The 57,671-nt window shown below is 34.2% G+C and carries 38 protein-coding genes (2 of these 38 running past the window's edge); 20 read left to right on the forward strand and 18 right to left on the reverse strand.

The window, feature by feature from the left end; translation table 11 throughout:
• Positions 1-227, reverse strand: partial view of a hypothetical protein gene (locus FNW17_RS01085; protein WP_144070679.1) — the 5' portion only. Its footprint begins 208 nt before the window's first position; only the first 227 of its 435 coding nucleotides appear in the window; the start codon lies at positions 225-227; its stop codon lies off the left edge, out of view.
• Between the two features lie 11 nt (positions 228-238).
• Positions 239-1,453 carry an aminotransferase class V-fold PLP-dependent enzyme gene (locus tag FNW17_RS01090; RefSeq protein WP_144070680.1) on the reverse strand — a complete coding sequence of 405 codons (1,215 nt, stop codon included), beginning with the start codon at positions 1,451-1,453 and terminating at the stop codon, positions 239-241.
• A 235-nt stretch (positions 1,454-1,688) separates the two neighbouring features.
• On the opposite strand from FNW17_RS01090, the gene FNW17_RS01095 reads away from it, so the two are divergent.
• A complete protein-coding gene (locus tag FNW17_RS01095; RefSeq protein ID WP_144070681.1) occupies positions 1,689-3,110 on the forward strand; it encodes a serine hydrolase domain-containing protein in 1,422 nt (473 codons plus the stop codon).
• A 76-nt stretch (positions 3,111-3,186) separates the two neighbouring features.
• On the opposite strand, the gene sufD is transcribed toward FNW17_RS01095, so the two are convergent.
• The 7 genes from sufD to FNW17_RS01130 form a co-directional block, all read right to left on the reverse strand.
• Complete coding sequence (gene sufD / locus FNW17_RS01100) at positions 3,187-4,503, reverse strand: Fe-S cluster assembly protein SufD (RefSeq protein WP_144070682.1); 1,317 nt, start codon at positions 4,501-4,503, stop codon at positions 3,187-3,189.
• A gap of 42 nt (positions 4,504-4,545) precedes the next feature.
• A complete protein-coding gene (locus FNW17_RS01105; RefSeq protein ID WP_144070683.1) occupies positions 4,546-4,935 on the reverse strand; it encodes a four helix bundle protein in 390 nt (129 codons plus the stop codon).
• A gap of 86 nt (positions 4,936-5,021) precedes the next feature.
• Positions 5,022-5,774, reverse strand: coding sequence for a Fe-S cluster assembly ATPase SufC (gene sufC / locus FNW17_RS01110; protein WP_144070684.1), 753 nt, complete (start codon positions 5,772-5,774; stop codon positions 5,022-5,024).
• 12 nt (positions 5,775-5,786) lie between these two features.
• Entirely contained in the window at positions 5,787-6,059 is a 273-nt protein-coding gene (locus FNW17_RS01115; protein WP_144070685.1) for a Txe/YoeB family addiction module toxin, read from the reverse strand.
• Positions 6,050-6,253, reverse strand: coding sequence for a DUF2683 family protein (locus FNW17_RS01120; RefSeq protein ID WP_144070686.1), 204 nt, complete (start codon positions 6,251-6,253; stop codon positions 6,050-6,052). The genes FNW17_RS01115 and FNW17_RS01120 overlap by 10 nt, the downstream gene beginning before the upstream one ends.
• Before the next feature lie 41 nt (positions 6,254-6,294).
• Positions 6,295-7,743 carry a Fe-S cluster assembly protein SufB gene (gene sufB / locus FNW17_RS01125; RefSeq protein ID WP_144070687.1) on the reverse strand — a complete coding sequence of 483 codons (1,449 nt, stop codon included), beginning with the start codon at positions 7,741-7,743 and terminating at the stop codon, positions 6,295-6,297.
• Between the two features lie 80 nt (positions 7,744-7,823).
• On the reverse strand, positions 7,824-8,153 hold the full coding sequence (locus FNW17_RS01130; protein ID WP_144070688.1) for a HesB/IscA family protein: 330 nt from the start codon (positions 8,151-8,153) through the stop codon (positions 7,824-7,826).
• 170 nt (positions 8,154-8,323) lie between these two features.
• Here FNW17_RS01130 and FNW17_RS01135 point away from each other — a divergent pair, with 170 nt between their 5' ends.
• From FNW17_RS01135 to FNW17_RS01145, 3 genes are all read left to right on the forward strand, one after another.
• Positions 8,324-9,184: an MBL fold metallo-hydrolase gene (locus FNW17_RS01135; protein WP_143391238.1), complete on the forward strand. Its 861-nt coding sequence runs from the start codon at positions 8,324-8,326 to the stop codon at positions 9,182-9,184.
• 72 nt (positions 9,185-9,256) lie between these two features.
• Positions 9,257-10,876, forward strand: coding sequence for a S8 family peptidase (locus FNW17_RS01140; protein ID WP_144070689.1), 1,620 nt, complete (start codon positions 9,257-9,259; stop codon positions 10,874-10,876).
• A gap of 64 nt (positions 10,877-10,940) precedes the next feature.
• A complete protein-coding gene (locus FNW17_RS01145) occupies positions 10,941-12,806 on the forward strand; it encodes a M1 family metallopeptidase (RefSeq protein WP_144070690.1) in 1,866 nt (621 codons plus the stop codon).
• 64 nt (positions 12,807-12,870) lie between these two features.
• Here the strand turns inward: FNW17_RS01145 and FNW17_RS01150 are convergent, their stop codons facing one another.
• A complete protein-coding gene (locus FNW17_RS01150) occupies positions 12,871-13,812 on the reverse strand; it encodes an L-threonine 3-dehydrogenase (protein WP_143390032.1) in 942 nt (313 codons plus the stop codon).
• A gap of 223 nt (positions 13,813-14,035) precedes the next feature.
• Between FNW17_RS01150 and FNW17_RS01155 the strand changes: the two genes are divergently transcribed.
• The 3 genes from FNW17_RS01155 (at position 14,036) to FNW17_RS01165 (ending at position 18,381) form a co-directional block, all read left to right on the forward strand.
• A complete protein-coding gene (locus tag FNW17_RS01155) occupies positions 14,036-14,647 on the forward strand; it encodes a hypothetical protein (protein WP_143390033.1) in 612 nt (203 codons plus the stop codon).
• Complete coding sequence (mfd, locus tag FNW17_RS01160) at positions 14,640-18,002, forward strand: transcription-repair coupling factor (protein WP_144070691.1); 3,363 nt, start codon at positions 14,640-14,642, stop codon at positions 18,000-18,002. The genes FNW17_RS01155 and mfd overlap by 8 nt, the downstream gene beginning before the upstream one ends.
• A gap of 154 nt (positions 18,003-18,156) precedes the next feature.
• On the forward strand, positions 18,157-18,381 hold the full coding sequence (locus FNW17_RS01165; protein ID WP_144070692.1) for a hypothetical protein: 225 nt from the start codon (positions 18,157-18,159) through the stop codon (positions 18,379-18,381).
• A 65-nt stretch (positions 18,382-18,446) separates the two neighbouring features.
• Here the strand turns inward: FNW17_RS01165 and FNW17_RS01170 are convergent, their stop codons facing one another.
• From FNW17_RS01170 to FNW17_RS01200, 7 genes are all read right to left on the reverse strand, one after another.
• Positions 18,447-19,103: an aspartate kinase gene (locus FNW17_RS01170; protein WP_143390039.1), complete on the reverse strand. Its 657-nt coding sequence runs from the start codon at positions 19,101-19,103 to the stop codon at positions 18,447-18,449.
• A gap of 150 nt (positions 19,104-19,253) precedes the next feature.
• Positions 19,254-19,613, reverse strand: a complete 360-nt coding sequence (locus FNW17_RS01175) for a YraN family protein (RefSeq protein ID WP_143390040.1) — start codon at positions 19,611-19,613, stop codon at positions 19,254-19,256.
• 36 nt (positions 19,614-19,649) lie between these two features.
• On the reverse strand, positions 19,650-20,651 hold the full coding sequence (locus FNW17_RS01180; protein ID WP_235892944.1) for a S66 peptidase family protein: 1,002 nt from the start codon (positions 20,649-20,651) through the stop codon (positions 19,650-19,652).
• 80 nt (positions 20,652-20,731) lie between these two features.
• Positions 20,732-22,696, reverse strand: a complete 1,965-nt coding sequence (locus FNW17_RS01185; protein ID WP_143390041.1) for an endonuclease — start codon at positions 22,694-22,696, stop codon at positions 20,732-20,734.
• Positions 22,697-22,767: 71 nt separating this feature from the next.
• Complete coding sequence (locus tag FNW17_RS01190; protein WP_143390042.1) at positions 22,768-24,171, reverse strand: DUF5689 domain-containing protein; 1,404 nt, start codon at positions 24,169-24,171, stop codon at positions 22,768-22,770.
• A gap of 12 nt (positions 24,172-24,183) precedes the next feature.
• Positions 24,184-24,801 carry a choice-of-anchor J domain-containing protein gene (locus FNW17_RS01195; RefSeq protein ID WP_144070693.1) on the reverse strand — a complete coding sequence of 206 codons (618 nt, stop codon included), beginning with the start codon at positions 24,799-24,801 and terminating at the stop codon, positions 24,184-24,186.
• Positions 24,802-24,810: 9 nt separating this feature from the next.
• Positions 24,811-27,624 carry a carboxypeptidase-like regulatory domain-containing protein gene (locus tag FNW17_RS01200; protein ID WP_144070694.1) on the reverse strand — a complete coding sequence of 938 codons (2,814 nt, stop codon included), beginning with the start codon at positions 27,622-27,624 and terminating at the stop codon, positions 24,811-24,813.
• A gap of 134 nt (positions 27,625-27,758) precedes the next feature.
• Between FNW17_RS01200 and FNW17_RS01205 the strand changes: the two genes are divergently transcribed.
• The 12 genes from FNW17_RS01205 to FNW17_RS01260 all read left to right on the forward strand — a co-directional run bounded on the left by FNW17_RS01205 (position 27,759) and on the right by FNW17_RS01260 (position 54,374).
• Positions 27,759-28,862, forward strand: coding sequence for an endonuclease/exonuclease/phosphatase family protein (locus FNW17_RS01205; RefSeq protein ID WP_143390045.1), 1,104 nt, complete (start codon positions 27,759-27,761; stop codon positions 28,860-28,862).
• A 17-nt stretch (positions 28,863-28,879) separates the two neighbouring features.
• Positions 28,880-29,245, forward strand: coding sequence for a hypothetical protein (locus tag FNW17_RS01210; RefSeq protein ID WP_143390046.1), 366 nt, complete (start codon positions 28,880-28,882; stop codon positions 29,243-29,245).
• 234 nt (positions 29,246-29,479) lie between these two features.
• The gene (locus tag FNW17_RS01215) at positions 29,480-30,406 is read left to right on the forward strand and encodes a magnesium transporter CorA family protein (RefSeq protein WP_143390047.1); all 927 of its coding nucleotides are present in this window, start codon (positions 29,480-29,482) and stop codon (positions 30,404-30,406) included.
• A 284-nt stretch (positions 30,407-30,690) separates the two neighbouring features.
• On the forward strand, positions 30,691-32,238 hold the full coding sequence (amaB, locus tag FNW17_RS01220) for an L-piperidine-6-carboxylate dehydrogenase (protein ID WP_144070695.1): 1,548 nt from the start codon (positions 30,691-30,693) through the stop codon (positions 32,236-32,238).
• 516 nt (positions 32,239-32,754) lie between these two features.
• A complete protein-coding gene (locus FNW17_RS01225) occupies positions 32,755-36,882 on the forward strand; it encodes a two-component regulator propeller domain-containing protein (RefSeq protein WP_144070696.1) in 4,128 nt (1,375 codons plus the stop codon).
• A gap of 716 nt (positions 36,883-37,598) precedes the next feature.
• Positions 37,599-40,601, forward strand: a complete 3,003-nt coding sequence (locus FNW17_RS01230; protein ID WP_235893230.1) for a SusC/RagA family TonB-linked outer membrane protein — start codon at positions 37,599-37,601, stop codon at positions 40,599-40,601.
• 11 nt (positions 40,602-40,612) lie between these two features.
• The gene (locus FNW17_RS01235; RefSeq protein WP_143390051.1) at positions 40,613-42,088 is read left to right on the forward strand and encodes a RagB/SusD family nutrient uptake outer membrane protein; all 1,476 of its coding nucleotides are present in this window, start codon (positions 40,613-40,615) and stop codon (positions 42,086-42,088) included.
• Between the two features lie 172 nt (positions 42,089-42,260).
• Positions 42,261-45,539 (forward strand): VCBS repeat-containing protein, encoded by a 3,279-nt coding sequence (locus FNW17_RS01240; RefSeq protein WP_144070698.1) that lies wholly within the window; start codon positions 42,261-42,263, stop codon positions 45,537-45,539.
• Between the two features lie 28 nt (positions 45,540-45,567).
• Positions 45,568-46,107 carry a hypothetical protein gene (locus FNW17_RS01245; RefSeq protein WP_143390053.1) on the forward strand — a complete coding sequence of 180 codons (540 nt, stop codon included), beginning with the start codon at positions 45,568-45,570 and terminating at the stop codon, positions 46,105-46,107.
• A gap of 186 nt (positions 46,108-46,293) precedes the next feature.
• Positions 46,294-49,572: a VCBS repeat-containing protein gene (locus FNW17_RS01250; RefSeq protein ID WP_144070699.1), complete on the forward strand. Its 3,279-nt coding sequence runs from the start codon at positions 46,294-46,296 to the stop codon at positions 49,570-49,572.
• Positions 49,573-49,723: 151 nt separating this feature from the next.
• Complete coding sequence (locus FNW17_RS01255; RefSeq protein ID WP_144070700.1) at positions 49,724-52,909, forward strand: SusC/RagA family TonB-linked outer membrane protein; 3,186 nt, start codon at positions 49,724-49,726, stop codon at positions 52,907-52,909.
• Between the two features lie 16 nt (positions 52,910-52,925).
• Positions 52,926-54,374, forward strand: a complete 1,449-nt coding sequence (locus FNW17_RS01260) for a RagB/SusD family nutrient uptake outer membrane protein (protein ID WP_144070701.1) — start codon at positions 52,926-52,928, stop codon at positions 54,372-54,374.
• Positions 54,375-54,587: 213 nt separating this feature from the next.
• Here the strand turns inward: FNW17_RS01260 and FNW17_RS01265 are convergent, their stop codons facing one another.
• Positions 54,588-56,054, reverse strand: a complete 1,467-nt coding sequence (locus tag FNW17_RS01265) for an MFS transporter (protein ID WP_144070702.1) — start codon at positions 56,052-56,054, stop codon at positions 54,588-54,590.
• 542 nt (positions 56,055-56,596) lie between these two features.
• Here FNW17_RS01265 and FNW17_RS01270 point away from each other — a divergent pair.
• A protein-coding gene (locus FNW17_RS01270) for a thioredoxin domain-containing protein (RefSeq protein ID WP_144070703.1) crosses the window boundary here: on the forward strand, positions 56,597-57,671 show its 5' portion. The gene runs 1,034 nt beyond the window's last position; 1,075 of the gene's 2,109 nt are visible here — the first part of the coding sequence; it begins with the start codon at positions 56,597-56,599; its stop codon lies off the right edge, out of view.

Raw genomic sequence — 57,671 nt, forward strand, 5'->3', positions numbered from 1 at the left:
TCCAATTCCTTCCAATCTTTTTCTGAAATTTTTGTTGAAACAAGCTTGTCATTGCCACTTCTGTCTTTCGAAATCGTGACCATTTGGTCTTGAATCGTTATCTTTTGATAGAAACCTCTAGTGTTGGCGCTATATTCTAAAACAGCTGTTTTCAAGTCATTTTTGGTTTGACCTTCACAGCTTTTGCTCAGGAAAATGCTCAATAATAGTACTGCAAATAGTTTCATGTTTTTTTGTTTTAAGCCAACATTAATTGTGCTTTTTTCACAGCTTCGACCATAACATCAATTTCTTCTTTGGTATTGTAAAACGAAAACGAAGCCCGAATTGTTCCCGGAATGTTGAAATAATTCATAATTGGTTGGGCACAATGATGTCCAGTTCGAACCGCGATTCCCAATTTGTCCACTATCGTTCCAATATCATACGGATGAATGCCTTCAATGTTAAAAGAAACCACCGAAGTTTTTTCCTTGGCCGTGCCATAAATTTTCAAACCTTCGATTTCCAATAATCTTTTTGTGGCATATTCTAATAATTCTAATTCTTGTTGTTGAATGTTGTCAAAACCTATGGAATTCATATAATCTACAGCTGTGCCTAAAACAATTCCGCCAGCAACATCAGGTGTTCCAGCTTCAAATTTATGAGGTAAATCAGCATAAGTGGTTTTCTCGAAAGTTACTTCCTTAATCATTTCGCCACCACCTTGATAAGGTGGTAATTTATTGAGCCAATCTTCTTTTCCGTATAAAATTCCAACACCTGTTGGGCCACACATTTTATGTCCCGAAAAAACATAAAAATCACAATCCAAAGCTTGAACATCGGGTTTCAAATGTGGAACCGCTTGTGCGCCATCGATTAAAATTGCAGCACCAAATTCGTGGGCTTTGTCAATCATATATTTAATGGGATTCACAGTTCCCAAAGCATTCGAAATATGATTTACGGTTACGATTTTGGTCTTATCCGACAATAATTTATCGTATTCAGCCATTATCAATTCGCCATTTTCATCCATTGGAATCACTTTCAAGGTAGCTCCAGTTTTTTCGCATAACATTTGCCAAGGCACAATATTGCTATGATGTTCCAATGCTGAAACCAAAACCTCGTCGCCCGTTTTTAATAGTGAAGCAAATCCATTGGCGACAGCATTAATTCCGTGTGTTGTTCCCGAAGTAAAAATCACTTCGTGAGCGTATTTTGCATTGATATGATTTTGGAGTTTGCCGCGCGAAATTTCATAAGCGTCGGTTGCCAATTGGCTCAAAGTATGCACGCCACGATGAATGTTGGCATTGATTTCTTGGTAATATTTTGAAATCGCATCAATCACGAATTGTGGTTTTTGCGAAGTGGCTCCGTTGTCGAAATAAACCAATGGTTTTCCGTTTACAGTTCTGGAAAGTATCGGAAAATCAGCTCTAACTTTATTGATGTCTAACATTTTGTCTGCTTTTTGTCTGTCAATTATAGGCGAATAAAAATCCAATAATCAACATTTTTTTAGAAAATTCAATTTGTCATTGACTTTTCATTATTTAGAAAAATTCTAAATACAAAAGTAGTGAATATAGAATTGTTTTATAACACCCATTTCACAATTTTTAACTGTTTAAATTTATTGCCAATATGTTTTATCTATACTGATTTTTGTTAAATTGCTTTAAAATTAGCTTCAAATGAAAAAAATATTCAAAATTCTTGGGGTAACACTTTTAGTGTTTTTGGTTTATTTTGGATATACGACATATTTCAAACTGGATTTAATCTCTGGATTTTCGGCCAAAAGTATGGCTTCGGGACATTTTATCGATAATCGTTCGCAAGAACTGATTGAAAACAACGACAATGATATTCCAAAAATTGATTGGGCAAAGAATTCAATTAATGAGACGGAAAAATATGCCACTGCTACAGTTTTTGGTTTGAAAGAGCGAAAAGCCATTTACCGTGAAGGTTTGGGAGCGACATTAATCAACAATGAGTTTGATGTTTCGAAACCGTATGAAGTTCCAAAAAGAACCAAACTCAAAAATAATTTACCTTTTCCATACGGAAATAATGAGCCAAAAGACACCGTTTTTGATAATATCGATTATGCCAAATTGAATGCGGCTGTCGCCAAAGCTTTTGACAAAAAAGGTGAAATAAACAAAAGAACACGTTCGGTTTTGGTGATTTACAAAGACAAAATCATTGCCGAAAAATACGCTGAAGGAATTAACAAAAATTCTAAAATATTAGGTTGGTCGATGACCAAAAGTATTACCGCCACACTATATGGAATTTTGCAAAAACAAGGAAAAATTGATATTTATAAACCCGCTCCAATCGCCGAATGGGCAAATGATGAACGAGCAAAAATCACCATCAATGATTTGCTTCATATGAACTCTGGCTTAGAATGGGAAGAGAAATATGATAAAATTTGTGATGCCACCAAAATGCTTTTTCAAGCTGAGGATATGAGCCAATCTCAACTGATAAAACCCGCACAATTCAAACCCAACACACATTGGAATTATTCTTCCGGAACGTCTAATTTACTTTCTGGAATTTTGCGAAAACAATTCAAAACGCATCAGGAATATTTAGATTTTTGGTATTCGGCTTTGATTGATAAGATTGGAATGAACTCGATGGTGGTCGAAACAGATATGGCAGGAAATTATGTGGGTTCGTCTTACTGCTGGGCAACAACACGTGATTGGGCAAAATTTGGATTACTGTATTTGCATAAAGGCAATTGGAACGGAGAGCAATTATTTGATGAAAATTGGGCCAAATATGTAGCCACACCAACTAATGGTTCCAAGGGAGATTATGGCGCACACTTTTGGCTCAATGCCGGAGGGTATTATCCAGATGCACCACGGGATTTGTATTCTGCCAATGGGTATCAAGGGCAAAAAGTCTTTATCATTCCGTCACAGGATTTGGTTATTGTTCGAATGGGTTTAACAGAAGACGCCAAGTTTGATTTTAATAGGTTTTTGATAGAGGTTGTGGGGAGTTTAAGAGTAATTGATGATGATTCTTATTTAAAAGAAAGTTTAAGAATGATGCAAAACAAAAAATCAACCTCAAAGCACACAAAGTAAAAATCACAAAGGGCACAAAGTTCTGTAATAAACTTTGTGCCCTTTGCGTAAACCTTAGTGAACTTTGCGGTTAAAACTACAAATCAAATCCAATTTTCACGCCTAATTTGTCGGCGATAATTTTGGTAATTCGTTGTTTTAATTCTGGTATTTTGATACTTTCGATTACAGCATTCGAGAACGCGTACATCAATAATGCTTTGGCTTCTTTTTTAGGAATTCCGCGTTGTTGCATATAAAACATTGCGGTTTCGTCTAATTGTCCAATGGTACAACCGTGAGAACATTTTACGTCATCGGCAAAAATCTCTAATTGTGGTTTAGCATTAATAGTAGATTTGTTTCCTAATAAAATGTTGTTGCTTTTCTGGAATGCATTGGTTTTTTGTGCTTCTTTTTCAACGAAAATCTTTCCATTGAAAACCCCAGTAGAATTATCCGAAAAAATTCCTTTATAATCTTGAAAGCTTTCACAGTTTGGCGCAGCGTGATGCACCAAAGTATAATGATCTACGTGTTGTTTGCTACCAATAATCGTGATTCCGTTTAGCGTACTAGTCAACCTTTCGCCAAAATGATAGAAATTCAGGTTGTTTCTAGTCAAATTCCCTCCAAAACAGAAGGTCTGAACAGAAACGTGACTTTCTTGTTTTTGAGAAACGTAAGTGTTGTCAATTAAATTGGCTTCGTTATTGTCGTTCTGAATTTTATAATAATCTACGATAGCCCGTTTTTGTGCAAAAATCTCGGTAACCGAATTGGTCAAAACCGGATTTTCGTTCAAACTTTGGTGTCTTTCGATGATTTGAACGTGTGAATTTTCTCCAACAATTACTAGGTTTCTAGGCTGAGCCAAAAGTGCAGCTTCGGATCCTGTCGAGAAATACATAATTTCAATTGGTTTTAGTACAACTTTACTTTTAGGGATATTGATGTAGGCTCCTTCATTGGCAAAAGCCGTATTCAAAGAGGTTAAACTCTCTTCTTTGCTGGCAATTTGGTTGAAATAAGTATCAATAACCATTTTATATTTGGGCTTGTTTAATGCCGATGACATCAAGCAAATATCAAGTCCTTCGTGTGTCGTGGCTGACAAATTGGAACTAAAAACACCGTCAATAAAAACCACTTTATAAGTGTCTATTTCGTGGATGAAATATTTTTTCACATCCTTGAATTCAATTGAGTTTTCGTGTTTTGGAAACACTGTAAAGTCATTTTTCAAGATAGCATTTAGCGAAGTATATTTCCAAGATTCCTCTTTTTTGGTCGGGAAACCTTTATTTTCAAAGTTTTTCAAGGCCGAAGTTCTTAGATCGTGAAGTTCAGAATGAACATCTACTTGCTCTTCGAAAGCCATAAAAGACGATAGTAATTTTTCTTTTAATTCCATTAGTTTTGTTTCAGGTTTAAAGTTTAAAGTTTCAGGTTTTGCCTATTGGAACTTATTTCCTTTGAAGTCCTTCTTGTTTAGATAAGTTATAAAGTTTTTAATTTTACCACTTAAGTTTTCATAATCTTTTTTTAAAATTTCGAATCTTTGTTCGTTTATATAGTCAAAATCAAAAACTCTGTATAATTGCGATCTTGTCTCTCCCGCAGAACCTTTGGCAATAGATAAAAATTGTCTAAATTCAATATTTCCATCTCTTTCAAATCCTTCGGCAATGTTATCCATTACGGAACCTGAAGAAGATTTAATTTGTGCTTTAAATTTAAAATCCGATTTCAATCCAGTTTCAACAGAAATTATATGTATTTCTTTTGCCAACCTTCTTGATTCCTGCCAAATCTCTAAATCTTCAAATCTATTTATTGTAGCCATAATAAAAATTTATTTCAAGTTTCAAACTCCAAGTTTCTGGTCCCACAACTTGAAACAAAAAAAACCTAAAACTTGAAACAAACTAATTACGCTTCTTGTTCTTGTTTAATCCAGTCGTACCCTTTTTCTTCCAGCTCGTGAGCAAGAGACGCATCACCCGATTTTACAATTCGACCGTTGTACAATACGTGAACAAAATCAGGAACGATATAGTCTAACAATCTTTGGTAGTGTGTGATAACAATGATGGCGTTTTTGTCGCTTTTCAATTTGTTAACCCCGTTCGCAACAATTCTCAAGGCATCAATGTCTAATCCTGAATCAGTCTCGTCAAGGATAGCCAATTTTGGTTCCAACATTGCCATTTGGAAAATCTCGTTACGTTTTTTCTCTCCACCTGAAAAACCTTCGTTTAGGGAACGAGACAAAAATTTACGGTCAATTTCTAACAATTCCGATTTTTCGCGAATAAATCTCAGCATTTCGTTAGCGGGCATTTCTTCTAACTTGTTGGCTTTACGAGTTTCGTTGATAGCCGTTCTCATAAAGTTGGTTACCGAAACTCCCGGAATTTCAACAGGATACTGAAAAGATAAAAACACTCCTTTGTGCGCTCTTTCTTCGGGAGCTAATTCCGAAAGATCTTCACCATCTAATGAAATTTCACCTTCAGTCACTTCGTAGTTTTCGTTTCCTGCAATTATTGAAGCCAGTGTGCTTTTTCCAGCGCCGTTTGGTCCCATTATCGCGTGGATTTCTCCCGCTTTTACTTCAAGGTTGATTCCTTTAAGGATTTCTTTGTCGCCGATAGAGGCGTGTAAATTTTTTATACTTAACATTGTTCGTTTTGTTTATTCGTAATGACCTTTTAGTGATAAAATGTCTAATATTTCAATTGTATTCTCGTCTGTAACTTTATATATAATTCGATGTTCTTGATTTATTCTTCTAGACCATCTACCTTGTAATTGATATTTTAATGGTTCTGTTTTTCCTATTCCTTCAAAAGGATGGAGTTGAATATCTTCAATTAAGGAATATATTTTATTCAATATTGGTTTGTTGCCAGATTTTATCCAAAAATTTAAATCAGCTTTTGCTTTTGCAGAAAATTCTATTTGCATAGCTCTTTCAATTCTTCCATCGTTATTCTGACTCCTTTTCCATCACGAATACTTTGTTCAGCCTCCAAAATCTCTTTTACAAATTCAGGATTATAAGGTTTGTCTTTTTCTTCAATTTCAAAACCTAATGATTTTGCCAAAGATTTCAATACTGGAAAATCTTTTTTCTTAACGTTTCTTAAAATGAGTTCCATATCTATTGTATTTTAATAGTGTTAATTCAAATTTACAAAAATTATCCCACCGAACCTTCTAACGAAATTTCCAATAATTTTTGAGCTTCCACTGCAAATTCCATTGGCAATTTGTTCAACACATCTTTGCTGAACCCGTTTACAATTAAGGCAATGGCTTTTTCGGTTGGAATTCCGCGTTGATTGCAATAGAAAACTTGGTCTTCGCCAATTTTACTCGTCGTGGCTTCGTGTTCTATTTTGGCCGATGGATTTTTACTTTCGATGTATGGAAAAGTATTGGCGCTGCAATTATTTCCCATCAAGAGCGAATCGCATTGCGAAAAATTCCTTGCATTGTCTGCATTTGGACCAACTTTTACTAAACCTCTATAGCTATTGTGTGATTTTCCAGCAGAAATTCCTTTGGAAATAATCGTTGATTTGGTGTTTTTTCCAATATGAATCATCTTAGTTCCTGTATCGGCTTGTTGATGATTATTAGTTACAGCAATCGAATAAAATTCGCCTACTGAATTATCTCCTTTTAAAATAACCGATGGATATTTCCAAGTGATTGCAGATCCGGTTTCTACTTGTGTCCAAGAGATTTTTGCGTTTTTTTCGCACATTCCTCTTTTGGTTACGAAGTTAAAAACACCACCAATACCTTCTTTATTTCCAGGATACCAGTTTTGAACCGTTGAATATTTGATTTCGGCACCATCCATTGCAATTAGTTCTACTACTGCAGCGTGCAATTGATTTTCGTCACGACTTGGAGCGGTACAACCTTCTAAATAGCTTACATAACTACCTTCATCGGCAACTAATAAAGTTCTTTCGAATTGTCCTGTTCCTGCTTGATTGATTCTAAAGTAAGTTGATAATTCCATTGGACAACGAACGCCTTTTGGAATATAACAGAAACTTCCATCAGAGAAAACAGCCGAATTTAATGCCGCATAAAAATTGTCTTTTTGTGGGACAACCGTTCCAATATATTTACGGACTAATTCTGGATGCTCTTTTATTGCTTCAGAAATACTCATAAAGATAATGCCTTTCTCTCCTAATGTTTTCTTGAATGTTGTAGCAACAGAAACGGAATCGATAACAATATCCATCGCGACATTGTTCATCATTTTTTGTTCATCGACAGAGATACCTAACTTTTTGTACATTTCTAAAAGTTCAGGATCTACATCGTCCAATGTTTTATTTGGGTCAACTGCTTTGGGAGCTGAATAATAGGAAATGGCTTGAAAATCTGGTTTGGTATATTTTACATTTGCCCATTCCGGTTCAACCATTTGCTCCCAAGCACGAAAAGCTTCGATGCGCCAATCGGTCATCCATTCTGGCTCTCCTTTTTTAAAGGAAATAGCGCGAACGATATCTTCATTTAAACCAATTGGAAACGTTTCCGATTCTAAATCAGTATAAAACCCGTACTCGTATTCCTTGGTTTCGAGTTCAATTTTTAAATCGTCTTCTGTGTATTTTGACATATTTTTTTGTCTTAAAGTTTTTTAAAGTCTAAAATTTCAAAGCCATTTTGTCTTACGATTTTATGGCTTAGCACTTTTGACTATAGTGAAAATGATTCTCCACATCCACAAGTTCTACTTGCATTTGGATTATTGAAAACAAAGCCTTTTCCGTTTAATCCGCCTGAAAATTCTAGAATGGTTCCTGCTAAATACAGGAATGATTTTTTCTCTACGGCAATTGTTATATCATTGTCAACAAATATTTTATCGTCTTCTCCTTTGTTTTTGTCAAACTTCAAATCGTAGGATAATCCAGAGCATCCACCACTTTTTACGCCAACTCTCACGTAATCTATTGCGGCATCAAAACCGTCATCTTTCATCAAATCGATGATTTTTTTTTTGGCAGTATCAGAAACTTGTATCATAGCTTATATAGAATTTGTCTAAATAAAGGGCAAAGATATTACATTTAATGCTTTTTGTCAAACATATAACATTTTTATAACTATAATTGGATAGAAAAAGTTGATATGGCTTCCTTTATCAGTAAATGTATTTCCTAACTTTGTTTCCTATTGATTACACAAAATAACTTATGAAACTATATCCCATTGAAACCGGCAATTTTAAGCTTGACGGTGGAGCAATGTTTGGAGTTGTTCCAAAAACCATTTGGAATAAAACCAATCCTGCCGATTCAAATAACTTAATAGATCTTGCCGCAAGATGCTTGCTTATCGAAGACGGAAATCGTCTAATTTTGATTGATAACGGAATGGGCAACAAACAATCGGATAAATTTTTTGGTTATTATTCGCTTTGGGGAACGCATTCTTTGGACAATTCCTTGGCAAAATATGGTTTTCATCGCGATGATATTACCGATGTTTTTTTGACACATTTACACTTTGACCATTGTGGCGGTAGCGTACAATGGAACAAAGACAAAACAGGTTATGAAGTTGCGTTTAAAAATGCCAAATATTGGACAAACGAAAACCATTGGGAATGGGCAACTAAACCTAATCTTCGTGAAAAAGCTTCATTTTTAAAAGAAAATATTTTACCTATACAAGAAAGTGGGCAATTGAATTTTTTAAAACTTCCCGAAGCCGATTTGTTGGATAAATCAGAGCTGGGTTTCGGGATTTTCTTTGTAAACGGGCACACCGATAAAATGATGATTCCACACATTCAATACCAAGATAAAACCATTTGTTTTATGGCGGATTTGTTGCCAACGGTGGGTCATTTACCCTTACCTTACGTAATGGGTTATGACACTAGACCATTATTGACAATGCCCGAAAAATCAAAATTCCTGAATGCCGCTGCCGAAAATAATTATTATTTATTTTTGGAGCACGATGCCCACAACGAAATCATAACTGTTGAACAAACGGAAAGAGGCGTTAGGTTGAAAGATGTTTTTATTTGCGAGAATATCTTTAAATAATGTTAATTTTGTTTTGATATGTAACAAAATTGATATTTTTACGTCAAATTTTAACTTTTTTAAATTTAAACTATGAATAATTTTAGACCTATTTTTATCTCTGTCTTTGCAGTATTGGTATTAGCGGGATGTGGAGCATCAAAAAACGCTTCGAATAGCACTGCGTTGATGATTCAAGCGCCAGTAAACGTACAAAAAAAGACACCGCTTAAAGAAGCCGATTTAAACCGTTGGAGTCATTTAGACATTATAAAAGACACCATACCAGGAATGAGCGTTGATAGAGCTTATGCTGAATTACTGAAAAACAAAAAAGGTAAAAAAGTAATCGTAGGTATTGTAGATTCTGGGGTTGATATTGAACACGAAGATCTAAAAGCAGTTGTTTGGACCAATAAAAAAGAGATTCCTGGCAACGGAATAGACGATGACAAAAACGGATATATCGATGATATTCACGGTTGGAATTTCCTTGGCGATATTACTAAAGAAAATTTGGAATACGAAAGAATTATTGTCAATAAAAGCCTTGTAGATGAGGCAACCTACCAAGAAGCAAAAGCATTGAATGACAAAAAAATTGTAACCTCTACAAACGGAAAAAATCAATTAGAGAGAATGTCGTCTGATGCTACGAATGCCGATGTAACTTTGACAAAATATTTAGGAAAAGCAGGCTATTCAATCGAAGAAGTGAATGCAATTAATTCCGAAGATGCTGAGATTTCGAAAAGTAAAATGATGATTCAGCGTGTAAATTCTTTTGGAATGACTGTGCCAGAATTTAAAATAGCATTGCAAAAAGAACTTGACGGATACAATAAAGTAATTAATGGTGAGAACCTAAGCACGAATTACAGAAAAGTTTTAGGAGACAATCCAGAAGATATTACCGATACAAAATACGGAAACAATAATGTAATGGGACCAGACAAAGAAGAAATTCTTCACGGAACCCACGTTGCAGGAATTGTGGCACAAGTTAGATACAACGGATTAGGCGGAGACGGAATTTCAAATAATGTAGAAATCCTTACTGTTCGCGCTGTGCCAGATGGTGATGAGTATGACAAAGACATCGCTCTTGGGATTCGTTATGCTGTTGATAATGGTGCAAAAGTAATCAACGGAAGTTTTGGAAAAAGCTTTTCTCCACACAAACAATGGGTTTATGATGCTATAAAATATGCCGAAAGTAAAGACGTTTTAATCGTTCACGCCGCAGGAAATGACGCAAAAGATATTGATGTCGCAAACAATTATCCGAACGATTCTGATGATAAAATAAATGAATTCGCAGACAATTTAATCACAATTGGAGCTTTGAATTATGAATATGGAGACAAAGTGGTTGCAAGATTTTCTAACTTCGGAAAAATCAATGTTGACGTTTTTGCTCCTGGAGTAAAAATTTATGCTACAACACCAAACAATACTTATAAATTATTGCAAGGAACTTCAATGGCTTCGCCAAACGTTGCAGGTGTTGCCGCATTGATTCGTTCCTATTATCCAAAATTATCAGCAAAACAAGTGAAACACATTTTGATGGATTCTGGAGTTGCAATCACTACCGATGTTATCGTTGGCGGAAAAGCTACCGATGTTCGTCCTTTTGTCAATTTATCTAAATCAGGGAAAATTGTCAATGCTTATAACGCTTTGTTGATGGCTGAAAAAATGTCAAAATAATAAAATTTTAATTTTAATTTAAAAAGGAAGAGATAAAACTCTTCCATTTTCTGTTTTATCAACTATGAAAAAAATCTTTTTAATTGCTCTAATTTTAATGAGTTTTGAAACTCTTGTGGCTCAAAGTTCAACCTATTGGCAGCAACAAGTCGATTACAAAATGGACGTTGTAATGAACGTCAAAAATTACCAATACAAAGGCAAACAGGAATTAGTTTACACCAATAATTCGCCCGATACTTTAAAACGTGTTTTTTATCATTTGTACAACAATGCGTTTCAGCCTGGAAGCGAAATGGATGCTCGACTTCAAAACATCAAAGATCCAGATGCTAGAATGGTTGCCAAAACGAAAGAAAGCCGAATCAAAACTTTGAAACCCGATGAAATTGGCTATTTGAATATTTCAAATTTCAAGCAAGATGGCGTGGTTGCCAATGTAAAAACTGTGGGAACCATTCTCGAAGTGACTTTGGTAAAACCCATTTTACCCAACACGAAAACGACTTTCACCTTAGATTTTGACGGACAGGTTCCAGTTCAAATTCGTCGTTCAGGCAGAAATAATGTTGAAGGAATCGAATTGTCGATGGCGCAATGGTATCCTAAAATGGCCGAATTCGATTTTGAGGGTTGGCATGCCGATCCCTATATTGCAAGAGAATTTCACGGAGTTTGGGGGAATTTTGACGTGAATATAACAATTGATAAGGAATATATTTTAGGCGGATCGGGCTATTTGCAAAATAAAAACCAAATAGGTTACGGATATCAAGATGCAGGAATTAATGTTGTGTATCCAAAGAATACTAAAACCTTGACTTGGCATTTTTATGCGCCAATGGTGCACGATTTTACTTGGGCTGCCGATAAAAATTATCTTCATGATCTAGTCAAAGGACCTAATAATGTTGATCTGCATTTCCTTTATAAAAACAATTCAGAGATTATTGATAACTGGAAAGCTTTGCAGCCAATGATGGTATATGTAATGGATTTTTACAATAAAAAAATTGGCAATTATCCTTACAAACAATATTCTTTTATTCAAGGTGGCGATGGTGGAATGGAATATGCGATGTGTACTTTGATGCTTGGAAACGGTAAATTTGAGGGAATTGTTGGCACGGCAACACATGAGTTGGGACATTCTTGGTTTCAACATATTTTAGCATCCAATGAGAGCAAACATCCTTGGATGGATGAAGGATTTACTTCTTATATAGAAGATTTGGCATTGAATGATTTGAGGGTCAATAAAAAGGAAAATCCTTTTGAAGATTCCTATAAAGCCTATTATAAACTAATAGAATCAGGCAAAGAACAATCGCAAACTACACACGGAGACCGTTATGACGAAAACAGACCTTACAGCATTTCTTCTTACTATAAAGGTGAAATTTTCTTGACACAATTAGAATATGTGATTGGAAAAGAGAATGTATCAAAAACTTTAAAAAAATATTTTCAGGATTTCAAATTCAAACACCCAACACCAAATGACATCAAGAGAACTGCAGAGCGGATTTCTGGAGCCAACCTCGATTGGTATTTAACAGATTGGACACAAACCACCAACACAATTGATTATGGAATTAAGGAAGTAAAAGAGAACGGAAATTCTAGTAAAATTACCTTAGAAAGAATCGGTCGAATGCCAATGCCAATTGATCTTTTGGTCGAATATACCGATGGCACAAAAGAAAGCTTTTACATTCCGTTGCGTATGATGAGTTTCGAGAAAGAAAACCCATCCCGAAGTGTCGGGACTGCCATAAAAAGAACAGTTTTAAGCGATTGGGCGTGGGCAAATCAAACGTATGATTTTAGCATTTCAAAAAACAAAAACACTATCAAAAAAGTCACCATCGATCCAAGTAGATTAATGGCTGATGTGAAGCAAGCTGACAATTCTTATGAAATAAAATAGGAGGTATTTTACGAATACAAAAAAGGTCTAGCTTTTGAAGTTAGACCTTTTTTTATGCAATTTTTTATTTTCTAAGATGCTGTAACATATCCACTGTCATACTTTCTAAATCAAATTCGTGATGCCAGTTCCAATCTTCTCTGGCTGAAGAATCATCAATACTTGCAGGCCAACTATCAGCAATTACTTGACGGAAATCAGGATTGTACGAAATGGTAAAATCAGGAATATGTTTTTGGATTTCCGCAGCAATTTCGGTTGGAGTAAAACTCATCGCGGCCAAATTATAGGAAGAACGAATCTTGATTTGCTCGGCTGGAGCTTTCATAATTTGGATTGTCGCTGTAATAGCATCGTCCATATACATCATCGGCATTTTGGTTTCTGATGATAAAAAACACTCATATTTTCCATCGCTCAAGGCTTTATGATAAATATCTACAGCATAATCCGTAGTTCCACCACCTGGTGGAGTTGACCAGCTGATTAATCCTGGATAGCGAACGCTTCGAACATCAACACCAAAATGAGTGTGGTAATATTCACACCATCTTTCGCCAGATTGTTTGCTAATACCGTATACGGTCGAAGGCTCCATAATAGTGTATTGTGGCGTATTTTCGCGTGGAGTTGTTGGCCCAAAAACAGCAATGCTCGATGGCCAGAATATCTTTTTTATTTTCTTGGCTTTGGCCAAATTCAAGACGTGAAACAACGAATTCATATTCAAATCCCAAGCAAAAGCAGGATTTTTTTCGGCAGTTGCCGATAGTAATGCCGCCATCAAATAAATGTCAGTTATGTGATGCACTTCGACAAGATGCTCAATTTGATTAAAATCCAACGCATTTATGACTTCAAAAGTCCCAGAATTCACAATGTCGTTATTCAGCTTTCGAATATCAGAAGCGACAACATTTTGAGTTCCGTAAATAGCTCTAAGTTTATGAGTTAACTCTGTGCCAATTTGCCCGCAAGCACCTATAATCAGTATTTTAGGATTCATCTGAATGTTTTTTGATACACAAAGATACTGTTTTCTAGAACATCAAAATTTCCAATAAAAAGCATAAATTTTTGAAATTCAGCAGTAATAATCTTGAATAAATTCTTAATTTTCATTCTGTAATTGCAAGGAATTTGACTTTAATATATTAGATTGTTATTCTAAATGTTCGAATTCATAATTGTAAATTTACTTCGTAACTTTGCCACTTAACTTATTACGAATGAAATTTAAATATATATTTATCTTTTTGCTGATTTTTGGTTTGTTTTCTTGTAAAAACGAGAACGAAAAACGTCAAGTAGAATCCATAAAAGACATTAAAAAGAAAGAATTAATCTTTTCGATTATTGATAAAGCTTGGGTTTTTAATGCCAAACCTATTAATACGACTTCACAAGCAAACACTATTTCTTGGAAAGAATGGCGTTTATTTCTGTCCGAATTAGAACAAAAGCCAAAGAAAACAATTGGTGCTTTTCAGAAAAAATCGGCTGAACTTTCCAAAAAAGTAATGGCGTTGAATGATTTGATTCCTTTAGAATTCAACAAACCTCAAATAAAAGCCCGAATTGCCATTTTGATAACTAAAGTACGAATGTTGGATTTATACATTCATTTGAAAGATATTCCCGAACAGAAAGTGATAGCTTTGATTCCTGAAATTAATACAGAATTAGTGTCGTTGCAAAACCAAATGGACAAAATTGTGCAAAAAAGCAAAATTCCGCTCGAAGAAGGAGAATCGGATTTAATCAAAATGCTCGATTCTACAAGAGCGATACCAAATACACCACAGTTACAAGAAAACCCAAATAAGCCTCGCGTTGAGTAAAAAAAATCTATATTCGATCTACGATAATTCGCCAAAAATTAAGCAAATTGTCGATAGTTTGCAACAAGCCGACTTAAAAATCCAATTAAATGGATTGATAGGTTCGTCGCTTTCGTTTGTGGTACATTCGCTTTTCAAAAAAACCGAGAAACCGTTTTTGCTTATCTTGAATGACAAGGAAGAAGCCGCTTATTATTTGAACGATTTAGAGCAAATGATTGGCGAAGAGGATGTGCTTTTTTACCCAGGTTCGTATCGCCGTCCGTACCAAATTGAAGATACTGACAATGCGAATGTCCTGCTTCGCGCTGAAGTATTAAACCGAATTAATTCCCGCAAAAAACCGGCTGTAATTGTTACTTATCCCGAAGCCCTTTTCGAGAAAGTGGTTACGAGAAAAGAATTGGACAAAAACACTTTGAAAGTGGCTGTTGGTGACAAAATTTCTATCGATTTTATCAATGAAGTGTTGTTCGAATACGAATTTAAAAGAGTCGATTTTATTACAGAACCTGGAGAATTTTCGGTTCGTGGAGGAATTGTCGACGTATTTTCTTTTTCGAATGATAATCCCTACCGAATCGAGTTTTTTGGTAACGAAGTCGATAGCATTCGAAGCTTTGACGTAGAAACCCAATTGTCTATCGAAAAACAGAAAAAAATTACAATTATTCCCAATGTGGAGAATAAATTCTTTCAGGAAAACCGTGAAAGTTTTTTGGAATACATCAACAATCAAACAGTTTTATTTATTCAAGATGCCGAAGGTTTATTTACAAAACTAGACCGACTTTTTGCCAAAGCCACCGAGATTTTCGAAAATCTGAACGCTACAGTAAATCACGTTGAACCAAATCAATTATTTTTGAATCAGGCAGAATTCATCAAGAAAAGTTTGGATTTTTCGATTGTAGAATTAAGTTCGAAAGCGATTTATAGAACCAAAAGGGCATTCGATTTTCATATAAAACCGCAGCCATCTTTCAACAAACAATTCGATTTGTTGTTGAATAATTTGAATGACAATCATTTTAATGGGTACAAAAATTATTTGTTTTGTTCGAATGATGCGCAGGCTAAACGTTTTCAAGATATTTTTGAAACACTTGATGAAGAAAACGCTGAGAATATTCGGAAGCAATACAACACGATTGTTCTGCCCATTTATCAAGGGTTTATAGACGAAGAAAATCAATTGGCTTGTTATACCGATCACCAAATTTTTGAGCGTTATCATAAATTCAGCATCAAAAGCAACATTTCGAAGAAGCAAAATATTACTTTAAAAGAGCTGACAACTTTGACGGTTGGCGATTATGTAACCCATATCGATCACGGAATTGGACGATTTGGAGGTTTGCAAAAAATTCAGGTCGAAGGCAAAACCCAGGAAGCCATAAAACTTGTTTATGCTGATAATGATATTGTGTATGTGAGCATTCATTCACTTTATAAGATTTCGAAATACACCGGAAAAGATGGAACGCCACCCAAAATTTATAAACTGGGTTCGAATGCTTGGAAGATTCTAAAACAGAAAACCAAGGCTCGTGTCAAACATATTGCGTTCAATTTGATTCAATTGTACGCCAAAAGAAAATTAGAAAAAGGATTCCGTTTTGCGCCCGACAGTTATTTACAAAACGAATTAGAAAGTTCCTTTATTTACGAAGACACGCCAGACCAAACCAAATCTACTGCCGAAGTCAAAGCCGATATGGAAAGCGACCGACCGATGGATCGCCTGGTTTGTGGGGACGTGGGCTTCGGGAAAACCGAAGTTGCGATTCGTGCCGCTTTCAAAGCCGTGGATAATAGTAAACAAGTCGCGATTTTAGTTCCTACGACGATTTTGGCATACCAACATTACCGCACTTTTACCGAAAGATTGAAAGATATGCCGGTTTCTGTTGGTTACTTGAATCGTTTTAGAACTGCCAAACAAAAAGCCGAAACACTCAAACAATTGGCCGAAGGAAAATTGGATATTGTGATTGGAACACATCAATTGGTCAATAAAAATGTGGTTTTCAAAGACCTTGGATTGTTGATTGTCGACGAGGAACAAAAATTTGGCGTCAACGTAAAAGACAAACTTAAAAGCATTGTTGCCAATGTCGATACTTTAACCTTAACGGCAACGCCAATTCCAAGAACTTTGCAGTTTTCGTTGATGGCGGCACGCGATTTGTCGGTGATTACAACACCTCCGCCCAATCGTTATCCTATCGAAACGAATGTAGTTGGTTTTAGTGAAGAGCTAATTCGGGATGCGATTTCGTATGAAATTCAGCGAAACGGACAGGTTTTCTTTATCAATAACCGAATTGAAAATATTAAGGAAGTAGCGGGAATGATTCAGCGATTGGTGCCTGATGCCCGAGTTGGAATTGGTCACGGCCAGATGGAAGGTCGCAAACTCGAGGAATTGATGTTGGCTTTTATGAACGGCGAATTTGATGTTTTGGTGGCAACAACCATTATTGAAAGCGGTTTAGACGTTCCCAATGCGAACACGATTTTCATCAATAATGCGAATAATTTTGGACTGTCCGATTTGCATCAAATGCGGGGTCGTGTAGGTCGAAGCAACAAAAAAGCATTTTGTTATTTTATTTGTCCGCCTTATTCTGCGATGACCGATGATGCCCGAAAACGAATTCAGGCTTTGGAACAATTTTCGGAATTGGGAAGCGGTTTTAATATTGCGATGAAGGATTTGGAAATTCGTGGAGCAGGAGATTTATTAGGTGGCGAACAAAGCGGTTTCATCAATGAAATTGGTTTTGATACCTACCAAAAAATTATGAACGAAGCCATCGATGAATTGAAGGAAAATGAATTCAAGGATTTGTATGAAAACGAAGATAGCGGAGTCGAAAAAGAATATGTCAAAGACCTGCAAATCGACACTGATTTTGAGTTGTTGTTTTCGGATGAATACATCAATAATGTTACGGAGCGATTGAGTTTGTACAACGAATTAGGCAATATGACCAACGAAGAAGAATTAATTGTTTTCCAAAATAAATTAATTGACCGTTTTGGTCCAATGCCGCCACGAGCACTTGCTTTGATGAATAGCATTCGCATCAAATGGATCGCCACCAAAGTGGGAATCGAAAAATTGGTTATGAAAAAAGGGAAGATGATTGGCTATTTTGTGGCAGATCAAAACTCGGATTTTTATACTTCGAAACGCTTTCAGCAAGTGATTCAGTTTGTGCAAAAAAACAGCAGTATCTGTGTAATGAAAGAAAAACAAACGCCAGCTGGATTACGATTATTGTTGACTTTTGATAATGTAAAAACGACAAGAAGGGCTTTTGAATTGATGGAGATGTTGGGGAAATAAAAAGTAAAACTTTTCTACCTCTTCACTTCCTCAATCAAATAAAAAATTGATATGATTTTTTAATATTTGAAAATGAAATAGTTAGTTAAATTTTAAGATTTGTTTTTAAAAGCCAATCAAAATAAATACATTTGTTATACTAAAATTTCAAGTTATGAATTTAGCCACCAGAAAATATAATTTCATTCAAGAGTTGACTACGATTGACGAAAGTTTGTTGGAAAAACTTGAAATTATTTTAAAAACCAGCAAAAAAGATTGGTTTACTGATTTGAATTCAGAAGAAAAACAAGAAATTGAAATCGGTTTAAAGCAAGCAGAAAACGACGAATTTATTAGTCACGAAACTGTAATGAATAGATTTGCCAAATGGCATTAAAGAAACAAAAAAAAGCTTCCAGTCATCTAAGAGGCTGGAAGCTGTTAATATATTTAGGATAAATATTAATTCTTCAAATCCTTAATTACTTTAAATGCCACATCTACTTCGTCTTCGCTTACTAAAATAGTAAATTCATTCGAAGTTGATATTACTTCATTGATGATGATTCCTTCCCAAGCCAATCGTTGAAAAATAAAATAATATATTCCTGGAACCACGATATTTTCTTTGGGTAATTTAACGGTGATAGAAGCTAGGTTTTCTAGTTTTTGAATCAACTTTTCATTTACAAAATGTTTGTCAACAAGGTGGTTGACACTGTTGCTTACTACAATATTGGTTTCGTTTACACCACGTGATGAGGTATAAAAAATATCTGAAAAGGTATTGATATCGGTAATTAAATCGGCTTGCTTGTTTAAAACAGTATCCGATGCTGCAAAGGTATAATCTGTCAATGCAGAGCGGACGGTGATTTCGCCAATGTTTTTTATTACTTTATTGATTTTGTGGTTGAGCCTAAAATCCAGTTCTTCGGTAAGTCTTTTTAGCGCCATTACAACTGCGCCTTGTTTTACTTCTTTGCCAAATTCAGACTCCAATTCGACCATAATATTTCTGGACAACGAAGTCAGATTGATAATTCCAAGCGACAAAGCATTCAACAAAAAAGGCTTTGTTTTGATGTAATTTTCTACAATTGAGGAAACTGTTTTCATTTTTTAGTTGTGTTTTTTTTAAAGAAATCACCGTTTTGTTTCGGAAGATTTAGAATATAAAAGCTACGATTTCTTAGAGTGTTGTTTGTAAACCTTTTGCAAATATAAATAAAAAAACAATTTGTTACAAATCAAACAATAATAAATTTTTTAAAAATGATAAAAAGCATCCATTATATGTTCAATGCCAAAAGTTTTACCTTCTTTATGAACGGCAATGATGTCAAACCGCACCTCCATATCTAAGTCATTTGAAATAACGTATTCGTTTACGGCCTTGACTAAAAGTTGAATTTTCTTTGGCTTTACGAAGTCTTGAGGTAAACCAAAATCGAGTGAAGAACGTGTTTTTACTTCAATAATGGCAAGCGTATTTTCTTTTTTGGCAATAATATCGATCTCGGCTTTCTGGAAAGCCCAGTTGGTTTCTAGAATTTTATAACCGTTTTTTTGAAGAAATTCAACTGCTATTTTTTCTCCAAGTTTTCCTAAATCGTTGTGGTCGGCCATTTTTAAAGTTGGAAGTTAGAGGTTAGAAGTGATGTGTTACTCGAAAATCAGTTTTGAAGTTTTTTCATTTAATTTTAAAGAGACTTGTTTGCCAAAAATCAAGGCTCTATTATCCCGAAAATGTCCCGCCGGAAAATTATATAGGATGGGAAACGAGTATCCTTTGGTTACATCTTCGATAATTTGGTTGGCGTTTTTCCCCCAAGGAATGTCGTTGTCCTTCATTTTGGTCATCGTGCCAACGATTAAACCATTCAAACCATCAAAGCATCCGCAACGTTTCAGGCTCATCATCATTCGGTCGATGTGGTACAAATATTCGTCTAAATCTTCGATGAAAAGTATTTTTCCTTTGCAATCTATTTGTGCATTCGAACCCATCAAGCTGTATAAAATAGATAAATTTCCGCCCACAATTTCGCCTTTGGCATTGCCAAGTCGGTTTGCGCTATCAAAAGGAATTTCATAATTCAGGCTTTCGCCAAAAAGGGATTTTCGCAAACTTTCTATCGATTCTGTGCTGGCTTTTGCCACAGTTATTGGCATTGCGCCATGAATGGTGGCAATGTTTAAATTGTTTATATAGCTGTGAATTACGGTTACGTCGCTGAAACCAACAATCCATTTTGGATTTTTTTTGAATTTTGTAAAATCCAATAAATCAATCATACGAACTGTTCCATACCCACCACGAACACACCAAATGGCTTTGATGTTGGGATTGTCTAATTGTTGCTGAAAATCTGCTGCTCGTTCGGCATCAGTTCCTGCCAATTGATTGTTGTCCAATCCAATAGTGTTTCCAATTAGAACTTCCAATCCCCAACTGTGCAATAAATCTATGGCGGGTTTCAAGTTGTCGTCGATGTTTTTTCGGGCTGTTGCGACTAGGGCTATCGTATCTCCTTTTTGTAAACTAGGCGGAATTTTCATGGGTATTTGGGCTTGAATGTTGGCAGATTGAAAAATAAAAATTAGGAATAGCAATTTATAAAAAACAGCGTTACCATTTATGTACGAAAATTGAATAGTACGCATATTTTAAAAATGTAAATTAATTTACTCTTGATTTTTTACAATTAATCTAATACAAATATATTTTTTTATTGTGAAGTAGCTTATTCTACCAAGAATTTTTTAACAATTGATTGTTGTCCCGAATTAATTTTGGCAAAATAGATTCCGGAAGGAAAATCAATGTTCATTTTGGTTTCGCCAATGAATTTTTGCGAAAACACTTTTGCTCCAATTGTATTGTATATTTCGATGGTTGCCTTTTCGTTCACACCCGAAATGGTAATCGATTTTTTGGCAGGATTTGGATAAAGGTTCACTTTCAAATCAACAAAATCATTGGTCGATAAATTCGAATACCAAACCTGACCTACTTTTGATCCCCAAATATAATTGGCCAATTCGGGGTAATCAACAAACGGATTTCTATTGATTTGCCAAGTGTAAATGTAATTATTTCTATTCATTTCGAAATCATCTGATGGGTCTAAAGTATTCCAAGTTAATAAGGAAGCCAAATCGCCCAATTGTCCCACGGTTGTGTCAGCAATATCGCCATTGACAACGCTCAAAGCATTATAACGAACTGCCATATAAAACACGGAACGAGCCACATCGCCTTTCCACGAACCCATTGTTCCGCTTGGTCCATTATAACCTGTTAACCCATAATCTTTATTGCTGCGCAAACTGTTTTGGGCTCCGTCTTCGGCACGAAGGTGATGCGCATCGGCGTGACCAGCTAGAATATCATTGGCATTTGTCGACAACCAAATGTTTATTCCATCAGGGATACTCTCCGTTCCATCAGTGTATCCACCACGCGATTGTGGGTAAATGTGTTCGCGATTCCATTTTCCGGTATTGATTCCCGTGTCTTGAAATTCTAATTTGGAACGTGATTCTTCGACATACATTAACCAAACTTCGTTGCTATTTAAAGGGTTTTGATCCGCGGTTTTTAAAATTTCGATAATATCTCCATAATTATGAGCGTGAACTACGGCTGGATTGGCAATAATATCTTGAATGGCTTGTTTTAAAGCTGCTCCAGAAAGGCCTTCGAGGGTAGCGTAATAGTCTGTAGGCGCTGTGCTAGAAACGATTTCATGAGTTGGATTTAAGGGGGTTCCAAACGGAGCAACGGAAAAATCATTGTCGATAACACGGATTTCGATATTGTCATTGAGTCGTTTGTATTGGGATGGAATAGTGCTAAATTTAATTTTTAAAATCTCATCACCTTCGTCAAACAAATCGTCTGTAAGCGTTATGGTTGTTGTAAAAGTATTGGAACCCTCAGGAATGAAAACGGTGGTGCTCCCAGTAAAATCTGCTGTTGTGAAAGCCGAATTATTTAAAGTAAAATTAAGTGTCAAATCACTGTTTACATTCGTTTGGGTTGTGAATGTAATAGCAAAATTATCTCCTTCTTTTTTGTCGGCGGTATTCGCAGTTATTGTTATTCCGTTGAAAATGATACCACTTCCGTCATTATTAGCTCCGGGAGTTGGGTTTTTAGTTTCGTAAGTTCCGTCGTTTTTTCTTTGAACGGATTGTGTGGTTTGAAGGCTATTTTGTCCTTCATTATATTGCGCAGTAACTCCTAATAAATTCATTAAGGCTGTCGCATCGGCATCATTCGTGTCATACATCAGCGCATCGATAAGGTTCGTGGTCGTTGCCAATGTGAATTCTGGGAAATCGGATGCATTTCCTAGATAAATTCCAACGCCATCGGCACCGTTTTGGATGATGTTGTCTGGAAATAATTTGTCTGGAGCAGGCGAAACCAGTGAGCTTCCAATTAGAATTATTCCATTGGCATCGGTGGTCAATCCGTCTAAATCTAAGGCGTAATAACTTTGATTTGCAGTTGTAGAACCGGGATTTCCGTTGAAGAAAACCAAAACATATCCGTCAAGCGGAAAATTAGGCGTAGTTGATTTTAGTTCGATAAATTCTCTATCGTCAGTACTCGGTGTATCGGAATCGAGTTCGTTGATGACGATTTGTGCAGCCGCAGTATAGCTAAAAATAAAAAGGAGTAGGGCAAAGATATTTTTCATTTGATGAGATTTAGAGAATAAAAAAGGCTCCCTAAAATGTGGAAGCCTTTTAGAATTATTATTTAAAAAAATTAATTTACTGTGATATTATCCAGTTGCATATTTGTTGTTAATACCGGAGTTGAAATTCCTGACCCAGTATATTCAAAAATAAAATAACCGTTACCAGTTACAGTTGCTGGAATAGTATATACACCACTATTTGTAAATGTTGCTGTTGCTGAACTTGCGGTTGAAATCGCAAAATTAGAGGTAATATTTACTAAAGTCGCATCGCTAATTTGACCACCTGGAACATAATTTGTGCTATAATACACTTTTAATGTTTCGCCTACATAAAATCCTGTTCTAGTTTGAAAAGAAAGTGTATTGGCAGCAGTCATGTTAACAGGAATAATAAATAATGTTCTATTGTTTTCAGCTGGATTGCCAAAAGAGGACATTTCTATATATTTGTTGCTACTTGCAGTTCTTGTTCTCCAGGTTTTTGACCCAATTACAGGATCATTTATGTATTTAGGAAAATTATTTTGACCAGTTGTTGCTGAACCAGAGGTGTAGCTTTCAAAATTTTCTGTAAAAGCCCCCAAATATTGAATGTTGGTACCAATAATAGGAGGATTAACATCTGCACGTGGGTTGACTAGTTTAATGTCGCTTTCGTAACGAACAACAAACTGAAAATCGGTGTTAAATTTTGATAAAACACCACGGATTTTGCCACTTCCTGAGGGAACTTGTTTTCCTGTAAATGGCGCAAAACTACTGAATCGAATAATTCTCTGTGGCCCTCCTGTTGTGGATGTTAGCAAATGATTCGTTGCTCCTCCACCAGAATCAACATCAAAATAAGTTCTATTAATTGATCCGTCTGTAAATTGAACTAGATTTAATTCTATTAGCGTATTTTGGTTCGCATCAGTATAAGCTTCAGCTAATGTTAATGTTCTAACAAATGAATCTTCTGCTGCTTTGGTTGCCGATGGAAATAAATGATTCTTCCATTCAAATTCTGAAATTCTGCCCACAGTTCCTTCATATAAAGAACCTATTTGTAGTGAACCATAAACTTTTGCTATGTACAATCCTTTCAATTTGATAAAAACTTTTCGTCCAGGTGTAAAGCCTTTACCATAAAGTGTAGTTGCATTTATTGGAACACTAAAACCTATTGGTGTAGCACCATCAGTAGGTATTGTTTGAAATGAAATTGATTTGTAAAATGTTCCAGCCTCGTCGTTTGAAGTTACATACCCCTCGATAATATCATCGGCAGTGTATTCAATAATTGGATTTGCTGTAGATGCTGCAATAGATGCTGCGGTATTTACTGCTGCAACGGTCGTAGTTGATGTTAACTCGTAGGTGGTTAACGTATTCTCTGGAGTTGAATAATCATCACTATTGACACAGCTTGAAAAAATCCCTGAAGAAATAGCTACTATTAATAATGATTTTATAAATATATTTTTCATGATAATTGTAATTTATTGTTTTGTGTAAATTCTAATGTCATCCACTTGATAGGAGCCATCTAGAGTAGTGTTGGTTCCTGAACCTTTTACTTTAAATGCAATATTGATTTTTCCTGTATAAGAAGACAAATCTATTTCACCAGAAATTACATACTCAAAATACGGACTTGAGGTTGTTGGTAATTTGGCAGTAATGGGTTGCCAATTGGCCGTTGTTAAATTATTGCCATTATAATCTGTAGCTATAAAAACTTCCAAAGAATTGGCGCCTGACGACACATAACTTTGATTGGCTCGAAATTGCAATGTTGCACCTTCAACGGCATCCATATTTATAGCAGGGGATATTAGCCAACCAATGTTTACTGCATCATTAGATTGATAAGAACTGAATTCTGCATAAGGATTACCAGAATGAATTTGTGTTTTCCATTTTGCGTTACCAACTTCGGCAATATTACTCCAACCTTCTAAATTTAAAATAGTATTGTCAATAGCACCTTTTGAAAAATCTTCAGAAAACACTAATGGATTAAAGTCAGGATTTTTTATATCGTCTTCAGGAGAGCAAGAGGTTAATAAAAGAAAAATTATACAACCTAAAATGGGTAAAAAATTATTTGTTTTCATAGTATATTTTTATAAGTTTACGTATAAATTTACGAAATAAGTTCTTCCGTATCCGTAGAAAAATCTGGGTGCAAAAGCTGGAGTTCCGCTAGAAATATCTTGATTTACTTCTCTGAAATTTGCATTTCTTGCTTGTTCGAAACCGCCAGTTTTGTAAACAACATCAAAGACATTATTTATAGAGGCAAATAAACCAAACGTTGTATTATTAATTTTCCAAGATTTTCCGCCTACTAAGTTTATCAAAGTAAAATCATCAAAACGCTTTTGTTTTAGTAATTCTTTTGCACGAGCATCTGTTGCTTCGGGAAAAGGCAAGTCTAAACCATAAGGGTCTTGTGGGTTTTTAAAAAAGTTGTCGGTTCTCAAAAGCGCAGATACATCTAAATAATTATTGGCTAGATAGTTTGCATTGGCACCAATCCACCAAAATTTTGGATCTCTATATTCAATACCAACAGAAGTAGCAGTTTGAGGTCCGCCTGCTAACCTGTACCCTTTTAATTTTGCAGTCCCAAAATCAAGGGTAGGATTAGTATTTGTTGGACTAGCTAGGTTATCATTATTTAATGATACAGAAGGATTATTATTATAGGTGTATTCTCCATAAGCAGCATTAGCTGTTAATTTAATGGTTGATGTAATTTGGTATTCCATTCCTAGTTCAGCACCAATATTTAATTTTTCTATATTAGTAGTAGTTTCAGCAACAAATGCATCACCACCGTCGCCGCCATCATCGTCAAAAATTCCTTCTCCAAAGAAAAATGATGTTTCGGTGGCATTCTTAATATTGGTATAATAAGCAGTTATTCTGGATTTGAATTTTGGAGTACGCACAATATAACTTGCATCCATACTTGCAATACTCTCTCCAGTTAGCCCTTCGATAGAATTATTATTTAGACGAGCGTTTGGAAAAACATTTCTTAAAGAGGGCGCTTTTGTGAGGTAAGCTGCATTATAAGTAAGATATTGTTTCCCCGAAATTTTATAAGTTAATCCGCCTTTAAATCCAAAGTTTTCGAAAACATATTTAGCGCCTTTCCCAAACGAATTAGTTGGATATAAACCATTTTTGTATAAACCCTCTCTTTGATATTCTGTTCTAACAAATGTTTGTGCCATATAAAAATCAATTTTTTTATAGTTAAATTTGAATTGTGTAAAAGCATCAAATGTGTTGGCTAGTAAATTATAATTGTATGCAAAGGCATTACCCTCTACAACTCTTCTTTGAGGATTATTTAGATCAGATTCTTGCTCTAGTCCTACTTGAAAATTATCATAATCTTGATAATATTGACCACCAAGCAAATCTAACAAGTTAGCAAAATTATGAGAATTCAATTTTCTAAAAGTTGCACCTGCATTCATAATAATATGATCGGCTAGTTGCGAATTTAAAATGGAGTTTGCCGTCCAAACTTTATCGTCTGTTCTATCCTCATACAATATATAAGCACTGTGCCCGTCTGAAGTTTTGTTTGCTTCGTACAATTGTAACCAGTCAATTTGTCTATTGTTCAAGAAATTGTTTCTTGAGGCTATTCCATTGGTAATATTTTCCGGACTATTTCCTTGAAAATCAGTATAGTCGTCTAGATTGTATTGTGAAGTATAAAAACTTGGTAAATTTCCATAATAAGTAGGATCAGGATTGCCAGAACCTTGGTTGTCAATTCTACTGTTTCCTATTTTACCAAATTGATGTGTTATGCTTGTATTTAAATTTGTTTTATCTGATATTTTCCAAAAATGGTTTAGCATTAATATTGGTTCTTCAACATCTTTATCTCTTGAGTTTCTTTTTTTACCATCCTGGTAACCCCAATAAGAATTGTATTTTTCACCAACAAGTTGTGTAACTTCATCTGAATTAGGAGAACTTTTTCCTCTACTATTTTCAGCATAAATAGTGGTAAAGTTTAACGAATGATGGCCATTAAATTTCTTTTCAATACTTGCAAAAAGTGAATTTGCACTGTAATCTGTTCCTTCAAAGTAACCCTCTTGAGCCCATCTTCTTGAAGCTGATATAACATAAGCCCATCCGTCTTTATTCAGTCCAGAAGCATGAGTTGCCATAGTTCGCCAGTTGTAATTGGTGTTAGTTCCAGAAAATGAAATTCTAGTACCTGGTCTGTATATAGATGCTCTAGTATTAATTTCTTGAGTTCCTAAAATCCCACCAAAAGTATAATCTGAGGGAGCGGTTCCCATCGAAAATTCTTGATTTCTTGTAGCATCATTCAATCCTCCCCAATTACTCCATTGCGGTCTTCCATCATATATTTTATTCATCATAACGCCATTTATCATTGTGGTAGCGTTTTCATTATCTAGTCCACGAATTCTAAAACGAGCCTGACCCCAATTGAATGCGGCGGCTTGCTGAAAAACATCTCGTGAGGATTGCAAAAGTCCCGATGTACTTTCTGATCCACTATTATCATCACCTAAATCGCTTTCCGTAATTGTAATTAAACTCAGTTGTTGCTCTATAGTTTGATCTTCTTCTAAAGTTACTGTGCCTAAATCAAGTAATTGTCCTTCTGTTATTTCAACTTGAAGTAATTGATCTTTGTAACCGTTTGTTCTAATTCGTATTAATTGATTTCCAACTTCTACTTTGTCAAAAGAGAATTTTCCATTTGAATCTGAAAGTTGGGTTAAATTTGTGTTTTGTATCGATACAATAACACTTTGCAAGGGGTTTTGTGTTTTTGAATCGACAACTTTACCAGTAAATCCGGTATTTGTTTGTCCAAAAGCAAACACTATTTGCAAGACAAATAATGTACTAAAAATAGTTTTTTTCATATTATAATTAAAGTTAATTCATGTTGTTAAGAAATATTAATTCTTAACGATTACAAAACTACATGTATAATTATTATTACATACTTTTGCCCCTAAGTTTTTGTTAAATTTTACACTATAATAACACTAAAAACATGAGAATTAAAAATTTTATTGCTGTTTTGTTAGTCTTCTGTTCGCTAACAGAAGCCAATGCACAGCAGAAAAAATATGTTGTCCGTACCGTTGCATTTTATAATTTCGAAAATTTATTCGACACCATCAACAATCCAAATTTTGATGAAGAATGGACTCCAAAAGGTCTTCAGCGTTGGACTTCAGTAAAATACAAACAAAAACTAGAAAATCTTTCGACAGTTTTAATGCAAATTGGTGTCAATGACAAACAAAAAGAAGGGCCAACTTTCATAGGCGGATCAGAAATTGAAAACCGTAACGTTCTAGAAGATTTAGTAAAACATCCTAACATCTTAAAGGAGGATTATGGAATTGTACATTTTGATTCGCCTGACAAAAGAGGGATAGATGTAGCGTTGTTGTATAAAAAGAAATATTTTAAACCCACGAGTTTCATCAACATTCCTTTGATAATTTACAGAGGAAACGGTACTGAAAAAGAGAAAGAAACAGAAGAGGATAAAATTGATAAAGACAAAATTGAAATTGCTAATGACCACAGAGTTTACACCAGAGATATTCTTTTAGTAACTGGTTTTCTTGATGGTGAGGAAATTAATATTTTGGTAAATCACTGGCCGTCACGTTCAGGTGGAGAGAAAAAAAGCAGTCCATTTCGGGAAGCTGCAGGAAGATTAGCTCGAAAAACGATGGATTCTATTTATAAAATCAATCCAAAAGCCAAAATTATTTTGATGGGCGATTTGAATGACGGAACCTATAACAAAAGCGTGAAAGTTGGAATTGGAGCCAAATTAAAAAAATCGGAAGTGCAACAATTTGGCGTTTTCAATCCTTTCGAACAAATGTTTAAAGACGGAAACTCCACACTTTTTTACAGAGATTCAGGAGACATTTTCGACCAAATTATGGTTTCAGAAACCTTGATAAAAGAGGATCGGTCAACCTATCAATACTGGAAAGCAGGAATTTACAACAAGCCATTTATGATCGAAAAATTCGGAAGATATGCTGGTTATCCTTTGCGACATTCAGAAAACGAAATAGGATATAGCGATCACTTTCCGGTTTATATCTACTTAGTCAAAGAAGTTAAATAATTTAAAAAATTCACAAAATGAAAAATATAGTAACCGCCTTTCTTTTCGTATTTTCAATCCATTGTTTTTCACAAGACACCATTACAACTGCAAAAGTCAAAGATTATATAGACAAAGAAGTTTGTGTAGTGGGCAAAGTAGTTTCCTTTAAACTCGCCGCCGAGGGCAAAAACACCAATTACATCAACATCGACAAACCCTATCCCGAAAGCGTTTTTACAGTAGTAATTGGTAACAGTTATCTCGAAAAGCTGAACATCAAAATCGAAGACTTGAAAGACAAAACCATTTACATAAAAGGTAAAATCACAACCTATAAAAACGACCCAAAACAAATTCCACAAATTTACAATCCAATAAGTATTGCGGTGAAAAAAGAGTGATTTTTTGACTTTTAAAATTCAATATTCAACCATTATTTTAAAAAATATTATAAAATTAGTCAGACCTTTTAAATTAAGAAAGAATTAAGTTTTTTTGCTGTTTAAAAGGCTACTTTTGCCAAAATTAAATTTTAGCATCCACCATGGACGATTATTATTCGAAGAAAACAAATCACGAACAGGAATAATCGTTGCCTGATGTAAGCGATATTCCTAAAAACATCGCATTGCATTATGATTACCTATTACAAAAACAACAAAGGTTTAACTCAAACCGAAAACCGTGAAGAAAACTGCTGGATTAATGTAGTTTGTCCCACAAAAGAAGAAACCAAATTTCTGCTCAAAGAACTCCAAATTCCAGAAGACTTTTATAATGACATCGAAGATATCGACGAACGTCCCCGTATCGAATTTGAAAACGGTTGGACGCTTATTATTCTTCGAATTCCATTCAAAAGCAACGATCCAAAACTACCGTTCAACACAGCGCCATTGGGTTTAATGTTCAAAGATGATATTTTTATTTCTCTTTGTTTTCATCAAACCGACATCCTTTCGGACTTTGTTTTATATACCAAACGCAAGAAAATTACAATCGAAAATGACTTTGATCTAGTATTAAAATTATTACTGTCTTCCAGCATTTGGTTCTTGAAATACCTTAAACAAATCAATCAACGAATCAAACTTGCCGAAGACAACCTCGAAGAATCCATCAAAAACGAAGAGCTTCAAGCCTTGTGGCAAATAGAAAAATGTTTGGTGTTTTTCGTGACTTCACTAAAAGGAAATGACGTTTTATTTCGCAGAATCAAAAATTTAAAAGCCCACAAAGATACTTACGACCTAGAATTGCTCGAAGATGTCGAAATCGAATTGCGTCAGGCCGAAGAAACAACCAGTATCTACAGCAACATCTTAACCGGAATGATGGATGCGTATGCGTCTGTAATTTCGAACAATTTGAACGTAATAATGAAAAGGCTGACCTCGATATCCATCATTTTGATGATCCCAACGTTAGTCGCCAGTTTATACGGAATGAATGTGCCCAATAATTTTCAGGAAAACCCATTCGGATTTTGGATCGTGTTGTCCATTTCCCTATCCATCTCGGTTTTAGGCGTATTTTTGTTCAAGAAAAAGAATATGTTTTAGATTTTTTTCAAGAGCTAATCCCGCTTTTCGTAGCAAACGAAGTTCACTGAACACCGCTGAAAATCAATTTTTAGTGAAGTAATCTTGTTCCAGAAAGACTATTTTTTTTCACAAGGATTTTCACTTCAGTCGGGGCTAAAAAACCTGGCTACATTCCAAACCTTTATGAAGTTTTTTTTCTTTTTTAAAAGTGAACACCCTGAAACTTTAGGTTTTCTTTACAATCTCAACAGAATACAATATATTTGTAAATAAATATAACAATTCTAACTCATAAAGTTACGATGATAACAATTGCCAATCAATTCGGAATAGAATTAGCCCTAAAACAATTGGGTATTGAAGCCTTAAACGAAGGGACTTCGACAGGAGCAAACAATTTTGCCAACGGAAAAATCATCGAAAGCTATTCGCCAGCCGACGGAGCTTTAATAGCCAAAGTAAAAACTTCGACCAAAGAAGATTACGAAAGCGCCATGCAAAAAGCTTCCGAAGCATTCTTAGAATGGCGATTAATTCCAGCGCCAAGAAGAGGAGAAATCGTTCGTCAAATGGGTGACGAATTGCGAAAATTCAAAGAGCCTTTAGGAAAATTGGTTTCTTACGAAATGGGAAAAAGTCTTCAGGAAGGTTACGGCGAAGTTCAGGAAATGATAGACATTTGTGATTTTGCAGTAGGATTATCACGTCAATTATACGGATTAACCATGCATTCAGAACGTCCAATGCATAGAATGTACGAGCAATACCATCCAATTGGACATGTTGGAATTATTTCAGCATTTAATTTTCCTGTTGCCGTTTGGAGCTGGAATGCAATGATAGCATTTGTTTGCGGCGATGTTGCCATTTGGAAACCCAGTTCAAAAGTGCCTTTGTGTGGCATTGCTTGTCAAAACATTATCAAAACAGTTCTCCAAAGAAACAATGTCCCCGAAGGTGTAAGCTGCTTGGTAACCGGAAATGAATCGGGAAATTTAATCAATAATGACCACAGAATTTCTTTGGTTTCTTTTACAGGATCCACCCGAATTGGGCGTCACGTATCCAAAACTGTTGCAGAGCGTTTTGGAAATACCATTCTCGAATTAGGAGGAAATAATGCCATAATTGTTTCGGAACACGCTGATATCAGTATGGTTTTAGTTGGAGCTGTTTTTGGAGCCGTTGGAACTGCAGGACAACGTTGTACTTCGACTCGCCGTTTAATTATTCACGAAAGTGTGTATGACAAAACCATCAGCGTTTTGAAAAATGCCTACAGCCAATTGAAAATTGGAAATCCATTGGACGAAAACAACCACGTTGGACCACTTATCGATAAAGGAGCTGTTCAGGATTATTTGGATGCCATTGAAAAAGCTAAACAAGAGGGAGCTACTATAATTGTTGATGGCGGAGTTGTTGAAGGAATAGGATTCGAAAGCGGATGTTATGTTAAACCGTGTATTATTGAAGCCGAAAATCATTTTGAAATCGTTCAAACCGAAACTTTTGCTCCCATTTTATATGTAATGAAATACAAAACAATTGAAGAAGCGATTGCGATGCAAAACGGAGTTCCACAAGGACTTTCGTCTTCGATTTTCACCAATAATATGCGCGAAATGGAATTATTCCTTTCGCAATCGGGCTCGGATTGTGGTATTGCCAATGTAAATATTGGAACTTCAGGTGCAGAAATTGGCGGGGCTTTTGGTGGTGAAAAAGAAACAGGTGGTGGGCGCGAATCCGGTTCCGATGCTTGGAAAGCCTATATGCGAAGACAAACCAATACTATCAATTACGGAACGCAATTGCCATTGGCACAAGGAATAAAATTCGATTTGTAAATAAATAAAATCATAAAAAAAGCGGCAAGATGTAAATTGAGCCGCTTTTTTTTGTTTTTCATCCAAAAAAATCTTTACCCATTCAATTACTAGTAATTTTAATCAAAATATTTTTTTTATTTAATTTTTTTTATTTAATTTAGCATACCGGAACAGAACAGAACGAAAATAAATATGTCAATCCTCACGATATGTTTTTTTTCGGGAGAGCAGTTAGTTAAGTTGAAGTTTTATTGGTTTTAGAAACATTCAAATAATATAAAGAAGTTTTATAGCTGTTTTTGTCAATATTTACCTGATAATTTATTAATAATGAGGCCTTGTATTGTTGATACAATGTTTTAGAAAAGCTTTTTTTAAGATATATTATTACATTTTGATATGTATTTATGAGATATAAAAAATAATTTTGTTGTCCGTTTTTTTTTTAATCATTTCACGCAAACTTTTTTTAAAATTAAAGAATTGTCGTGATTTTAATATTTAAAGTTTAATTTAGTTTACAAATTATTTATAATGTCAAAAAAACTGTGTTTTAGAATTATTTTATTTTTTATTGCAAACAGCTTGTTTTCTCAAAATACATTTGAAAACTATCAGTTTCGCGTAATAGATCAAGAGAGTTCAAAAAGTGGCATTTACACCATAGCGCAAGACCGATTGGGGTATATGTGGATAGGTACAAACGGGGCAGGATTGTATAAATATGATGGAGTAAATTATATTGCTTATGAGCACAACTCTAAAGTTAGCAATTCCATTAATAGTAATTTAGTTTATGCAACTTATTTAGACACGGGCAATCGGTTATGGATTGGAACTGATGAAGGATTGTGTCTTTACAATCGGGATTTGAATAATTTTGAAACTATAAATATTCAGAAATATTTTAAGAATGAAACCGTTTTTTCTGTCAAAAGTATTATTCAAGACAACAAAGGGAATCTTTATTTAGGCACACTTAGCAATGGGTTACTTAAGTTTAACATAAATAGTCGCAAAGTAGTTAAGGTTAAATCAGACGTTCCTGCTAATGCAAATTATCTTGTTAACTGTCTTGTGAAAGATAAAAAGGGTAAAATTTATTTAGGAACAAACTTTGGTTTAAAATCACTTGATCCAATAAAAAATGAAGTCTTAAAAGTTGGTTTGGGCAAAGACAATCTAGGTCTTTTTGGGATTATAGAGTCTTTATTTTTCGATAATAATCAAAATTTGTGGATTGGGAATGGTTATAAAGGGTTGGTTAAAATAAATCTTTATTCGAAAGTATTGCAAGTGTTTACATATCCCATTACTAGTAAAAGGATTATGGCAATAACGGCAACGGATTCTAAAACAATTCTTTGTGCAACAGAAAACGATGGATTAATTGTGGTAAACGATCAAGGTGTTGTTCAAAAAAAGTACACCAACAGTAAATTTGATGCTCGAAGTCTTGCTTCTAATTCTGTTTGGTCATTGTGTTTAGATAAAGACAAAAGAATTTGGTTGGGTTATTATAACAGAGGCCTTGGTGTTTTTGATAAATTAAATAACAAGGTAAATGTTATTGAAAGTATAGCTGGAAAGCCAAAATCACTACAAACCGGTTGTGTTACAAGTATAGCAAAAGATGATGCTAATCAATTATGGATTAGCATGGAAGGAGGAGGAGTTGATGTTTACAATCCGACTACTAAAGATTTTAAACATATTACCAAGTTAGATACTAAATTTTATTCTGGTTTGACGAATGATAATATTACAAAAGTATTTATTGATAAAAAGCAGAATGTTTGGCTTTGCAGTTGGAATGAAGGGGTTTATTTTTTAAAAAATGGATCTAAAAAATTTATAAACTACACTACAAAAAACAATTCAGGTCTAGTTTCTGACCATGTTATGGGTATTGCAGAAGATTCGAGAGGAGTGATTTGGGTAGGGACTTTTTCAAAAGGCCTACATTATTTCAATCCCAAAGAAGGCAAATTTCATCATTGTAATACAAAGCCATTTCATATGAATGGAGAGCTAAATTCTGATGTAAGAACGGTTCTGGTGGACTCAGATGATGTCATCTGGGTTGGATCGACAACAGGTTTGTTTAAAGTAATGACAACTGATTTTATTACTTTTTCTGTTACCTCTTTTAGAGATAAAATGTCCGAAAAACTTAAAAATCATAAAAGCACTCATACCATAAATACTTTATATCAAGCAAAAAATAAAGATATTTGGATTGGTACCGATGGAGCAGGATTATTTAGTTATAACAAGAAAAACAATGTGTTGCAATGGTATATTAATTACAAAGGATTTTTCGAAAAATCGGTAGCCTCCATTGTTGAATCTAATGATGGTTCCATTTGGTTAAGTGGAAAGAAAGGAATTACGAAACTAGATTTAAAAAACAAAACCACAGTCAATTATTCAACAGACGATGGTTTGTTGGGCAATGATTTCAATAACAATGCCGTTTTAAAAGACGAAAATGGATGGTTGTATTTTGGAAGTTACAAAGGCTTGAATTATTTTAATCCTAATAAAATAGTTAAGAGTAAAAAAGAATTCCCTATTTATTTTACTGATTTTAAGCTGTTTAACAAGTCTGTTGTTCCTCTTGAAAAAGACTCGCCATTAATCAAGGTTATATCTCAAACAAAAAAGATAATCCTTAAACACGATCAGTCAGTATTTACTATTGATTTCATAGGCGTGAATTATTCCTTTCCTGCCAAGAATGTATACGCATATTATTTAGAAGGATTTGAGGATTCTTGGAATTATGTTGGCAATAAACGCTCAGCAACATATACAAATTTAGCGCCAGGGAATTATGTTTTTAAAGTTAAGGCTACTGAAAAAAATGGCATTTGGAATCAAAAACCTTTAGAATTACAAATTGAAATATTACCGCCTTGGTGGAAGACCTCTTTCGCTTATTTGTTTTATTTGCTAATAGTACTTGCTGCTGTTTATTTTGTAAATCAATATTTTCAAAATCGCTTCAAAGAACAACAAATGATTCAATTTGAGAGAGAAAAAACCATTCAAATAGAAAAATTAAACAATAAAAAACTGCAATTTTTCACCAATATCTCTCACGAATTTAGAACTCCGCTAACATTAATTATAAATCCGCTGGAAGATATATTAAAAAACAAAAACTTGGATTTGCCAGATAGAGTATTGAGTAAATTGCAAACTATTCAAAAAAGTTCCGATAGGCTTTCTAGATTGATTAATGAGTTAATGGATTTTAATAAATTACAGTTTAATAAAATGACATTGCAAGTACAGCAAATAGAGGTAGTAAGTTTTACAAAAGAAATTACTAGTTTTTTTGAGGAAGAAGCATTAAGTCGGGGAATAAATTTGCAGTTTGAGTCCAATAAAGAGGAGTTTAAAGATTGGTTAAGCCCCAAAATGTTTGAAAAAATTATTTTTAACGTAATTTCAAATGCCTTTAAAGTGACTCCTGATAATGGAAAAATATCAGTAAAAATTGATGTTTTCGACGAATTAGATAGTTTTCCTTTGATAGGGCTGGTTGCCAATTATCCTTTTTTTGAAATTAATATAGAAGACACAGGTGCGGGATTAGACAAAAAAGACATCAAGAAAATATTTGATCGTTTTTACCAAGTAAACAATTTAAACAAAGCCTATTATGGAAGTACAGGCATTGGTTTAGAAGTGGTTAGAGGGTTTATAGAACTTCATAAAGGAAAAATTGAAGTTAAAAGTGAGTTAGGAGTTGGAACTACATTTAAACTTTTATTCCCTATCGGCAAAGAATTTTTTGATGAAAGTGAAGTGCTTCAAGAGGAATTTATAAGCGAGAAAAAGAATTTCATTCCTTCAATAAAAAGAGAAGTAAAGGAACTAGCAAATGATGAAGAAGGACAACTTCGAACCCACACGATTTTGATTGTTGAAGATAATGTAGAGTTGAGAAGTTATTTAAAAGACGAATTAAAAAGAGATTATAAGGTTTTAATAGCAGAAAACGGGCAGATTGGTTTTGAGATAGCCTTGCAGAAGTTGCCCGATTTAATTTTAACAGATGTTATTATGCCTGTGATGAACGGTTTAGATTTGTGTAAAAACATTAAATTAAATTTAAAAACTAGTCATATTCCATTGCTGATGTTATCGGCCAAAGCACTTGTTGAGAACAAATTAGAAGGGATAGATTCTGGCGCCGATTTGTATTTGAGTAAGCCTTTCGATATGGACATATTAAGATCTAGTTTGGCACAACTAATTACCAGTAGGCAAATTATGTTTAATAAATTTTATAACGGAATAACTAAGAATGCAAATGCAAAAACTACTACTTTAGATAATGAGTTTATACAAAAAGCATTAAACTATATTAATGAAAATATTAGTGAAACAGAATTAAGTGTTGAGGTTTTGGCCTCGGAAGTGTTCCTAAGTAGAAGTCAGCTTTATAGAAAAATAAAAACGTTGACAGGTGTCTCAGTAAATGAATTTATACGAAATGTTCGTTTAGAAAAAGCCAAAGAGTTAATTGAATTTGGCAATGATAATATTAATGAAATAAGCTATAAAGTAGGCTTTAGCTCTCCATCTTATTTTACAAAATGCTTCAAAGAGAAGTTTGGTTATCTGCCTACCCATAATAACAAACAATAGAAATTAATAATTTATTGTCAAAAGCGGTTTTTACCGCTTTTTTTGTTTTGTATATTAAGTGGTTTAAAACTCATTTCGGAAATGAACCCCAATCAAAGCTTCAAAATTAATTAGAACCCAGTCGTGGCTGAAATTTGTATTTAATAATTTTAGCTAATGGGCTTACAAAAAATCTTTTTTAAGTATATAAAATTTCGCAAAATTTTATTTTAAGCTCTAAAATAAGTGTTTTGTAGATTATTAAAAACACATAAATAATCGTTTATTTTTTAACATAACAAAAAAATAAAATACTATTTATGATAATGTAATAATTATATATTTTGTTTTAAACAAAGCCTTAACGTACTGAATTCATTGTATTTTTTTATAATATGCTACAAATTTGTTATTTTTTGCATCATTTGTATTAGATTAAATTTGATTAAACAATATATTTTTGACACCGTACAATAGCATACAGCCAAGAGCCTAAATTATGAACAATCCTAAAATATAAAAAACCATGAAATGAAAAACAGATTTATATTTTTTAAAGTAAATAAATAAAAATCATTTGATTTGAAAATATAAATTTCAGTAAAAGACTATAAATCTTTTTGTAATAATTATTAACCTAAAAATTATTAAAGTATGTAGAAATTTTACTAAAAAACTAAACGAACATTTTTTAATTCAAAACTATTTTAAATCAACTAAAACCAAAAAATATGATTATGAAATTTAAATTTGCAATAATTGCACTGGTAATGATTTGCAGTCACAATGTGATGGCACAATCAAAGACCATTCAAGGCGTTGTGACAGACGCCACAGGTCAGCCACTGCCAGGAGCCAGTATTAATGTGCAAGGTACTACAAATAGCGCATCAACAGATTTTGATGGGAAATACTCTTTAAAAGATGTAAAGTCTACTGACAAAATAACGTTCTCTTTTGTTGGTACGATTTCTCAAACTATTACTGCAGGGAATCAAACCTCTATTAATGTTAAATTAGTAGAATCTACCCAAAGTTTAACCGAAGTTGTAGTAGTTGCTTATGGTTCTCAAAAAAGAAGCAAAGTTACTGGGGCAATTTCAGTGGTAGGTGCTAAAGAAATTGCGGCAGTACCTATAACAAATGCAGAATCAGCTTTGCAGGGTAGAGCAGCAGGGGTTACCGTTATTAATGGCGCACCAGGAAGCAGTCCTACAGTTAGCATTCGTGGTTTATCCACAATGGGAAATAGTAGTCCTCTGTATGTAATAGATGGGGTTTTAACAGGAAACCTATCTGGATTAAGCCCTAATGACATTGAGACCATATCCGTTTTAAAAGACGCCTCAACAACGGCTCTTTATGGTTCTAAAGCTTTTAACGGGGTAATTATTGTAACTACTAAAAAAGGTAAAAAAGGTGCAGGAGTGCTTACTTTTAATACTTACATAGGGTCGCAATCCGTTTCTAAAAGATATGATGTGATGGACACAACACAATATCTAAAATATGCAAAAGATTTAGGTAGTGATCTTACCGCACGAGCTGCCGAATTTGGGAATATAAATACAAATTGGCAAGATCAAATTTTTCAATCAGGTTTAATGCAAGATTATAATTTGAGTTTCTCTAATGGGACAGATACGTCATCTAGTCGTTATTCTGCTGAAATTTTAAAACAAGAAGGGTCTATCATTGGTACTGCTTTCGAGCGTTATTCTTTTAGAGCTAATAATACACAAACTCTTGGAAAAATAACAGTAGGTAGTAATGTGGGTATTTCGTTCAGCAAGACTAATCCTGAGCGTAGTGCGGGAGGACGAACACTATTGGAGCACGCTATAAAAATGGCTCCTTACTTACCAATATACAATGCAAATAATTTAGGAGGATATCAAGGACCATCAACTATTGACGGTCAAGATTCCGAAAACCCAGTTCGTGTTGCCAATTTAGGAAGTCAGGTAATTAATAATGTATCCATAATAGGGAACATTTTCGGTGAATATGACATTAACAAAGGGTTGAAATTTAGATCACAAGTGTCATTAGACTATTATACTTCAAAAAATCACACCTTTGTTCCTTCTTTCAAAGATGGTTCTGCACATAGTCAAGGATTCTCTACTACAAATGAAGGTAACCAATATGGCCAAACCATTGTTTTTAATAATAGTTTGCAATACAAAACAACTATTGCTGATAAACACAATATAGAAGCTATAGGAATGATAGAAAAATTGACTGGCAAAGGTCAAAACATAAATGCAGGTAGCCGTTATTACATTTCAGATGAAATCGATCAGCTAAGACTTCAAGATGCGAATTTAAATTCAAGTAGTTATGAAGAAAATAATTTGGGTTACATCGCTCGTGTTAATTATGATTACGATGAAAAATACCTAGTAGCGGTTTCAGGTCGTCGTGATGGTTCTTCTCGTTTTGGGGCAAACAATCGTTGGGGTAATTTTTACTCAGTTGCATTGGGATGGAACATTGCTAAAGAAGATTTTATGAAAAATTCTGTTTTTAGCACTTTAAAACTTAGGGCTAGTAGTGGAACTACAGGAAATGATAGAATTGGAAATTATCAATATAGCGCCACTTTAGTGTCAAATTATTATTACCCAATTGCTGGGGCAGCTGCGGCTGGTGTTTCAACAGGTGGTGCTGCAAATCCTGATTTGAAATGGGAGTCTAAAAATGATAGAAACTTTGGTTTGGATTTTGGTTTGTATGACGAAAAATTTACTGGCGCTATCGAATATTTCAATAATAAAGCGAGTGACATTCTTTTTCAAGTTCCACTTCCTGCATCAGTTGGTTCAGCTAATGGAACTCAAACTGTTAATATTGCGGATGTTAACACAAACGGATTTGAATTGAGTTTGGGTTATAATGACAGAGAAGGCGATTTTACTTGGTCAGCTACTGCTAATTTAGGCACTAGTAATAATGAAGTTATAAGTTTAGCTCCAGGTGTTACTTCTGTACTAGCGGGTCCAGGCCCAAGAGCAGGTTTAGAGAACTTTTCGAGACTTGAAGTTGGACAGCCATTGTTCTATTTTTACGGTATAGAAACCAACGGGATTTACAAAAATCAGGCAGAAGTTGATGCTGTTTTTGGACCAGGTCAAACTGCTATAAAACCAGGAGATATTAGATTTGTTGATCAAGATGGCAATAAAACAATCAACGCTAATGACAAAACCAATATTGGAAATCCATATCCAGATTTTACTTACGGTTTGAACCTTACAGCAGCCTACAAAAAATTTGATTTCAACTGTTTTATTACAGGAGTTCAAGGGAATGATATTTTTAATGCTAATGTTTTTGATTTACAGGGAATGCAACGTTTGTTTAATGCTAGTACAGACGTTATAGGTAGGTCTATTGTAGCAAATGGAGTTGTTACAAATCCGTCAGCTACTTTGCCTAGAGCTTTGGGAGCAAGCCAAAACTGGGCTTCAGCCAGTGATCGATACGTAGAAGATGGTTCTTATGCAAGATTGAAAAATATCACTGTGGGTTATACTCTTAATGGAACCACATTCGATAAATATTTTTCTAAATTGAGAATGTATGTAAGTGCACAAAATCTTATTACAATTACAAATTATTCCGGTTTAGATCCTGAAGTTGCACGTGCAGACGGTAATGCAAATTCAGCAGGAATTGATTTAGGAAGATACCCACAACCAAAATCAGTAATCTTTGGACTTGACGTAACATTTTAATATATAAAATCATGAAAAAAATAAAATATATAGTTTTACTATTGTCCGGAATTTTTGCTATAAATTCGTGTGACACAAAGGATTTAGAAGTAAAAAATCCGAATGAACTTTCACCTGAGACTTTCTTCAAAACAGAAGCTCAAGTGCAAGCATCCGTAAATGCTGCCTATGCACATTTGCAAACAAGAGGTCTTTACGGAAGACATATTTTCTTCGCTTTAGACAATATGTCTCAAGAGAACAAAGGAAATCCTCAGTTAGAAGGAAATAAAAGACCTTTTATTAATTTTACTTTTGATGCTGGTAGTGATATCATTCAGTATTATTGGGAATCTTGTTTCTTAGGAATATCAAGAGCAAATTTTGTTCTAGACAATGAGGCTATAATTACCGCATTGCCAAATTCTGTGTTGACACAAGAGAAAAAAAATAAATTCCTAGGAGAAGCTCATTTTTTAAGAGCCTATTATTATTTTCTATTAGTAAATCGTTTTGGAGATTTGCCTATTTATACTAAACAAACTATTGTTGGGGCGGTAAGAAGTCCAAAAGCAGATGTGTACAAATTAATCACGGAGGATTTTGATTTTGCTTCAAAAAACCTTTTGGCCGATAGTGCAGAACAAAATGGTAGAGCTACGAAAGAAGCTGCTTATGCTTATTTAGGAAAAGTAAATTTGTATCTAAAGAAATATGATGAAGCATTAACTGCTCTTAATCAAGTGACAGGGTATAGCTTAGAATCTAATTTTTTCAACAATTTTATGGATGAAACTGAACACGGTCCTGAGTCTGTTTTTGAAGTAGAATATGATGAGAAATTAGGTGTTGGTGATAAATGGGGTAGTGATACAGGTGGAACAGGTTCTGCCGAGGCTACTTTTAGAGGACAAGAATATGGCAACTTAGGTTGGTACAATGTATATCCATCTGATAAATTGCTTGATGAGTACGAAGTAGGAGACAAGCGTTTTGGTGATACTTTTTATGTACCGGGTTCTGTATATAACAAAGGTGCTAGTGTGATGACTGCCAATAATTTTAGCACATCAGAAGGCAATAGAAGAGCAGGTTGGAAAAAATATCAAAACTATTACAAACGTACTGATGAGAATCAAGATTCTAGTATCAACTTTAAAGTGATGCGTTATTCAGATGTATTGCTAATGAAAGCCGAGTGCGAAAATCAAAGAGCAAGTGGTTCTCAAGCAGCGGCTATAGCCTATATCAAAATAGTTAGAGATAGAGCTGGTTTAATTACTACTATAACTGCGACTAAAGATGCTGTTTTCAAAGCTATAATCCATGAACGCAAAGTTGAATTAGCTGGAGAACAAGTCCGATTTGATGATATTATGAGATGGGGTCTTGCCTCCACAGAGTTGGCAGGTACTGGTTTCGTAGCAGGCAAACATGAATTATGGCCTATACCAAACAGAGAGACTTCTTCAAATCCTAACATTAAGGGAAACAACCCAAATTGGTAAAAAATATTAAAAACTTTGGTTAGTTAAGTTAGTATTTTGCTAAACAGCGCATGTAAATGCGCTGTTTTTTTAATATTTTAGAAGAACAAAAAATATTAGTTTGCTTGGTTATAAATCAATTAACTACTTTTATAATTCTTTAATTAAGGTTTTCTGTTTTAAACAAATAGTTATGCGCATACCTCAAATTGTTATTTTGCTTTTCACTTTTTTATTTATTTTTAGTTGTGACCATTTTGAATCAAAGAAAAAAACTTCAGATGCTGAAACTCTTTTTACTTTAATTCCTAGTGAACAAACGCAAATAAATTTTTCTAATAATGTAATACAAGACAATAATTTTAATTGTGTTCGCTATATGTATGCCTTAAACGGTGGTGGTGTTGCAGTTGGCGACATCAATAATGATGGTTTGCAGGATATATATTTTACTTCAAATCAAGAATCGAATAAATTGTACCTCAATAAAGGAAATTTTGAGTTTGAAGATATTACAGAATCGGCAAATGTTGCCGATAATATTGGTTGGACAACAGGAACATCCATGATTGATATTAATAATGACGGATGGTTGGATATTTATGTTTGTAAATCAGCTTCTTTAGAATCAAGCGAATGGAGGAAAAATAAATTATATATCAATCAAAAAGATGGTACTTTCAAAGAGGAAGCCCGTGCTTTTGGTTTAGATAATGATGGTTTTTCTGTTCAATCCTATTTCTTTGATTACGATAAAGATGGAGATTTAGATATGTATTTGGTAAATCATAGAGTAGATTTTGAAAATACGCTGCGTATTGAACAAAAAGAAAAACAAAAAAAATTTCCAGAAACTTCCGATCACTTGTTTAGAAATGATGGAAACACATTTACAGACGTTACCGAGGAAGCTAAACTTGTCAATAAAGCTTGGGGTTTGAGTGCATCTATCGGAGATTTTAATAATGATGGTTGGCCCGATATTTATGTTGCCAATGATTATATAATGCCTGATTTTTTATACATCAACAACCAAGACGGTACTTTTTCGAATCAGTTGAATACTCGTTTTAAACATATTTCATATAACAGTATGGGTTCTGACTTTGCCGATATAAATAATGATTTTTTTCCTGATTTAATCGTACTTGAAATGTCCGCTGAAGATCATATAAGAAGCAAAGAGAATATGCCAAGTATGAATACCCAAGGTTTTGAAAAAATTATTAATGCCAATTATAATCATCCTTATATGGCTAATGTTTTGCAATTAAACAATGCTAATGGAACTTTTAGCGACATAGGTCAGCTTACAGGAATGTCCAAAACGGATTGGAGTTGGGCACCTCTTATTGCTGATTTTGATAATGATGGATATAAGGACGTGTTTATTACTAATGGTATTGATAGGAATTTTAGCAATCAGGATTATGTCCGAAAAGTGAAAAGTAATTTAGATAAGAACGTGCATATGACAGTTTTAGATGTGGTCAATATGATGCCTTCAGAAAAATTGGCCAATTATTGTTATAAAAATAATGGCGATTTATCTTTTGAAAATTCAACCAAATCTTGGGGATTGGATAAAAAAGTAAATTCAAATGGGGTAGCTTATGCCGATTTAGATAATGACGGAGATTTAGATTTGATTGTAAATAATATGTCGGATATAGCATCTATTTATAAAAATAATTCAACAGGAAATTTTATTAATATCAAATTAATTGGTAGCGATAAAAACAAAAATGCTATTGGGTCAAAAGTGAAAATCTTTACCAACAAGACGAAACAATATCAAGAATTATATACCAATCGAGGGTATCAGTCAAGTGTAACCAATGTTTTAAATTTTGGTTTGGGTCAAGAAGAAGAAATAAAAAAAATAGAAGTAGTTTGGGATAACGGTTTAGTTTCAGCAGTCGAAAATACAAAAGCCAATCAAACAGTCGAGTTCGATATCAAAGATGCTGTTACAACCGCTCCAGCAGTTGTAAAAGTCAATAGCAATTTCACCAAAATTAATCCAGTACAATTAGGAATAAATTTTACGCATCAAGAAAATGTCTTCGATGATTTTTCAAAACAAGTATTGTTGCCACAAAAATTATCACAGCAAGGCCCAGCATTATCAGTTGGGGATGTGAATAAAGATGGATTAGACGATTTTTATGTTGGCGGAGCACAAGGACAATCTGGTAAACTCTATTTGCAAAATCGTTCCGGTAAATTTGATGTTTCATTACAAGCTGATTTTGAAAAAGATAAATCCTTTGAAGATAATGGTTCATTATTTTTCGATGCCAATAACGATGGTTATTTAGATTTATATGTAACAAGTGGCGGCTACCAATTGGCAGAAAACAGTCCGTTATTACAAGATAGATTGTATTTGAACGACAAAAAAGGGAAGTTGATAAAAAGTGCTCTTCCTAAAATGCTTTCCAACACAAAAGCAGTAAAAGCGATTGATTTTGACAATGATGGGGATTTAGATTTGGCAGTAGGTGGACATTGTATTCCAGGGAAATACCCGCTTGTTTCTCAGTCGTATTTTTTGAGAAATGACAAAGGTATTTTTAAAGATGTTACAGCAACAGTTGCTCCAGAATTTTCGAAAATAGGAATAGTAAATGATTTTATCTTTTCGGATTATGATAATGATGGTGCAAAAGACTTGATTGTAGTTGGAGAATGGATGCCAATTACCGTTTTAAGAAACACCAAAGGACAATTTAAAATTATAAATACACCACAATTCAAGAACACCGAAGGTTGGTGGAATACTGTTTCTGAGGTGGACATTGATAAAGATGGAGATTTAGATTATTTCTTTGGAAATTTAGGAGGAAACAACAAGTTTCATCCTTCGGTAGCAAAACCATTGCACATTTACGGAAATAATTTTGATAACAATTCTACTTTCGATATGGTATTGAGTAAGATTTATAAAGGAAATCTTGTCCCAGTTCGAGGGAAAGAATGCTCTACCCAACAAAATTCATTTGTTAGCAAAAAGATGTCCACTTTCAAAAGTTTTGCTACCTCTAGTTTGGCCGATATTTATGGAGAAAAAGAATTGAAAGCTTCCTATCATAAACAAGTGTATCAATTTAAATCAGGATATGCTTTAAATAAAGGCAAAGGTTCATTTACTTTCAAGGAATTACCAAACACAGCACAAATAGGACCAACAATGTCGTTCGTTTTTGCAGATGTAAACAAAGATGGCTTTCAAGATGTTATAGGAGTTGGCGGAATTTACGAATCCGAAGTAGAGACTATTCGTTACGATAGTAATATCGGCTATATTCTAATTGGTGATTCCAAAGGAAATTTGAAGCCGTATAAAGATATTAATTTTTACAATGGTGAAAATGCCAAACAAATGAAAAAAATACAAATAAAAGGCAAACAACATTTGCTTATTGCTAACAATAATGCTCTAGTAAGTCTATTTTCAATTTCAAAATAAGCTCATTTTTTAACTCTTTTTTCTGCCAATGAAAAAAATTGCGTCACTATTTTTAATCGTAACATTGTTCTACAATGTGTTAGGATTTTATATGATGTTTGCTGATCAAAAAGAGCAAATATGGGTGGCTGCTATGGAGAAAAATGAAGATTCGAAATTTGAAGTGATTGAAATGGAAATTAATCCCTATGCTTATGTGGTAGATTCTGGTTTCGAATATGTAGATGATGACATCGTTGTCAATAACAAAACCTATCACGTTTTTAAGAAAAGAATTCAAAATAATATTTTAAAGTTATATTGTCTTAAAAATTCCCATTACGATGTGATAAGTAAAGATTTAAAACGGATTGTCGATGACCAACTTTTTGACAACACCTCCAATAAAGAAAACCCAACAAAAAAATTATTAAAATCTTTTATTAAAGATTATATTCCAAACAACGCTGTTTCTTTTGATTTCAATAATAAAACGATTGGGTCAGTTAGGAATATTATTTCTATGCCTAAAAACAGCCCTGTTAGCGGGTTTCTCACTGCAAATTATTTGCCTCCAGATTGCATTTAATACTTCGTTTTTACAAAAACAATATTAATTCACTTTTTTAGAGAAGTTACTTGTTTTGGTTTCAAATAGGTTTATTTTTGAAATCAATCTGCTTGTAAAAGGCTTTAAATGGCTTTGTATTTATAGTATCATATAGTTTAGAAACTGTAGATTAAAAAAATCAAAGTATTTATTAAATCATATCAAATGAAAAAAAATATATTAAGTATTATAGGCTTGCTATGTCTCATTAGCTGTTCCAAGAATGAATCTGCAGACAAGATTTTTACACTTTTGGATCATTCCGACACAGGAATCGATTTTAGCAATAATTTGACTGAAAACGACTCCTTAAACTACTTTACCTACACTTATATTTATATGGGTGGAGGAGTTGCAACAGGAGATATCAATAATGACGGTTTGATAGACATTTTCTTTACTGGAAATCAAGTTTCGAATAAATTGTATTTGAACAAAGGAAATCTCAAATTCGAGGACATTACAAAAAAAGCTGGAGTTGGCGGAGATTCACGTTGGTACACGGGAGTCACGATGGCCGATGTCAATGGCGATGGTTTTCTGGATATCTATTGTAGTGTTGGAGGAAAATTTGGCCCTAAAAACAATGAACTATATATCAATAATGGCAATGGAACTTTTTCTGAAAAAGCCAAAGAATATGGTATCGATGATATAGGAAATAGTGTTCAAGGAACTTTTTTCGATTATGACAAAGACGGTGATTTAGATTTGTTTGTGGCCAATTATCCGCCAACAAAATTCAGTTCACCTACGTTTGCTTACGTGCAAATGATGCGAACTGTAAAAGACAATGAATCAGGGCATTTGTATCGAAATGACGGAAATCATTTTGCCGATGTTACCAGTGCTGCTGGTGTAAAAGCCTATGGATTGTCATTAAGTGCAACCGTTGGAGATTTAAATAATGATTCTTGGCCAGATATTTATGTGTCGAATGATTTCAATTCACCAGACTTTATGTACATCAATAATCAGGATGGCACTTTCAAAGAAGTGGTCAATTCAGCAACAGGACATACTGCATTTTACGGGATGGGTGCTGATATTTCGGATTTTAACAACGACGGAAACCTCGATATTTTTCAAGTGGATATGGATGCGAAAGACAATCGCCGCAAGAAAGCCAATATGTCGAGTATGAATCCACAATTGTTCTGGGAAGTGGCCAATGCAGGATTTCAAATTCAATATATGCACAATTGTATGCAACTCAATTCTGGGGTTTTTACCGATGGAGTACCGCATTTTTCTAATGTTTCTCGTATAACTGGTACTTCTTCAACTGATTGGAGCTGGGGACCTTTATTTGCTGATTTTGATAATGATGGTTACAAAGATTTGTATATCACAAACGGAACCCGCAGAGAGGTAAACAACAATGATTTTTTCAATAGCTTGGAAAATGGTAAGCTGGAAAAGAAAGATTTACTTAAGAAATCTAAAGAAATTCCTTCTGAAAAAATTGACAACTTTATGTATCAAAACAAAGGAAACTTACATTTTGAACAGGTAAACAAAAAATGGGGAATCGAATTCAAAGGCTTCTCAAATGGCGTGGCTTATGCCGATTTAGACAACGATGGAGATTTAGAAATCATCACCAACAACATCGATGATTATGCTTCAGTTTTCGAAAATACAAGTTCCAAAACCAATAATTATTTAACGATACGATTCAAAGGAACTTCTAAAAACAGTCAAGGATTGGGTAATCGTGTGTATGTTAAAACCAAAGGGAATAGTCAAATGCAAGAACTTACTTTGACTCGTGGATACCAATCTTCGGTAGCGCCAGAATTACATTTTGGAGTCGAAAAAGCCAAAACTATTGATGAAGTAAAAGTGGTTTGGACCAATGGTAAAATTCAAAAATTAACCAATGTAAAAGCGAATCAAATACTAACATTCAAAGAACAAGATGCTACAATTGTGGAGGTAAAACCGGTATTAAAACCAACTTTATTCTCAACTACGACGACTGTTTTTCCAGCCTATAAACACGAAGAAAATCAATACGACGATTTTAAAGACCAAGTATTATTGCCTCACAAAATGTCAACTTTTGGCCCTGCACTTGCTGTTGGAGATTTAAACAAAGACGGATTGGACGATTATTTTATAGGTGGTTCGGCTACTTTTTCAGGCAAAGTATTTCTGCAAACCAAAACAGGTTTCCTAGAGAAAAAAATCCAAGCTTTGGAAGATGATAAAATGAGTGAAGACACAGGTGCAGTTATATTTGATGCTGATAACGATGGCGACAATGATCTTTATGTAGTAAGTGGCGGTTATGAATTTTTGATTAATGACCCAAAATTGCAAGATAGATTATACATCAATGACGGCAAGGGTAATTTTACAAAAGCTCCAAATGGTGCGCTGCCAGTTATGATAACGAGTGGTTCAAAAGCCTATCCATTAGATTTCGACAAAGATGGCAAGCAGGATTTGTTGGTGCTAGGACGCCAAGTTCCGGGTCAATATCCGTCACCTGCAACAACCTATCTTTTGCACAATGTAAGTACTGCACAAAACGCCAAGTTTGAAGTGTCAAAAAAAGCACCTGCTGCTTTCAAAAATCTTGGAATGGCAACTAGCGCTGTGATTTCAGACTACAATAGTGATGGTTTACAAGATATTATCATTGTAGGCGAATGGATGCCAATTCGAGTTTTCGAAAATACAAAAGCAGGATTCAAAGAAACGTCTATTGATTTAGGATTGACTAATGACACTACAGGTTGGTGGTGGAGCATCCAACAAGGTGATTTTGATCACGATGGCGATATGGATTATATTGTTGGGAATAATGGTTTGAATTACAAATACAAAGCCACTCCAGACGAGACTTTCGACATTTATGTTAAGGATTTCGACAACGATAAACACAAAGATATTGTATTGAGTTATTACAATGATGGAAAACAATATCCGGTGCGTGGGCGTGGATGTTCTTCTCAACAAATACCAAATATTAAGGAGAAGTTCAAAAATTATGAAAGTTTTTCTCAAGCCACTCTGGTAGATGTTTATACGGAAAAATCACTTAAAGAAGCTTTGCATTATACAGTGAAATCATTTGCTAGTATTTATTTAGAAAATAAAAACGGAAAATTCATAATTCACGAACTTCCGGTTGAAGCCCAAGTTTCTTGCATCAATTCAATTATGGTAGATGATTATGACAAAGATGGACATCTTGACGCATTAATAACCGGAAATATGTACAATTCTGAAGTAGAAACACCTCGAAATGATGCAGGTCACGGTTTATTTCTAAAAGGAAATGGCAAAGGAAAATTCAAATCTATTGATCCTACACAAAGTGGATTTTTTACCCCTGGAGATGTGAAAAATATGGATTTGATTAAAGTTAAGGGAAAATCTTATTTCCTGTTGACTAAAAACAATTCGAATTTGCAAAGTGTCAAAATCAATTAAACTTTAAAATTGTAAAAAATTTCATCAGAGGGAAGTACCTATTATTTTAATTAATAATGGGTATTTTCTATCAAAAATTACTTTAATATTCAAAACACACACCTTGTTTAGGCCGTAATTCGGTCTTTAACAGGGGTCAAAAATTATAAAAATGAAAAAAACATTTATAATGATTTTGTTTGCAAAAATTGCAAACAAAATTAGTCTATCTGTTATGTTATTTCTTCTTATTTCATTGGCAGTTTCAGCTCAAAAAATTAAGATTGAAGGAATAGTGATAGATTCAAATAATGCAGCTTTAACAGCTGCAACTGTTCAAGTATCAGAAAAAAATGAAGGTACTTTAACGAACGAAGAGGGCAAGTTTATAGTACACACATCTTCTAAGTTCCCATTGACTTTAACCGTTGAAATGATAGGATACACCGCAAAAAGTATAGTTGTAAATGCCAATGAATTTATTACCATACAATTACAAGAAATCACCAATGAACTGGGAGAAGTATTGATTTCTAGTGGTTATTTAACTCAAAAGAAGTCGGAGTTTTCGGGATCGGTTAGTACAGTTTCCGCTAAACAATTACAAAACAGACCTGCAACAAGTTTTGACCAGTTACTGGGAGGACAAGGAACAGGAATAGATGTAATTCAATCTTCGGCGGTGCTCAATAATACTCCAGTTATTCGCGTTAGAGGATTAAACACGATTACATCAGGACTTTTTCCGCTGATAGTTATCGATGGAGTTGCTGTTTTTACGGGTTCATTAGGCGGTTTTGTTGGAAACAATCCTTTGTCAGCAATTAATCCAAACGACATTCAATCTATTGACGTACTGAAAGATGCTTCTGCAGCAGCAATTTATGGTTCCAGAGCCGCTAATGGTGTGATGGTTATAACGACCAAAAAAGGAAAAAAAGGAGTAACAAAATTCAATTACAACAGTTGGTACAGCCGAAGCACGCCTTATAATTTACCCGAATTATTGAATGCAGAGGATTATACAACCATAAAAAATGAAGCTTTAGTCAATGCTGGTAAAGCTCCCGGTTTTTTTCTTTCTAAAAATCCCGATGGAAGTACAGTGGATACTAGTTGGTACGATGTTGCTTATGACCCCGGTTTTTCAAGCAATCATAATATCAATATTTCGGGGGCTACTGAATCAACACAATATTATTTTTCGGCGGATTACAGCAATCAAAATAGTTTTATTAAAAACAATACTTTCGAAAACTATATGACGAGATTGAATATTGGTCATACTGTTAATAAATTCATACGTGTTGGAGCCAATATATCTTATAGTAATGCTAAAAATGTGGGTCCAAATACTGGAGCTGTAGCTGGAAATACTTTGTCTACATCAACTTATAATACAGAGTATATTACCAATGAGCCATTGGGAAGAATGACCTATGTGTTGCCTCCAAATGTTCCTGTTTACAATCCCGATGGATCGTATAGTATTCAAAACGGAATTAGTGTTGGTTACGGTGCCAATGTCCCATCCATCATCGGAACGATCAATGCTTATAACCTTGCAATGGTGCAAACACTTGATTTAACCACCTCAAAAAGTAGTTCTGTCTTAGGAAATGTTTACGGAGAGTTTGATATTCTAAAAAAACTAACTTTCAGAACCAGTTTTGGATTAAATACTATTGGAGTAGAGAACAAATTATTTTTAAATCCAATACACGGTGGAGGCTATTCGTATAATGGGGTTGCAACCAATATTGCTACAAATTTAATTCGAACGGATTGGGCAAATACACTGAAATATGCTAATTCTTTTAAAGAAAAACATAACATAGTGATGCTTTTGGGATACGAAAGAATAAAAACTAAATTAGATAGTTGGGGAGCTTCACAAAGTAATATAACAGACCCATATTACACTAATTATCAAGGAACTTATGCTAATATTTCTCCTGTGGGGAATGGACTTTCGGAAAATGCTTTATTATCTTATTTTACAAATCTTAGTTACAATTATAAAAACAAATATTTTTTGAGTTTAAACTATAGAATTGATGGATTGTCAGCCTTATCCGAAGGAAATAAATATGGAAATTTTGGAGGTGGAGCTTTAAGTTGGAATGTTTTTGAAGAGCCTTTTTATAAAAATTTTAAGATTAATGATTACATCAATAATTTCAAAATTAGAACGAGTTACGGAATTGTTGGAAACAGCGAAATAGGAAGTTACCCTTCTATAGCAACTTATAATTCTTCGACTTATGCTGGAGCGCCAACATTGGGATATTCGCAAACTGCCAACCCAAATTTAAAATGGGAAACCAGTTCTAAATTCGATTTTGGTATAAATTTCACCCTTTTAAACAATCACATTTTAGTCGAAATGGATTATTTCAAAAACACGATTAATGATTTAATACTTAAATCTCCCCAATCTCTTTCGGCTGGAATTCCAAACAATTATGTCAATGAAAACGTGGGCGGAATGTATAATAAGGGTTTTGAATTAGGGGTTACTGCCCTTGTTCTTCATACAAACGATTTCAGTTGGAATGTGAATCTTAATCTTTCTACACTTAAGAACGAAGTAACCTCTTTAGTTAGTGATGTTTTTGTTCCAAGTGTTTTTGGGGTACAAAATATGACTAGAGTGGGTTATTCTGTCGGTTCTATTTTTGCAGTGCCATCTAATGGTGTGAATCCTGCAAACGGCCAAATGATTTTTGTGAATAGCCACGGAAAAGAAGTGCAATACAATCATATAGGTTCTCCAAAATGGACTTATCTTGATGGAACTGCGGCTCCTGCGATAGATAATTATACTGATGGAGTGATGCAAGGGTCTTCGCTTCCAAAAGTTTTTGGAGGATTGAATAATACTTTCAATTATAAGAATTTTGTATTAGGGATTAATTTAACCTTCGCACAAGGCAATAAATTGTATAACGGTACGAGAGCAACAAATTCAGACCAAAGATATTTTAACAACGGAACTTTTATAAAAAACAGATGGACAACTCCAGGTCAAATTACCGATATTCAGAAACTGTATTACGGAGATAATGTTTCGGCTGGTTTTTCTTTTTCCAGTACTTCAAAAGTGGAAGATGGTTCTTATATAAAATTTAAGAATGTTTCTTTGGGTTATAATGTTCCTATTAAAGAAACTTTTTTAAAGAATAGTTTGTCCTCTATTTATGTGTATTTACAAGGAAGTAATTTTTACACTTTTACTAAATACAGAGGCTCAGATCCAGAGGTTTCTATAAATGGAAACTCTATAAACTCCGGAAAAGATCAAAATGTTCCGCCCAATGCTCAAGTGTATACTTTGGGTTTAAATGTTGGATTTTAATTAAAAAACAGACAAAATGAAAAAATATATTTTAATCAGTTGGTTCTTTCTTATAGCAATGACCGCTTGCAATGATGACTTGTTAGATACTGTTCCTCAAACCAGTATTCCCGAAGAAATAGCCTATAACACTCCTGGTAAGGTATTGGCTCAGGTCAATAATTTATACAAACAATTGCAAAACCCAAGCTTCTATGGCGGTAGATTTATTATTTTTAATGAACAAAGAGCCGATGAATTTGGTCAAAATGATGGTAATGCTGCTACCGGATCTGCGGTTTGGAATCAAAACGTAGCTTCTACTAATGATTTTGTAAATAATGTTTGGTCGGCGGGATATTCAGCCATTAATGCCTCTAATATTTTAATTAGTAAATTAAACGGAACTACCGTGGTTTCGGATGCTGTGGCCAAAAATTATGTAGCCGAAGCAAAATTTGTACGTGCTTTAAGTTACTTTAGTCTCATTCAAACCTACTCAAAACCGTATAATTTAGATAAAAATGGGTTGGGTTTGCCTTTGAGAATTTTGCCTATTACTTCTTCTGGTAATAATGATTTGGCTCGAAGCACGATTGAACAAATTTATGTCCAAATCCTGAAAGATTTAGATGAAGCAGAAATAGATTTACCCATTGAATATTCTTCTCCATTGTTGAATGTTTCCAGAGCCAAAAAATGCACCGCAATTGCCTTGAAAACCAGAGTGTATTTAGTTCAAGCAAATTATCAAAAAGTGATTGCCGAATCTCAAAAAATAGTATCTCCAACAGCTCCATTTCAATATTCGCAAGGCACATTGACACATAAATTAGAGTCTAATTTTAATACTATTTTCGGAGGAAGTTATACAGGATCTGAAGCTATTTTTAGTATTCCTTTTGCCAATAGCACAACAGAAACACCTAGTTCGCAATCTGCACTAGCATTCAATTATTTGGCTCAACCCATACTATTTTTAACCTCAGAAGGTATTTCTACTAATCCAGCGTTAAACTCAAGTTCAGATGCTCGTTCGAGTTTAATTTCGACGAATGCAGCCAAGCAAAAAGTACTGCGAAAATTTAGTATTACCACAGCTCCTTTTCGGGATTACGTTCCTGTAATTAGATATGCCGAGGTTTTATTGAATTATGCCGAGGCTGCTGCCAATGCCGATGATTTAACAACTGCAACTGCTTTGCTAAAAGCAGTTAGAAATCGATCAGACGCAACTTATGTATTTCCCGTTGCTGATATTAGTACAAAAGATGCGTTAATCAGGACAATCCTCACGGAGCGAAGAATTGAGCTTTTGGGAGAAGGATTTAAATTAATGGATTTACAACGAAAATTGCAAACATTGCCAGCCAAAAAAGGGTCTATTGGTACTGCTCCGTTAGTTTTAATTACGAGTAGTAATTATATTTGGCCTATTCCAAGCGGAGAGATTTCAACAAATAAATTGATTGTTCCTAATCCGTAAACTATTATTAGAAAAGGTGTAATCAAGTATTTTAAGTTGGAAAAAAATAGCAATAAACTTAGGAAGTCTTATCCTTAAATATTGCAAAAAACCGTCTCAATATTTAATTTTTGAGGCGGTTTTTTTCTCTATTTGTCGAAATTTATCTATTTTCGATAAGGGTTTAGCGTCTGAATTTCACCACTTTCGTCATATTTTTATTCAAATAGTTGTTTAATTTTTTCTTCTTTCTTTTAAATCACTTTCTATCTGTATTTCCGTTTTTTTATCTATCAAATAAAAGAATAATAAAACGGCGCATATAATAAAAATAAGTCCCGGATAAATACTCACGGAGAGTTTAATGCCTTCGATTGCTGTTGGAACTTGGTTAATGGCTTCGGCGATATAACCATATTTTGACAAAAAAGCGGCTCCTAATGCACCTCCTATACTTAGCCCTACTTTTATGCCAAATATCATTGCCGAAAAAATGACAGCAGTTGCTCTTCGATTATTTTTCCATTCGCTATAATCGGCAACATCAGCAATCATAGTCCACAGCAGCGGAATAGTTATCCCATAGAAAAAACCGTGAACTAATTGTGTAATAAATACTATTGAGATAGAGGATGGGCTATAAAAATTAAACATCAATAATGTCAATGCTGATAAAAAAACAAAAAGGATATAAATATTTCTTTTCCCAAATGTATTAGCCAGTGATTTAGAAAAAAATATTCCAATAATCATAAAAAGAATTCCACCAGCATTAAAAAGACTAAATGCTGAGGTTGAAACGTCTTTAGGCCATTGAAATCCCCCAAATCCTATTTCTTTTAAAGCATTGATTATATACGAAATGAAATTGTTAAACCCTATATCATTCAAAAAATCAGCTTGAGCAACAGGGTCTAAATAATATTTAAAGTAAAAAACATACATTCCTCCTTTTAGAGACAATGTGATAAAAACTAAAATCGTAACCAATAACATAATAATCCAGGGCCTGTTTTTAGACAAGTCGATAAAGTCTTGTTTTACAGTAGATTCTTGTTCTTTTTTGGGGGTAATTCGTTCTTTAGTAGTAAAAAATGTGATTAGAAAACAAATTACTCCTACAATTGCAAAAATCATAATAGTGTTTTTAAAACCTGCTGCTTTGTCGCCTTGACCTGTAATTAAAGCCAAAGGCAATAAGAGAGATTGGACTATAAATTGAGCGCACATAACCGCAACGAAACGATAGGAAGAAAGACTATTGCGTTCATTCATATCTCCAGTTAAAACTCCGCCCAAGGCAGTATAAGGCAAATTATTAGCCGAATAAATTAGAATCAAAAGAAAATAAGTTATTAATGCGTATATCACTTTGCCGTTTGTCCCAAAATCTGGGGTCGAAAAAGCGAGAATTGCCATAATTCCAAATGGAAGTGAAGTCCATAATACCCAAGGTCTAAATTTTCCCCAACGTGTTCGGGTACGATCTGCAATAACCCCCATAATAATATTAAAAAAGGCACCAAAAAAACCTCCAAAAAAGATAATTGCACTAGCCGTTCCCGCAGGTATTTTATAAATATCAGTATAAAAAAAAGCCAAAAACGTCATCAAGGTTTGAAAAATAAGATTGGCAGCAAAATCTCCTAGACTATAACCAATTTTCTCTAACACGGAAAGCTTTTGGGATGAATTATTCATTAAATATGGGTTGATTTTTATTCTTTTTTATGTCAGTTAATCGATTACAAACTTGAATTAGAACGAGGGTGTTTATCAAAAAACAACGGTTCCTAATAATAAGGAAACTTTTTAAAAAGTTTAGTAAGAGGCGAAGAGTAAAAATAGCTTGAAAGTTTTTATAAAATCGTCACTTTTGAAGCCATAAATGAAACAAATGATGCGTTATCGTTTTTTTTTAAGAGAATTTGGAGTGTTTTTTAATTTTTTTCGCTGTTTTTTGCAATGAATGTATTTAACTGTTTGCAACAGTTATAACTTGATTAACCAAAATTAATACTTATTTCAAATCTAAATTCTAAAGCTAAAAAAATCGAAAACCATAAATTTTGAAGCATATCCTAATACATTTGTTGCATTATGTACCATTCATTAATTCTATTAAATTTAAATTGCTATTTTAGCTCATCGAATAAAGAAAAATCCATTTTAAAATCGACAAAATATTTTTTTTAGTTCCTTATTTAAACCCACAAATTCATTTAATTTCCCATCCCTTTTATATGCGTAAGATTCACTTTATATACTTCATATTTTATCTTTTTTTTAGTTGTAATGGCAAACGAACTAATGAAGAAAACTATAAACATACCAATGATTTAATAAACGAAACCAGTCCGTACCTTTTGCAACATGCTCACAATCCGGTTGATTGGAAAGCTTGGAACCAAGAAACATTGGATAAAGCCAAAGCCGAAAATAAACTGATAATTATTTCAGTAGGTTATTCTGCTTGCCATTGGTGCCACGTTATGGAAAAAGAAAGTTTTGAAGATGAGGCTGTGGCCAAATTAATGAATGATAATTTCATTAGCATAAAAGTGGATAGAGAAGAACGACCAGACATCGATCAAATCTATATGAATGCGGTACAATTAATGACAGGCAAAGGCGGATGGCCACTAAATTGTATTGCGCTTCCTGATGGACGTCCCATTTTTGGAGGTACTTATTTCACAAAAGAGGAATGGACAAAAGCGCTAACAGAACTCTCGGCATTGTACAAAAACAACCCCGAAAAGGCAAAGGAATATGCCGATAAACTAATAGAAGGAATTCAAAAATCCGAATTAATTACAGTCAATTCGAATGAAGCTGTTTTTAAAAGTTCAGAGATTGCCAATTCTTTAAAAACTTGGCAAGAACAGTTAGATTTTGAAGAAGGAGGACTTATAGGCGACACCAAATTTCCTATGCCAAGCGCATTGCATTTTTTGTTTCGTTACAGCATTCAAAATAAAGACAAATCGATTCAGAAATATGTAGAAACAACCCTCCAAAAAATGGCCAATGGCGGTATTTACGATCCTATTGGAGGTGGTTTTTCGAGATATGCTGTAGATTCTAAATGGCATATTCCTCACTTTGAAAAAATGCTGTATGATAATGCTCAATTAGTTAGCTTGTATTCGGATGCTTATTTAGCAACAAAAAACGAATTGTATAAAAAAACGGTTCAGGAAACCTTGAGGTTTGTCGAGCGGGAACTAATGGCAACAAACGGAGCTTTTTATTCATCCTTAGATGCCGATAGCAAAAACAAAGCCGCCAAATTGGAAGAAGGTGCTTATTATGTTT

The sequence above is a fragment of the Flavobacterium franklandianum genome, assembly GCF_007097365.1.
GTDB classification, from domain to species: domain Bacteria; phylum Bacteroidota; class Bacteroidia; order Flavobacteriales; family Flavobacteriaceae; genus Flavobacterium; species Flavobacterium franklandianum.

Bases quoted from the DNA above. Each gene is read 5' to 3' on its own strand.
- FNW17_RS01090 (WP_144070680.1), bottom strand. From the start codon at position 1,453: ATGTTAGACATCAATAAAGTTAGAGCTGATTTTCCGATACTTTCCAGA.
- FNW17_RS01095 (WP_144070681.1), top strand. From the start codon at position 1,689: ATGAAAAAAATATTCAAAATTCTTGGGGTAACACTTTTAGTGTTTTTG.
- sufD (WP_144070682.1), bottom strand. From the start codon at position 4,503: ATGGAATTAAAAGAAAAATTACTATCGTCTTTTATGGCTTTCGAAGAG.
- FNW17_RS01105 (WP_144070683.1), bottom strand. From the start codon at position 4,935: ATGGCTACAATAAATAGATTTGAAGATTTAGAGATTTGGCAGGAATCA.
- sufC (WP_144070684.1), bottom strand. From the start codon at position 5,774: ATGTTAAGTATAAAAAATTTACACGCCTCTATCGGCGACAAAGAAATC.
- FNW17_RS01115 (WP_144070685.1), bottom strand. From the start codon at position 6,059: ATGCAAATAGAATTTTCTGCAAAAGCAAAAGCTGATTTAAATTTTTGG.
- FNW17_RS01120 (WP_144070686.1), bottom strand. From the start codon at position 6,253: ATGGAACTCATTTTAAGAAACGTTAAGAAAAAAGATTTTCCAGTATTG.
- sufB (WP_144070687.1), bottom strand. From the start codon at position 7,743: ATGTCAAAATACACAGAAGACGATTTAAAAATTGAACTCGAAACCAAG.
- FNW17_RS01130 (WP_144070688.1), bottom strand. From the start codon at position 8,153: ATGATACAAGTTTCTGATACTGCCAAAAAAAAAATCATCGATTTGATG.
- FNW17_RS01135 (WP_143391238.1), top strand. From the start codon at position 8,324: ATGAAACTATATCCCATTGAAACCGGCAATTTTAAGCTTGACGGTGGA.
- FNW17_RS01140 (WP_144070689.1), top strand. From the start codon at position 9,257: ATGAATAATTTTAGACCTATTTTTATCTCTGTCTTTGCAGTATTGGTA.
- FNW17_RS01145 (WP_144070690.1), top strand. From the start codon at position 10,941: ATGAAAAAAATCTTTTTAATTGCTCTAATTTTAATGAGTTTTGAAACT.
- FNW17_RS01150 (WP_143390032.1), bottom strand. From the start codon at position 13,812: ATGAATCCTAAAATACTGATTATAGGTGCTTGCGGGCAAATTGGCACA.
- FNW17_RS01155 (WP_143390033.1), top strand. From the start codon at position 14,036: ATGAAATTTAAATATATATTTATCTTTTTGCTGATTTTTGGTTTGTTT.
- FNW17_RS01165 (WP_144070692.1), top strand. From the start codon at position 18,157: ATGAATTTAGCCACCAGAAAATATAATTTCATTCAAGAGTTGACTACG.
- FNW17_RS01170 (WP_143390039.1), bottom strand. From the start codon at position 19,103: ATGAAAACAGTTTCCTCAATTGTAGAAAATTACATCAAAACAAAGCCT.
- FNW17_RS01175 (WP_143390040.1), bottom strand. From the start codon at position 19,613: ATGGCCGACCACAACGATTTAGGAAAACTTGGAGAAAAAATAGCAGTT.
- FNW17_RS01180 (WP_235892944.1), bottom strand. From the start codon at position 20,651: ATGCGTACTATTCAATTTTCGTACATAAATGGTAACGCTGTTTTTTAT.
- FNW17_RS01185 (WP_143390041.1), bottom strand. From the start codon at position 22,696: ATGAAAAATATCTTTGCCCTACTCCTTTTTATTTTTAGCTATACTGCG.
- FNW17_RS01190 (WP_143390042.1), bottom strand. From the start codon at position 24,171: ATGAAAAATATATTTATAAAATCATTATTAATAGTAGCTATTTCTTCA.
- FNW17_RS01195 (WP_144070693.1), bottom strand. From the start codon at position 24,801: ATGAAAACAAATAATTTTTTACCCATTTTAGGTTGTATAATTTTTCTT.
- FNW17_RS01200 (WP_144070694.1), bottom strand. From the start codon at position 27,624: ATGAAAAAAACTATTTTTAGTACATTATTTGTCTTGCAAATAGTGTTT.
- FNW17_RS01205 (WP_143390045.1), top strand. From the start codon at position 27,759: ATGAGAATTAAAAATTTTATTGCTGTTTTGTTAGTCTTCTGTTCGCTA.
- FNW17_RS01210 (WP_143390046.1), top strand. From the start codon at position 28,880: ATGAAAAATATAGTAACCGCCTTTCTTTTCGTATTTTCAATCCATTGT.
- FNW17_RS01215 (WP_143390047.1), top strand. From the start codon at position 29,480: ATGATTACCTATTACAAAAACAACAAAGGTTTAACTCAAACCGAAAAC.
- amaB (WP_144070695.1), top strand. From the start codon at position 30,691: ATGATAACAATTGCCAATCAATTCGGAATAGAATTAGCCCTAAAACAA.
- FNW17_RS01225 (WP_144070696.1), top strand. From the start codon at position 32,755: ATGTCAAAAAAACTGTGTTTTAGAATTATTTTATTTTTTATTGCAAAC.
- FNW17_RS01230 (WP_235893230.1), top strand. From the start codon at position 37,599: ATGAAATTTAAATTTGCAATAATTGCACTGGTAATGATTTGCAGTCAC.
- FNW17_RS01235 (WP_143390051.1), top strand. From the start codon at position 40,613: ATGAAAAAAATAAAATATATAGTTTTACTATTGTCCGGAATTTTTGCT.
- FNW17_RS01240 (WP_144070698.1), top strand. From the start codon at position 42,261: ATGCGCATACCTCAAATTGTTATTTTGCTTTTCACTTTTTTATTTATT.
- FNW17_RS01245 (WP_143390053.1), top strand. From the start codon at position 45,568: ATGAAAAAAATTGCGTCACTATTTTTAATCGTAACATTGTTCTACAAT.
- FNW17_RS01250 (WP_144070699.1), top strand. From the start codon at position 46,294: ATGAAAAAAAATATATTAAGTATTATAGGCTTGCTATGTCTCATTAGC.
- FNW17_RS01255 (WP_144070700.1), top strand. From the start codon at position 49,724: ATGAAAAAAACATTTATAATGATTTTGTTTGCAAAAATTGCAAACAAA.
- FNW17_RS01260 (WP_144070701.1), top strand. From the start codon at position 52,926: ATGAAAAAATATATTTTAATCAGTTGGTTCTTTCTTATAGCAATGACC.
- FNW17_RS01265 (WP_144070702.1), bottom strand. From the start codon at position 56,054: ATGAATAATTCATCCCAAAAGCTTTCCGTGTTAGAGAAAATTGGTTAT.